Origin of the sequence: Sphingopyxis sp. Q841, from assembly GCF_052384365.1 — a bacterium.
Lineage (GTDB): Bacteria > Pseudomonadota > Alphaproteobacteria > Sphingomonadales > Sphingomonadaceae > Sphingopyxis > Sphingopyxis terrae_A.
Window position 1 is genome coordinate 2032795 of sequence record NZ_JBQSUM010000001.1, and the last position, 56825, is coordinate 2089619.

The window sequence follows — 56825 nt, forward strand, 5'->3', positions numbered from 1 at the left end:
AGCGCCTGAAGCCGGCCGATCAGATAGCCGACGGTACGCTCTTCGCCGACCGTTCCGGGGGCGCGGCCCTGAAACTGGTCCGACGCGAGGGTGCGGACAGTCTCGGTCAGATTGGCGGTGCTGATATCCTGCGCAAGCGCGGGGACGGCAAAGGCGGCAGCGAGCAGGGCGGCGAGAGGGCGCAGAAACATCAGGGGAGCGGGCTCCGTTGGTTGGGGAAGCGCCGACCCTAGCAGGATGCGCGGCAATTGGAACCGCCGTAGAGCGGCGGGGGCGAGAGGCGCCCACCTGTCCGACCAAGCAAGTCTCGCGCGGGCGCCAGCCCGCGCTCAATCCTTGGCGGCCGGCGTCCACCCCTTCTTGTATTTTTCGAACCAGGCGAGGATCGCCGATGCCTTTGCGGCAGCCTGCGACGGGCGGGCTGCGATGCCGCCGTGGCTGGCGCCCGGCACCTTGACCAGCACCGTCGGGATGCCGCGCAGACGCAGCGCGGTATAATATTGCTCCGACTCGCTGACCGGGGTGCGATAATCCTCGCTGCCGACGACGACCATGGTCGGGGTCTTGACGTTGCCGACCAGCGACAGCGGCGAATGGCTCCAGAACGGCGTCTGATCCTCCCACGGCATCGCGCCGATCCAGTAACGGCCGAAGAAGGCGGGACCGTCGGCAGTGAGCGCCTGCGTCGTCCAGTTGATCACAGGCTTTTGGGCTACCGCGGCCTTGAAGCGGTCGGTCTTGCCGACGATCCAGCTCGTCAGCACGCCGCCCCCAGACCCGCCGGTGACGAAGAGCGCGTCGGGGTCGGCGATGCCGAGGTCGATCGCGCGATCGACGATGCTCATCAGGTCGAAATAATCATTGCCGGGATAATTTTTGTCGATCGCATTGGCGAAGGCCGCGCCATAGCTGGTCGAGCCGCGCGGGTTTGCCGAGAGGACGGCATAGCCCGCCGCGGCATAAAGCTGGTTATCGGTCGAAAAATGCGGCCCATAAGCGGCGAACGGCCCGCCATGGATTTCGAGGATCAGCGGTACGCGCTGCCCCTCGCGATAGCCCGGCGGCAGGGTGAGCCAGCCGTCGATCGACAGCCCCTCGACGCTCGACGTGGCGGTGATCTTGCGCACCTCGCCCAGCGCCTTCACCTCGCGCAGCGTGCGGTTGAGGTTGGTGAGGACGCGCGTTTTGCCGCCGGCCGCCAGTTCGACTTCGGCCGGCCGCGCCGGGCCGCCGCCGGTGAAGGCGATCGCGTCATTGTCGGCGACCGAAAAGCTGCCTCCCGAATAGGGCCGGTCGAGTCCGCTGCTCGTCAATCCGCTGGCGACGGTGCGGACCGATCCGTCGAGGCCGATGCGTGCCACTTTGGTTTCGCCATGCTCGTCATATTGGGCATAGAGGCCCCGCCCGTCGGCGTCCCACGCGAGGCCGTCGACGCTGAAATCCCAGTCGGGGGCGATGCGGCGGCTGTTCGATCCGTCGCGGTTCATCACGTAGAGGCCGGTGTTTTCATAGGCGCGCAGCCGGTCGTCGAAACCGAGATAGGCGATCATCCGACCGTCGGGCGATACCAGCGGATTGGCATCGGGGCCCTTGCGCGTCGTGAGCTGAGTGATCGAGCCGCTTGCGACGTCGAGCGCATAGATGTTGCTTTCGAGCGGATCGCTTTCCCAGTCGGGGCGGCGGTCGGCGCTGAAATAGAGCATCGCGCCGTCGCGCGACCAGCTGAGCGGACCGCCGTCATGATAGGGGCCGAAGGTCAGCTGGCGCGGCGCGCCGCCGGTCGCCGAGACAAGGAAGATCTTTTCGAACCCCGGTTCGATATAGCCCTGGCCGTCGGCGCGGTAGGTGAGCAGGTCGTGGACCTCCAGCGGCGCGGCCCATTTGGCGCCTTCGGGCTTGTTCGCGGGGGCCTTGCCGAACCGCGGCGCATCGTCCTTGACGAGCATCGTATAGGCGATCGACCGGCCATCGGGCGACCAGGTGATGCTCGACGGGCTGGTCGGCAGGCCGGTGAGCTTTACCGCCTCGCCTCCGTCCATCCAGCGCACCCAGAGCTGGACGCTGCCGCCCTCGGTCGATGCATAGGCAAGCCGCTTGCCGTCGGGCGACCAGCGCGGCGAAAAGGCATCACCGCCGCGTCCCGCAGCGGGGACTTCGGCGCCGGTCTGGGTGTCGACCAGCCAGATCGTGCTGACCGCGCGGTCGGACATGATGTCGTTCGCGCGGCGGACATAGGCGATGTGGCGCCCGTCCGGGCTGATCTGCGGGTCCGATGCGGCGGCGAGGCCGAAAAGATCCTCACCGGTGAACCGGCGCTGCGGCCCGGTCTGTGCGCTGCCGGTTGCGTCATCCGGCGCGGAGGCGGTTGCGGCGGGAGCGCTCGCGTGCTCGGAAACGGCGCCTTGCTGCGCGTGAAGCGGCTGCGCTGCGAGGGTGAGAAGGCTCGCGCCGAGCAAGGCGAGTTTGCGCATAATATGGGTGCCCCTTTTTCCGGTGGATGGTTGAGGGTGTAACCATCTGGCGCGGCGCGTCAATCGAGCGGGTGGGAAAGGGATGGTGGGTTGTGATTTTCTCCTCCCCTCCCGCCTGCAGGAGGGGAAATCAGCGCGCGACCTTGGCGCCATCTTCTGGTCGGACAAGCTAATAGCCATATAGGTTATTTTCTATTGATATTACCACGCTCTTATGGCACGAGGCCACATCATGAAGAACTGCGTTTGGGGCTGGCACCCTTCGATGCGGGAGGGGCGTTCCGGCCCTTTGTTTTGGGAGACGGGTGGCAGGCCAAGTCCGGCTCGCAGTCAGATGGACATTTTTCTGGCATCGCTGGCAGAATCGTCGAATGTCGCGGCGTCGGCGCGGGTGACGGGAATCTTGCGCGATCCGTTAAGCAACAAGCCTTTCGTGCATTTCTATGCAACCAAAAGGGTGGGCGGTGCGATCATCGATTCGAACGCCATCAAGCTGTTTAAGTTCGCCGCCAGCTAAAGCGGCTGGTGCGCGAGGGCGCCCGGTCCCGGCTCCCTTCCCTTTCGGGACGGGCCGGGCGCCTACCGGCCGGCATTCCACTCCAAAATCAGGTCAATATTCGACAGGATGGTCCTGCCATGCCGACCCCCTTTTTCGCCGATATGGTGCGCGCGCTGTGCAACGAGGGCGGGACCGGCTCGCTGACGCCGAGCGGCGCGGTGCCCGGCCAACGCCGGTTCGCGGGCGCCGAGCCTGTCGCTAGATGTTTCCCTTATACGATTGCCGGCGCGGCGGGGCGATCGCGGGGGCGCTGCGCGGCGGTGCCGACGGCCGGGCGATGGCGGGGGCGCGGGTCGAACGGACGCGAACGCGCTTCGGGCGCGACGGCGGCTGGCGGCACGAGATGGCGCTGCGATGCCGCTGCCTGTTTGGGGATGGTTAGGGTAGGGAATAATCAAGTGCGGCGGGGATGGGATGGAAGCGGAGCCTTGAAGCGTCCGCTGTCCTCCCCTCCCGCAAAGGGGGAGCGGCAGTGAGCGTTGCGAGCTTGCTCGCTAGCCGCAGCGCAGTGGGTATATTCAAAGTCGCAAGCCCACCCCCAACCGCTCCCGCCTGCCGGAGGGTGGCAGAAATTCCGCAACCGGCCGAGACCCGTCGGGTCGTTCACCACCGCATGGCGGGTGATGGCCGGACGGTCCGAATTGGTCCGCCCGCCTCGTCCCGCGTCTAGTCGGCGGGCATTGTCTTGGTTTCGGTATAATCCTTGAACTTGTCGATGAAGGTCGCGTGGTAATCCTCGACCTGCGAATCCGCGTCTTCGGCCGCTTCGGCGGCAGTGTCGCCATCGGCGCGATCGAGCGCGACTATTGCGCTGCGGAACGCATCGCGTTCGGTGCCGCACGTTTCCTTGAGCGCGAGTTCATATTCGGCTTCGCCCATCTTTGCCTCGAGCGACTTCTTCATGTGATCGCGCAGGCATTTGGTGAAGACCGCACGCGAATTGTCGACGGCGGCGGCGGGCGACGGCGCCATGGCAGCGAGAAGAATGGAAAAAACAAGCATCCTGCGACTCCCCAGTTTGCGGATGATTATGTGCGAAGAGATGTAGACGATGGCTATTAAAAATGGGAGCGCCTTTCTGCTGCAGATCGGCGACGGCGCAAGGTGGCATCGAACTGGTCGATGTGCCGGTGCCATCGGCGGCGCGAGCGCTGCGGCCGCTGTCGCCGGTGCATGGATATGCGTGTGCGGCTGCCGATGGCGCGATCGAGGCGCATAGGGTGCGGCGTAGCCGCGCCAGTAACGGCTGGCGCGGTCAGGTCGATCCGCCCGGCGAGGGCCGCGAGCTGTGGCAGACGATGCTGGTGCCCTTGATGCCGGGGCTCGGCCCGTGGGATTGCACTGGATCCCAGCTGGTCCTGGATGCCGCGCTGCTGGCAGCAATACCGGCGGGAAGCGCGCTTTTGTTCAACAGGTCGGTGATTTCCGCCTTTCCCCGCCGCCGTTGATGGGCCGCTGGCAACCCCGCGCGAAGCCCCTGCCGCGGGCAATTGCTGGATCGTGGATGGAGCCGCGACCGGTGCATGGGCCAGCGAGGCGGGTCGGCTGGCGCTCTGGACCGCAGGCGGATGGCGAATTGTCGCGCCCTTGTCCGGGATGCGTGTCAGACGGATCAGCGACGGTGCCGCGTTACGTTTCGGCGGCTCCAAATGGACTCTACCCATCGCTATTGCGAATCCCGATGGGGGCACGACGATCGGCCTGGAAGCGCGTGCGGCAATAGACGCGCTGCTTGCGCTTATGGTGGCGCATGGTATTATGATCGCTGACTGATTTTGCTTCTGTTCGCGCAGAAAGTGCGACTTTTTGGCAACAGATTGTCGATTTGTTTACTTGCGTGGAACCAAAGGCACGAGTAGGACGTCTGTCGAGACGTAATCTCAATTGAAAGGGGAATCCATTATGAGGAAGCTTGCCGTCGCTGTGGCGTTGGCCTCCACTGCCCTTGCGTCGCCTGCTATGGCGCGCGACAACTCGTGGTATGTTGGTGTCGGTGGTGGTGTCATGATCGTCGAGGACATCGACCTCGATATCGGCACCGTCGCTAATGCGGGAACGCTCGATCATCGTACCGGTTATGATTTCGAAGGCACTGTCGGTTATGACTTCGGCGGTTTCCGCGCTGAAGTCGAAGTCGGCTATCGTGAAGCCGACATCACCGGTGGTCGTTTTTCAACTCCCGGGATTCCGGCGAGTTCGACGGGCGGGCTCTTCACCGGCAATACGCCGCTGAATGGCGACTCGAACGCGTTGAGCTTCATGGCCAATGGTATGTTCGACTTCGGTGACGACGATGGCCTGCAGGGCTTCGTCGGCGGCGGTGCGGGTGTTGCACGCGTTTCGGTTCAGCCGGTCTTCGCAACCAACTTCCTCGACGATTCCGACACGCGCTTCGCGTGGCAGGCAATCGCCGGTGTTCGCGCGCCGCTGACCAAGCATTGGGATGCCGGTCTGAAGTATCGCTTCTTCAATGTCAGCGATCTGAAGATGGTCGACCAGCTTGGCCGCGACGTTTCGGGTCGTTTCCGTTCGCACTCGCTGCTCGGAACGCTGACCTACAACTTCGGTGGCGCAGAAGCTCCGCCGCCGCCGCCGCCGGCTCCGCCGCCGCCGCCGCCGCCGCCGCCGCCGGCTCCGCCGCCGCCGCCGCCGCCGCCGCCGGTTTGCGAACCCGGACCGTATATCGTGTACTTCGACTGGGATCAGTCGGCGATCACGCCGGAAGCGGCTGCAACGCTGGACAACGCGATCAGCGCTTACAACCGTGGCTGCAGTGGCCAGCAGGTCATGCTCGCCGGTCACGCTGACCGTTCGGGTTCGGCCAAGTACAACGTCGGTCTGTCGCAGCGTCGCGCCGATGCCGTGAAGTCGTACATGACGGCTCGTGGTGTCGCCGATGGCTCGATCACGACGCAGGCGTTCGGCGAAACCCGCCCGGCCGTTGCAACCGCCGATGGCGTCCGCAACGACCAGAACCGTCGCGTGGAAATCACTTACGGTCCAAACTCGGGCATGTAAGACCGGTTTCCATCCCCGACGGGGATTGGACGAAAAAGAAGGGCGGTACCGCAAGGTGCCGCCCTTTCTTTATTTGGGCTCTTCGATGACACCTGCGGCTGATGGCGGGGCTTGCCGGGGCGACGACGCAGAATTTGAGCCTTGCTCCTCAGGATAAATGATATATCATATCTGTGAGGCGCCTCGATGAACGGGTTTGCCTCGGACAAGGCGGGCGCGCTGGCACGCGAGGATGAAATGTTGGCGCTCCCGATGGACAGGGAGAGACAGAATGCGTCGACGCCGCAGCATCTTTCGCGCCGATCCGAACGGCAGCCCCGACATCAACACCACGCCGCTGATCGACGTCATGCTCGTAATGCTGGTGATGTTCGTCATCACCATTCCGCCGCCGACGCACAAGGTCGATGTCACGCTGCCCGCCGGTCCGGCGCCTTTCGAAGTTCGCGACCAAAATCGCGTCAGCATCGACACCAGCGACATCATTCGCTGGAACGGCAACGCCGTCGACCTCGCCGAACTGGGCCAACTGGTGAAGGCAGCGTCCGAGCGGGCGGTTCCGGCAACGCTGCTGTTCGAACCCGACGCGCAGGCGCGCTATCTGCGGGTCGATCAGGCCATCGGCGCGATTCGTCGCAACGGGGGCAGCAAGATCGCGTTTCCCGGCATTCAGCGGTACGGCGGTCTGGTCTGACTTACAGCCCCCTGCGCGGGTATCCGATGTCGGGCGCGCCGGTCAGGCGGCCGGCGCTGTGCCGGGGCGTAGATGTTGCATCATATAGCCGGCATAATCGGCCTTGCCGAGCGGTACCCCAAGATGACGCATGACGGCATAGGCCGCGACGACGTGGAAGTAGAATTGCGGCAGCGCCCAGTCGCGAACATAGGTCGCGGCGGTAAGGTCGAAGACCATGCCGTTGGGCAGATCGAAGCTGACCGGTCGATCATCGTCCTCGCCGAGCGACGCGGGGTCGATCGTATCGAGAAAAGTCAGCGTGCGCGCGATCTGATCCTGCATTTCCGCAAAGTCCGCGGCGTCATCGGGGAAATCGGGGCCGCCCGATGCGCCGAGCCGGGCAAGCCCGCTGACGGCCTGGCCGCAGGCGAAACGGATCTGCGTCGGCAAGGGAAACATGTCGGGGGCCAGCCGGCCGGCGGCGAATTGCAGCTCACCCACGGCATTGTCGGAACCCCATGTTTGCGCCTTTGCAAGCTGCGCCGAGAGCGCGCCGAGCGCATTGACGTAGGCGGGAACGGTCAGATCATAGAGCGACATCGCTATTTCTCCATCACGGCTGCCTGATCGGCGGCAAGATTATCCTGGAACTGCAGGCGCGCGAGCCGTGCATAGAGCCCGTCGGCGGCGACGAGATCGTCGTGGCGACCTTCCTCGACGATACGGCCTTCGTCCATCACGATGATGCGATCGGCGGCGCGGACGGTCGCGAGGCGGTGCGCGATGACGACGGTGGTGCGGTCGTGCATCAGCGCCTCGAGCGCATCCTGAACGAGTTTTTCGGACTCGGCGTCAAGCGCCGAGGTGGCCTCGTCGAGTAGCAGCAGCGGCGCGCGGCGGAGCAGCGCGCGGGCGATTGCAACACGCTGACGCTGGCCGCCCGACAGGCGGGCGCCCCCTTCGCCCATGAAAGTATCAAGGCCATCGGGAAGCTTGCGCAGAAATTCTTCCGCATTGGCCGCGCGCGCGGCGGCCCATAGCTCGTCGTCGGTGGCCAGCCAGTTGCCATAGCGCAGATTGTCGCGCGCCGACGCCGCGAATATCACCGTTTCCTGCGGCACCATCGCGATCCGGGCGCGCAGGTCGGCGGGGTCGAGCTCGGGCAGCGCGACGCCGTCGAGGCGGATTTCGCCGCCTTGCGGATCGTAGAAGCGCTCGGCGAGCTGGAAGAGCGTCGATTTGCCGGCACCCGAGGGGCCCACGATCGCGACCGTTTCGCGCGCGCGAATGGATAGGCTGAAATCGTGCAGCGCGGGCGCGTCGGGGCGCGTCGGGTAGCGGAATTCGACATGATCAAATTCGAGCGTACCGGTCGCGGTCTCCGGCAGAGCGCGAGGGGCCGGCGGCGGGGCAATGCTCGGCTCGGCGATCAGCAGTTCATTGAGGCGTTCGGCGGCACCGGCCGCGCGAAGCAGATCGCCATAGACTTCGGTCAGCGCGCCGAACGCACCCGCGACAAGGCCGCCGGTCAGGACGAAGGCGGCAATGGTGCCGCCCGTGATCGTGCCCGCGGCCACGCCTTCGGCCCCATACCAGAGCAAGGTGGTGATGGCTCCGAACAGCAGCCCGATAACAATCGCGGTCATCGTGGCGCGGAGCCGGATGCGGCGCTTGGCGGTGGCGAAATTGGCTTCGACGGCGCTGGTGAAGCGTTCGGCCTCGCGCGTTTCCTGCCCGAAGGCCTGGACGATCTTCATCGCGCCGAGCTGTTCGGCCGTGGTCGCACCGATGTCGGCGACGCGATCCTGACTTGAGCGCGAGACGTTTTGCAGGCGGCGCCCGAGCAGCACGATCGGCATGATGATGATCGGGATGCCGAGCAGAATCCCGCCCGTAAGTTTCGGCGAGAGCGAGAAGAGATAGGCAATCCCGCCGATCCCCATAACGGTATTGCGCAGTGCGACCGAAACCGTGGTTCCGACGGTCTGTTCGATGATCGCCGTGTCCGCCGTCATGCGCGAGGCGATTTCTGAGGGGCGGTTTTCTTCGAAGAAGCCGGGGGCCAGGCGCAGAAGGTTACGCTGCACCGCCTCGCGGATATCGGCGACGGTGCGTTCGCCGAGCCAGCTCACGAAATAGAAGCGGAGCGCCGTCGCAATCGCGAGGATGAGAACGATCACGTAGAAGAACCGGAAATGCGGGCTGACATCGCCGCCGCCGGCGACGAAGCCCGAATCGATCATCTCCTTGAATTGATAGGGGATCGCGAGCGTTGCGATCGCCGCGATGCCGAGCGCGATCGCCGCGATCAGCAGCTGGAGCGGATAGCGGCTGGCATGATGCCAGACCATGCGCAGGCTCGATAGCTTGCGGGGTGGGTTCGGTTTATCGGATTTGGTCGCCATTGATCATCGCCCTAGCAGCCGCGCCGATGCCGCTCAACGATGCAGAATGGCGATCTGCTTCAAGGACCATGAAGCCAGGCTGCGTAAAGGGAGCGCGGGGCCGGATTGCCCGCGTGCCCTGCGGCTCAGTGATTGTCGAGTTGCGCGCCGGCACCGCACGCAGGCCCGCCTGCGTGATGCGATAGGGCATGCCGCTGCGCGAAGCGATGAAGCCGCGGCGGCGGAAGGTGCTCGAACAGGCCGAGGCCGCCGCTGTCCCGGAATATTATCCATCAGGCGCCGCGCAATGATTTTGATGCATTGCACAATGGCGATGTTGCCCTAGACTGTGCTCCAACAGGGATGCCGGAAGAGCGCCCGACCGGACGCAAGGAATTCAGATTATGCTGTACCACGCTTTTGACATGCAGCGCAGCTGGCTCGCGGGCGCGAGCGCATTGGCGACCGCGGGCGCGCAGGTCATCCAGCATCCCGCCAATCCGCTCGGCTATTTCAGCGCGAGCCCGATGTTCGCCTCGGCGCTCGAGGTCTTTGCACACGCCTCGGCGCCGCGCGGCAAACCGGGGTTCGAACTGTACGAGACGCTCGTCGATGGCGAGACGCTGCGCGTCGATGAAGCGATCGAGGCGCGCAAGCCCTTCGGCCAGCTCAAGCATTTCCGGCACGCGGCAAGCGCCGGCAAGCCCAAGCTGCTGATCGTCGCGCCGATGTCGGGCCATTATGCGACGCTGCTTCGCGGCACGGTCGAGCGGATGATCCCCGACCATGATGTGTGGATCACCGACTGGCGCGATGCCCGCAATGTCCCGCTCGAAGCGGGCAAATTCGATCTCGATGACTATATCGACTATCTGATCGGCTGGCTCGAGCATATCGGGCCGGGTGCGCATATGCTCGCCGTGTGCCAGCCTTCGGTTCCGAGCCTCGCCGCCGCAGCTGTCATGGCGGCCGACAAGCACAAGTGCCGCCCGCGCACGCTGACGATGATGGGCGGGCCGATCGACACGCGCAAGGCGCCGACCGCGGTGAACCAGCATGCGACGACGCGGCCTTATGCATGGTTCCAGGAAAATGTGATCGCAACGGTTCCGGCCTGGTATCCGGGCGCCGGGCGCCGCGTCTATCCTGGCTTCCTGCAGCTTGCCGGCTTCATGTCGATGAACCTTGGCAATCACATGATGAGCCATTGGGAAATGTTCAAGCATCTGGTCGACGGTGATGGCGAGAGTGCGGACAAGACCAAGGAATTCTATGACGAATATCGCGCCGTCTGCGACATGACCGCCGAATTCTATCTCCAGACGGTCGATGCGGTTTTCCAGCGCCACCTGTTGCCCAAGCGCGAATTCGAGCATCGCGGCAAGATCGTCGACCTTGGCAAGATCGACGATATTGCGCTGCTCGCGATCGAAGGCGAGCGTGACGATATTTCGGGGATCGGCCAGACCAAGGCGGCGCTGACCCTCGCCACCGAACTGCCGACCGCCAAGAAGAAATATCTGATGGCAAAAGGCGTCGGCCACTACGGCATCTTCAACGGCCGCAAGTGGCGGGAAGAGATTGCACCGGTCGTCGAAAAATGGATTCGCGCCAACGGCGGCTGACAGGATGCCCGCTCGCCCGATTCCCGTGATCGGGCGGCGGCGGACCGGAATCACGCGCCTTTCACGCAAAAGGGAGCATTGTCTTCGCCCATGCTTGGCGAAGCGGGACCGGCGCCCTACATGGAGCGCTCATGCCGCCTGACACCGCTTCTTCCGCCAGCCCGCGCAGCGAGCCGCCGATCCTGGCGACGCTGCGGCGCTTCCTGCCCTATCTTTGGCCGGCGGGGCATCGCGAGCACAAGTTGCGCATTATCGGGGCCGGGCTGCTGGTGCTGGCGTCAAAGGCGGTGCAACTGTCGATGGGCTTCGTCTATGGCGCGGCGATCAACCGTATGGCGCCGGGGATGCAGGAAGGCATCGCGCTGACCATCGGGCTGGTCGTCGCCTATGCCGGCGCGCGCTTTGCCGGGGTGCTGTTCGACAATCTGCGCAATGTTGTTTTCGAACGCGTCGGGCAGGATGCGACGCGCGAACTCGCGATCGCCACCTTCACTCACCTGCATGCACTGTCGCTGCGTTTCCACCTCGCGCGGCGGACGGGTGAGGTGACCAAGGTGATCGAGCGCGGAACCAAGAGCATCGACACCATGCTCTATTTCCTGCTGTTCAATATCGCGCCGACAATCATCGAACTGACCGCGGTCATCGTCATCTTCTGGACCAAATTCAGCCTCGGCCTTGCCGCGGCGACTGCGCTGATGGTCGTCGTCTACATCGCCTTCACGCGCAAGGTGACCGACTGGCGCACCGCGCTCAGGATGCGAATGAACGACCTCGACACGCTGACCGTCGGGCGCAGCGTCGACAGCCTGCTCAATTACGAGACGGTCAAATATTTCGGCGCCGAGGGGCGCGAGACGGCGCGCTACCGCGAGGTTGCGGGCCAATATGCGAGCGCCGCGGTCAAAAGCGAGAACAGCCTCGCCTGGCTCAATATCGGGCAGAGCTTCATCACCAATGCCGCCATGGCGGGGGCGATGGGCTACACGGTGTGGGGCTGGTCGCGCGGCATCTTCGCGGTCGGCGACGTGGTGCTCGTCAACACGCTGCTCGCGCAGCTTTTCCGCCCGCTCGACATGCTCGGCATGGTCTATCGCACGATCCGCCAGGGGCTGATCGACATGGAGGCGATGTTCCGCCTGATCGACACGCCGAGCGAGATCACCGACGCGCCGGGCGCCCCCGCGCTGCACGTCGCGGGCGGTGCCGTGGCGTTCGAGAATGTCGTCTTCGGCTATGAGGCCGACCGCACCATTTTGAACGGCGTCAGCTTTGCGCTGGGCGCAGGCGAGACGCTGGCTATTGTCGGCCCTTCGGGCGCGGGCAAATCGACGATCGCGCGGCTGCTCTTCCGCTTCTACGATCCGCAGGGCGGCCGCATCCTGATCGACGGGCAGGACATCCGCGCGGTAACGCAGCAGAGCCTGCGCGCCGCAATCGGGATCGTCCCGCAGGATACGGTGCTGTTCAACGACAGCATCGGATATAATATCGCCTATGGCCGCGCCGATGCGCGCGTCGAAGAGATCGCCGAGGCCGCGAAGGGCGCGGCGATCGACGGCTTTATCGCTATGCTGCCGCAGGGCTATGAGACCGAAGTCGGCGAGCGCGGGCTCAAATTGTCGGGCGGCGAGAAGCAGCGCGTCGCGATCGCGCGCACCCTGCTCAAGAATCCGCCGGTCCTGATCCTCGACGAAGCGACGAGCGCTCTCGACAGCCGGACCGAGGCGGCGATTCAGGACACGCTCGAACGGATCGCCGAACGGCGCACGACGCTGGTGATCGCGCATCGCCTGTCGACCGTCACGAGCGCCGACCGCATCATCGTTCTCGATCGCGGCCGCGTCGCCGAAACGGGGACTCACGACCAACTGCTCGCGATGCGCGGCCTCTACGCCGACATGTGGGCGCGTCAGCAGGCCGAAAAGGAAGAGGGCACGGTTTAGGCTGGGAGGATGGAAGTCGGGCGCATGCTTTCGAACGGGAGGGGAATTTCTGGTCTATCCTGATCGGTTCGCATCGAGCTCTTCGAGGGCCTTGGCAGGCGCTCAGGACCAACTACGGCCTTTGGCCGAGGTCGAGATGCTCCTCGGGCCAGGCGTCGCGCCGATGGGTGTCTCGGCTTCGCTCGACACGAACGCGATAATAGGTTCAACGGCTAGCGACCGATTGTGGACATCGCGTCCTACAGCGCGTCTGTCGTTCTGCGCACACACACCCGACGCAAATGTTCCTTCTCATCGAAAAGCCATACCGCTTGGACCGATGTCGTGAGGACCCCGTATTCCGCCACAACAGAATCTCGCGTTATGCCGCCTGCGGTCTGGCATCCGTTACCAAAATAATGAGGCTTACCTTTCGCAAAGGTGCGGTTATCGTGCACCTTAAGCCTCCAGCCATTGGTTTTCGCGGCCTCGTCTAGCTTCTTGGCAGACGAACCGATTGGGACAATCTTGAGCAATCTTTCCCTTGTGGCGTCATTTCCACCCCAAACAAGTGCGGGGCCGCAACCAGCCAGCCAAGGCAGGACCAATATCCCAATAAGATTCCGCCACATTGGGAAACCCTATGCGGAGGGCATTGGCTTCGCAATCGAAACGTCCGCTCCCCATCCCAAAGCGGCCTTCCCTGCACGCGACCAAGCCCTAAAATGCAACAGAATCGCTTGAGTTGCTTGACCATGCGCATTCGCGGCTTTTACGCTGCCCTATGCCGCATGACACAAGCTTGATCGGAACCGTCGTCGCGGGCCTTGTGGTCGCATTTCTGATGGGTGCGCTGGCGCATCGGCTGCGCATTTCGCCAATTGCGGGCTATCTGCTGGCGGGCGTTCTTGTCGGGCCGTTCACGCCGGGTTTCGTCGCCGACACTGGGCTGGCGCTCCAGCTTGCGGAGATTGGCGTGATCCTGCTCATGTTCGGGGTGGGCCTTCATTTCTCGCTCAAGGATCTCTTGTCGGTGCGCCGGATCGCGGTGCCCGGAGCGATCGTGCAGATTGCTGCTGCGACCGCGCTGGGGACCGCGCTGGGTCTGTGGCTCGGCTGGTCGTTCGCCGGCAGCCTGATCTTCGGTCTGGCGCTGTCGGTGGCGAGTACCGTTGTTCTGCTGCGCGCCCTCCAGGCGCGCGACATGGTCGAGACCGAAAAGGGGCGGATCGCGGTCGGCTGGCTGATCGTCGAGGATCTGGCAATGGTGCTGGCGCTCGTCCTGCTTCCCGCGATGTTCGGCGCGCGCGGCGACGAGGGCGGCGCGGGGGACAGCGCCGCCTTGCTTCAGTCGGCAGGGATCGTCTTTCTGAAGGTTGCGGGTTTTGTCGCGATGATGCTCGTCCTCGGGCGCCGTATCCTGCCGTGGGTACTGCACTGGGTCGCCCATTCTGGCTCGCGCGAGCTGTTCCGGCTCGCGGTACTGGCGACCGCGCTCGGGGTCGCCTTCGGTGCTGCGGTGATCTTCGATGTCAGCTTTGCGCTGGGCGCCTTTTTTGCCGGAATGATTCTGGGCGAGACGCAGCTTTCGCGGCGCGCTGCCGAGGAAACGCTGCCGCTGCGCGACGCCTTTGCGGTCCTCTTCTTCGTCTCGGTCGGCATGTTGTTCGACCCTTGGGTGCTGATCGAGCATCCGGTACCGGTGCTCGCGACCGTTGCGATCATCATCGTGGGCAAATCGCTCGCGGCCTTTGCCATCGTGCGCGCCTTCGGTCATTCGACGCAGACCGCGCTGACGATCTCGGTCAGCCTGGCGCAGATCGGCGAATTCTCCTTCATCCTCGCCGGGCTGGGGGTGGGGCTCAAGGTCATGCCCGACATGGCGCGCGACCTAATCCTGGCGGGGTCGATTCTGTCGATCCTGTTCAACCCGATCTTCTTCACGCTCGTCGTTCGCCGTGTGCGCGCCGAGCATTTTCCCGATATTGCCGAAGAAGCGGCCGCGTTGCCCGCGGCTGAGCCGTCACGCACCGTGCTGATCGGCTTCGGCCGCGTCGGCAGCCATATCGGTTCCCTGCTCTGTTCGCGCGGCGAGGCGCTGGTGGTGATAGAAGATCAGAAGGATATGGCCGCCGCCGCCCGCGCCGCGGGGGCGACGGTGATCGTCGGCGACGCGACCAAGGAAAGCGTTCTGCGCCAAGCGAAGATCGACACCGCCGCGACGCTGCTGATCGCCATCCCTGAAGGCGTCGAGGCGGGCGCGATCGTGCGGCGCGCGCGGGCGATCAACCCACAGCTGGTCATCGTAGCGCGAGCCCATTCGGACGAGGAGGTGGGCGATCTCGTCCGCCGCGGCGCCGACCATGTGGTGATGGCGGAACGCGAAACCGCGACGCGGATGGCCGAACGCGCGATGCTGGCCAGAGCCTGAGCGCCGGCAAAGGCGCGGTTGGGGTTTCCCTCGATCCCGATCTTCCCTATCGCCCCGAGCGATGTCTCCCGACGCTCTTCTCCCCCTGCTCAAATCCACATTCGGTTTCGACGCCTTTCGCGGGCGACAGGCCGATGTCGTTGCGCGGGTGATGGCGGGCGCGCATACGCTGGCGGTGATGCCGACGGGCGCGGGCAAGTCGCTGACCTACCAGCTTCCAGCTGTGGCCCTCGACGGCTGTGTCGTCGTCGTATCGCCGCTGATCGCGCTGATGCACGATCAGCTGCGCGGTGCGCGTGCGGCGGGGATTCGCGCCGCCAGTCTCACCAGCGTCGATGCCGATTTCGCCGACACGCGTCAGGCCTATCGCGACGGACAGCTCGACCTCCTCTACATCGCGCCCGAACGGGCAACGGGGGAGGGGTTTCGGTCGCTGGTGGCGGCGCGTGCGCCCGCGCTGTTCGCGATCGACGAAGCGCATTGTGTTTCGGAATGGGGGCATGATTTCCGCCCCGACTATCGCCTGCTCCGCCCGCTGCTCGACGCCTTTCCAGCGGTGCCGCGGCTCGCGCTGACCGCGACGGCCGACAAGCACACGCGCGAGGATATATTGGTCCAGCTCGGCATCCCCGCCGAAGGGCTGATTCTCGCGGGGTTCGACCGACCGAACATTCGCTATCGCATCGCGCCGCGCGGCGCGCCGGCAAAACAGCTTACCGAATTCATCGCCGCCAATCCGGGACCCGGGATCGTCTATTGTCCGACGCGCGACGGGACCGAACGGATGGCCGCGAAGCTCGCCGCCGCCACCGGGCGCAGCGTCGCGGCCTATCATGCCGGACTCGATCCCGAACGGCGCGCGCGGGTGCAGCATGATTTCGTCGCTTCGGAAGATGGCATCGTCACCGCGACGGTCGCCTTCGGCATGGGGATCGACAAGCCCGACGTGCGCTTCGTTGCGCATGCCGGGCTGCCGAAATCGATCGAGAGCTATTATCAGGAGACCGGGCGCGCGGGACGCGACGGCGATCCCGCCGAGGCGTTGATGCTGTGGGGCGCCGAAGATTTCGCGCGGGCGCGGATGCGGCTGGGCGATCTGCCCGAAGAGCGGCTGGCGGGCGAGCGCGTCCGGCTCAATGCGCTCGCGGCGCTGGTCGAGACGGTCGAGTGCCGCCGCGCGCTGCTGCTGCGCCACTTCGGCGAAAACCCGCCGCTGCGCTGCGGCAATTGCGACAATTGCATCGACCCGCCGAAGCAGGTCGATGCGACGGTGCTGGCGCAGAAGCTTTTGTCGGCGGTCTATCGAACCGGGCAAAGCTATGGCGCGGGGCATGTCGAGGCGGTGCTCACCGGGCGGCGTGACGAGCGCATCGCCGCGCGCGGCCATGACAAATTGTCGGTGTTCGGCATCGTCGAGGGGGAGGATGCGCGGCTGATCAAACCGCTGGTGCGCAGCCTGATGGCGCGCGAGGCGCTGGCCGCGACCGAACATGGCGGGCTGATGTTCGGCCCCACCGGGCGCGCGGTGATGAAGGGCGAGGTGCCCGTACTGATGGCCGAGCCGCCCGCGCGCCGCCTGTCGCGCGCCGGGCGCGGCGACGGCGCGGCGGCGAACCCGGTCGGAGACCCGCTGTTCGATGCGCTGCGTGCGACGCGGCGCGATCTCGCGAGCGAGGCGGGCGTGCCGCCCTATGTGATCTTCCACGACGCGGTGCTGCGCGCGATGGCGAGCGAGCGTCCCGCCTCGCGCAGCGACCTTGCGTCAATTCCCGGCGTCGGCGCCAAGAAGCTCGAAGCGTGGGGCGATGCCTTTCTGGAGGTGATCCGGCGGTTCTAGGAAAGATCGTTATCGCCCGACCTTGTTGCCACCTTCACGCTTGTCAGCAATCGGCGCAGGTTTATAGATCGCGGCATGAGCGACTTTCGAGCCTTGACCCCGACCTATTCGGTCGCGCCGCAAATCAGCATCGAGGACGTCGCCGCGGCGAAGGCGGCTGGCTTTGCGATGATCGTCAACAACCGCCCCGACGGCGAGGACCCGGGTGCGCCGCAGGGCGATGCCATCGCGCATGCCTGCGCCGCCGAGGGAATGGCCTATGCCGCCATCCCGATCGGCCATTCGGGGTTCAGCCATCCGCAGCTCGACGCGCTCGATACGCTGCTGGGCGATGCAACCGGGCCCGTGCTCGCCTATTGCCGGTCGGGCACGCGCTCGACGCATTTGTGGGCGCTGACGCGCGCGCGGGCCGGCGACGATATCGACATGCTGTGCGATGCGGCCGCGAACGGCGGCTATGATCTGTCGGCGCTGCGGCCGATGATGGACGCGCTCGCAGGTTAGCCATGACGGTGAGCGACCTCATCCAGCTCGCGGGATCGCTGGTGGCGGTCTTGTTCGTCGCTTGGCTGGTCAAGCGCATGGGTCTGGGCGCTGATCCGCGGATTGCCGACGCCGCCCATGCGATCCGCCTTGCCGACGAGGCCGAGACGGGGTTCGGAGGGGTAGAGGTCGCGCGCGACCGCGCGGGCTTTGCGGCGATCGTCCGCAACGCCGCCGGTCAGATGATGCTGGTGCGTGCGCACGGCAATCATTTCGCGGCGCGGCCGGTCGATGCCGCCGTGGTCGGGCGGCTCGACAAGGATTTCCTGACATTGACGATGCCCGAGCGAAGCTTCGGATCGGTGACGCTGCAACTCGGGAAAGAGGCGGGCGTCTGGGCGGCGCGGATGCGGGATGTGGCGCATGGATGATCTTCCCAACCCGGTGACCTATGCGGTGCCCGCCTTCATCCTGCTGCTGATCGCCGAGATGATCGTGTCGCTGCGCCGCGACAAGAGCCGGTACGAAACGCGCGACACGCTGACCTCGCTTCTGCTTGGTACCGGTAGTCAAGTGGCCGGTGCGGCGGTCGGCGCGGCGGTCGTCGGCATGGCGGTGTGGGTCTATCAATTCCACCTGTTCGACATCGGCATCGCGCTCAAACAATGGTGGTGGGCGTGGATCCTCTGCTTCGTCCTCGACGATCTGGCCTATTATGCCTTTCATCGCAGCGCGCACCGCGTCCGCTGGTTCTGGGCGAGCCATGTCATCCATCATTCGAGCCAGCATTATAATCTGTCGACCGCGCTGCGGCAGACCTGGACCGGCTTTTTCAGCCTGGCTTTCCTGTTCCGTCTGCCGCTGTTCCTGATCGGCTTTCCACCCGCGATGGTCTTCTTCTGCGGCGGGCTTAACCTGATCTACCAGTTCTGGATTCACACCGAGGCGATCGGGCGGATGCCGCGCTGGTTCGAGGCGGTGATGAACACGCCATCGCACCACCGCGTCCACCACGGCGTCAACCCGCGCTACCTCGACGCCAACTATGCCGGGGTCTTCATCGTGTGGGACAGGATGTTCGGCAGCTTCGTTTCCGAACGCGACGACGATCCGGTTCGCTATGGCATCGTCAAACAGCTCGGCAGCTTCAACCTTTTGTGGGCCGCGGTCCACGAATGGGTCGGGATCGCCAAAGACGTGTGGAGCGCGCCGTGGCGGCACAAGCTGTCCTACATCTGGCGTGAACCCGGCTGGAGCCACGACGGCAGCCGGATGACCAGCGCCATGATCAAGGAGCGATGGGCAGAGCGGCGCCCCGCCGAGGAGCCGGCTGCGGAATAGTCCTCGCCCGCCGCGACAACGCGCTTGCCTCGCGGGCTAATGACATTCATGTAAGTCGCAATTGACCACCGATCGGGTGGCGAGGGGAGCGGCTTTATGGATCAGTTCGACATCATCGTCATCGGCGGCGGCAGCGCCGGAAGCGCGGCGGCGGGGCGGCTTGCCGAGGACGGCACGCGGCGTATCTGCCTGATCGAGGCCGGCGGATCGAACGACAATATGTGGGTGAAGACGCCCGGTTTCATGCCCTTCATCCCCAAGAAGTCGAATTATCAATATGATACGCTCCCGCAAAAGGGGCTGAACGGCCGCACGGGGTACCAGCCGCGCGGGCGCGGGCTGGGCGGATCGAGCGCGATCAACGCGATGATCTATATTCGCGGGCACGCTTTCGATTACGACCAATGGGCGGCGCTTGGCGCGAGCGGGTGGAGCTATGCCGACGTGCTGCCCTATTTCAAGCGCAGCGAGGGCAATGAACGCGGCGCCGACGAATGGCACGGCGGCGACGGCCCGCTCAACGTGGTGGACCAGCGCTGGCCCAATGTGACGAGCCGCCGCTTCGTCGAGAGCGCGGCGGCGCTGCAATTGTCGCGCACCCCCGATTTCAACGGCGCGCAGCAGGAAGGCTTTGGCCTGTATCAGGTGACGCAGAAGGGCGGCGAGCGCTGGTCGGCGGCGCGCGCCTATGTCGAACCGCTGCGCGGGCGCGCCAATTTCACCATTCGCACCGGCGCGCTGGTCGAAAAAATCATCGTCGAAAACGGCCGCGCGACGGGTGTGGCGATCCGCCGCGGCAAAGCGCGCGAGACGCTGCGCGCCGCGGGCGGGGTGATCCTGTCCGCCGGTGCTTTCGGGTCGCCGCAGCTGCTGATGCTGTCGGGCATCGGACCCGCCGCCCATCTGAAGGCGATGGGGATCGATCCGGTCGCCGACCGTGCGGCGGTGGGGGCCGATCTGCAGGATCATATCGACTATGTGTCGAGCTGGGAAACGCGCTCGGGCGACCCCTTCGGCGATAGTCTGGCGGGCAGCTGGCGAATGCTGAAGGCGATCTTTGAACATCGCACCGGGCGTACCGGCATCATGACCACGCCCTTCGCCGAGGCGGGCGGCTTCTGGAAGTCGCGGCCCGACGTCGCCGCGCCCGATATCCAGTTCCACTTCGTTCCCGCGATGCTGGAGGATCATGGTCGTACCAAGGTGAAGGGGCATGGCTTTTCGTGCCACGCCTGCGTCCTGCGCCCCGAAAGCCGGGGCAGCGTGACGCTCGCCTCGCCCGATGCAGCGGCGGCGCCCTTGATCGATCCCGGCTTCCTGACCGACGACCGCGACATGGCAACGCTGCGCGCCGGGGTACGGATGATGCACCGCATCGTCGCTGCGCCGCCGCTGTCCGACTACGCCGGGGTCGATCGCCATCCGGTGAATATCGACGATGACGCCGCGCTCGACGCGCTGATCCGCAGCCGCGCCGACACCGTCTATCACCCGGTGGGCACCTGCCGCATGGGCAGCGACGCCGAAGCCGTTGTCGACCCGACGCTGAAGCTGAATGGCGTCGATGGCCTGTGGGTTGCCGATGCGAGCATCATGCCCCGCCTCGTCAGCGGCAACACCAATGCGCCGAGCATCATGATCGGCGAACGCGCCGCCGATTTCGTCAAATCCGCGCTGCAATAAGCGGCCTTTGCCGCCGCGCGCAAAAGCATCGCGGCGGCCGGAGTCTTTCGCGGCGGAGGCGCTGGGCGCGACCGATTCGGCGGACCGGGGCATGCAGCCCTCAGCGATGTCTCACTATTCGAGAGGCCTGAAAAAGCCCGGCTTTTCGGGGGTGCCTGCGAAACGGGCAAAAAAAGAGGGCCAGGACTTGCGTCCTGGCCCAGCCTTTCAGGCTCTCCCCTCCTGAAACTGTTGACAGGCTGAATGCCATATTAATGTCATGATGGGAAGGCCTAATTTCGCGGCAGCGCTGCCCTTTTATTGTGCAGCGCAATCTGCACAAAAAAATGGCCGGGGCGCTTTCGCATCCCGGCCATGAGTGGTTCGCAGGAGGAACCTGGTTAGGACCCCGCCGCCCGTTTGAAAGAGGAGAGAGCGGCGGCGGGTATCCTGTCTCGTGATTACATATTGTAGGCGCGTTCCCCATGTTCGCCGAGGTCGAGGCCTTCGCGTTCGACTTCTTCGGTGACGCGGAGCCCAGTGAGCGCCTTGGCGACATAGACCGCGATGACGGTACCGATGGCGGCCCAGACGATCGCGACGAGGACAGCGACGATCTGGGTAACGACCTGGGGCCCCATCGCGAAATCCTCGCCACCGGGACCACCGAGGCTCGGCGCGTAGACGATGCCGGTGCCGATGGCGCCGACGATGCCGCCCACGCCGTGGATACCGAAGGCATCGAGCGCGTCGTCATAGCCGAGCTTGGGCTTGAGGACCGTGACGACATAGAAGCAGATGAACGCTGCAACCGCGCCGAGGACGATCGCGCCGAACGGACCCGAATTGCCCGCCGCGGGAGTGACAGCGACGAGGCCGGTGATGATGCCCGAGCAGAAGCCAAGGGCCGACGGCTTGTGACCGCCCAGCTTTTCGGCGAGCATCCAGGCGAGACCGGCCGAGGCGGTGGCGACGAAGGTATTGATCATCGCGAGCGCCGCCGAACCATTGGCTTCGAGCGCCGAGCCGGCGTTGAAGCCGAACCAGCCCACCCACAGCAGGCCGGTGCCGACCATCGTCAGCGTCAGCGAGTGCGGCGCCATGATTTCCTTCTGATAGCCGATGCGCTTGCCGAGGATCATCGCCGCAACGAGCGCCGAGACACCCGCGTTGATGTGGACGACGGTGCCGCCGGCAAAGTCGAGTGCCGCCGGAAGGTCGGTGCCGAACATCTTGCCTTCAAAAAGGAAGCCGCCGGCTGCCCACACCATGTGCGCGATCGGGAAATAGACGATCGTCAGCCAGATGACGCCGAAGACGAGCGCCGCCGAAAATTTCATGCGTTCAACCGTCGCGCCCAGGACCAGCGCCAGCGTGATCGCGGCGAAGGTCATCTGGAAACAGATGAACACATATTCGGGCAGCTTGAAGCCGTCCGAGAAGGTATCGGCAAGGCTGTCGGGCGTGACGCCGGCGAGGAAGAATTTGCCCCAGGAGATGAAGGCATTGCCTTCGGGGCCGAAAGCAAGGCCATAGCCGTAGCAAACCCAGACGATCATCGCGAGACAGGCGACCGCGCCGATCTGCGTCATCGTCGAAAGCATGTTCTTGCTGCGGGTCAGGCCGCCGTAGAAAAGCGCAAGGCCGGGCAGGATCATCGCGAGGACGAGCACGGTCGAGGTCATCATCCAGGCGGTGTCGCCCTTGTCGACGACGGGTGCGGCTTCGGCCGCTTCCTGCGCCCAGGCGGGCAGCGCCGCGAACAGCGCGAGGCCGCCAGCCGCGGCGCTCGCCGCGATCTTACCGACCCCCATTTTCTTTGCGAACGTCATATTTTCCCCCTTCGTCATCACAGCGCCGCCTCGCCGGTCTCACCGGTGCGGATGCGCACGGCTTGCCCGACGTCGAGGACGAAAATCTTGCCGTCGCCGATCGACCCGGTTCCGGCGCTTTGCTGAAGCGTTTCGACGACCCGCGGTGCGAGCGCATCGTCGCAGACGAGCTCGATCTTCACCTTGGGCACCATGTTGGTTGCATATTCGGCGCCGCGATAGATTTCGGTCTGGCCCTTCTGCCGGCCGAACCCCTTGACCTCGGTGACGGTCATTCCCGCGATGCCCAGCCCGGTCAGTGCTTCGCGCACCTCGTCGAGCTTGAACGGTTTAATGATAGCAAGGATCAGCTTCATGATGCCCCCTTTTGCTTATGGCACCATGTTGCGGTGCAACAGCCGTGCCAAATTGCGGCGAGGGCGGGAAAGTTAACATTTTGTGACGAGTTTTAACCGCCCGGCAGGTGCAATCGGTCGCAACCTGGGCAGGCGAGGCAGGCATTTGCCTAAATTTTGAGCAGCGATGCGCTCCTCGCGCTTATGCCTGTCCGCCCGACTTGGGAGGGCGCGGCCGGTCAGCCGGCGGGCTTGAACCGCGCCCAGATCGGCAGATGGTCGGATGCGCGCGCGGCGAGCGCGCTCTGATGGACGCCGGCATCCAGGGCTTCGAGATCGGGCGAGGCGAAGATGCGGTCGAGGCGCGCGACGGGCTTGCGGCTGTGGAAGCTGTGGCCGGTGTCGACGAGGCGGTGATGCTCGCCGAAATCATGGAGGCAGCCGCCGCGATTGCGCCATTCGTTGCAGTCGCCCATCAGCACCGTCGGCAGCTTTTCGCCCTCGGCGACATGCGAGAGGATGGCGCGCGCCTGCTGGCGCCGACGCAGCCCCGAAATGTCGAGATGCATGCCCACGACGCGGAGCCGCGTATCGCCGACGCGCACCGTCGCGGCGACCGCGCCGCGCGGTTCGAGCGTCGGCAGATGGAGCGCGTGACTCTCCTCGACCACGACGCCCTTGCGCACGAGCAGCGCATTGCCGTGCCAGCCGATCGCATAGGGGCGGCCGTCCAGCAGGTCGACGGGAACATAGTCACTATGATCTTCGAACATGTGCGGCGGGATCGCGCTCGCGCGCGTGCCGAAGCGGCGGTCGGCCTCCTGTAAGGCGACGATGTCGGCATCGAGTTCGCCGAGTACCGACAGCACCCGCCCCGGATCGCGGCGACGGTCGAGGCCGATGCCCTTGCGCATATTGTAGCTGGCGACCTTGATCGTGGGAGGGGGCGGGATCATGGGAGAGGGCGGGCTGCTTTCATTGCGGTAATGACGAACGGCGGCGGCTCCGGGTTGCAGCCGTCATCCGCATCCTAAGCGATCCCGAACTCCGCCATCAAGGCGCGCGCGTCGGCGAGATCCTCGTCGAGCACCATGATGCGGACGGGAATCGCGAGGCCGACGCTTTCGGCGATATTCATCCCCGCGTCGAAGCAGACAGCAGGAACCCCGGCGCTTTCGAGGCGGCCGCGCAGCAATTCGGCCTCGGCACCGTTCGGCATCCGCACCAGTTCGACCAGCGCCATTCAGGCTTCGCCCGCGATATAGCGGTCGGTCGGCCGGGTTGGCAGTCCGTCGATGCTGCGCGTGCGGCCCTTGAACTTTTCGGTCCATTCGACCGGATCGGCCTGACGATGATATTTCTGCAGCGTGTCGCGCTCGTGCTGCAGTTCCATCATCGGCACGCCCCAGCCGCAGCTCGTCTGCACGCTGTCGATATCGATGACGAAGATCTGGCGCGTGCCGGGGAGCAGACTGAAATGCGCCGCGAGCGCATCCCATTCCTCATCCTGCGGCAGCACCGCACGGCCGCGGCCATAGAGGCGCAGGATCAGCGCGCTGCGGTCGAAGGCGCAAAACATGATCGTGATGCGTCCGCGGTCGGCTTGTTCGGCCGCAAGATGCGCATGGGTTTCGTTGCCCGATCCGCCGAGGTCGAGATAGGCGACCTGGCTGCCGGACAAGATGCGGAAGCTGTCGGCATAGCCCTTGGGCGACAGGTTGACGCGCCCGTCGGCGGCCGCGGTCGCGACGAAGAAGATGGGTTGCTTCTCGATGAAAGCGACGTGCTTCTCGGTCAGCGCGTCGAAAAATTCGGCCATGGCAAAGCTCCGTTCGGCCGCCGGCTTATCACCAATTCTTGCCCTCTTCTATCGCGCCCTGCTCATCGGCACGCGTTTCACGGCCGAGGGCAGCATTGCGGTGCGGGAAGCGTCCGAAACGGTCGATGATGTCGAAATGCTTCTGCGCATAGTCGTGGAAGACCGGATCGGCGAGTTCGGACATCAGGCGCAGCGATTCGCGCTGATCGGCGATATCCTCGCTATGTTCGAAGGGCAGATAGGCAAATTGACGCCGTGCGTCGGGCCAGTGCTGGTCCCAGCCCTGCGCGACGATGCCGCGCGCGATCTGGCGCGCCAGATCGTCGGTCGCAAAGGCTTCTGCGCTGCCGCGAAAAATGTTGCGCGGCACCTGGTCGAACAGGATCGTTGCGGCGAGCGCGGTGTCGGGGTCGGTCAAAAAGGCCTCGGCAGGCTGGCTGCGCAGCGCCGCCAGCCAGTCGGCGGCCAGATCGCGCACCGCGGCATCGAAATCGGCGCCGCCGCCGTACCAGTCGTCCATTCCGTGGCTGTCGAACCAGAAGGCGAGCAGCCGATGCGGCCAGTCGGCGGGCGGCGGCGAAGGCGGGGGAAGATCGTCGTCGAACATTCCCCTTATCTATCAGTTCGATCCCGCGCGCCGATAGGGGGTAAATTCGCCGAGCGAGACGAAGCCGTTATACATGTGGCTGCTGCGGTCGTGCAGTTCGACGGTGTCGATCGAACAGAGCTGCGACGTCGTTGTCTTGGTCACCAGTATATCATCCTCGTCGAGGCTGTCGGCATTTTTGGGCCGGTTGACCCACAGGGTGTCGCCGATGCGATAGACGATCGCGGTCTTGTCGATGACCTGGCTGCTCGTGACGGCCGAGAGCGAGATGCAGTCGCGCGCCTTGCCGGCGACGCGGCCTTCGAGCAGCTTGGCAAGCTGCGCCTCGGGCGCGAGCTTTTCGCGCGCGGTGGCGGCAGCGGGAACCGCCGCGACAGCGGCGGCGGCGATGATGGCGGTAATCAGCGGACGCATGACAGGGCTCCTGCGGTTCGAAATGTCCTACCCTTCCTCATCCCATAGACGGAGACGCGTGAACCGAGCCTGAAAGCGCCGGGGGAAATCAGCAGGCGCCGTCGGGCAGCGGGATGCCGAGCGGCCCTTTGCACTTCTTTTTCTTGGGCGGTTCGGCGGGGGTGCTAGCGCTGCTGCCGCCCATCGCGCCCATGCCGCCCATATCGGCGCCGACGAGCAGCATGGTGTGTGACCGGAAGCGCACCTTGGCGGTCCAGTCGATATTCCACACCGCATTGCCCGCGGGTTTGGGCGGATAGGAGAAATTGGCTTCGGGGCCGAAGGCGTTGAGGTTGCCGATCATCATTTCGCCCGACGCTTTCTTGACCTCGGCCGGGATCTGGCAGCTCGTCTGCGATGGCGGCATCACGATCTTTTTCGTGATCAGGTTGGCGACGACCGACGGGGGGAGCCAATCCCACAGGCCGCCGCCGAATTCCTTCGATGCGCTGCTCGTCCACCAGACCATGTCGCCACTGCCGCCACCGCGGTCCATGCCGCCGATCGTCCATGCGACGTAACCGGTCGCGGGCTGGAGTGCCCCCCAGCGGATCATCACCGATCCGTCGGCCTGTTGCGCGGTCGACGCCTGGAGTCCCGGCATATAATCCTGCGCCAGATTGAAATTGATGTCCGACCCGACATTGCTGTTGATCCGGTGCGCCCCGATCAGCGACGATCCCGCCTGCGGCTGTTTGCCGCCCTTGCTGTTCGGCCAGTCGACATAGGATTTGCTGTTCGCCTGGCTGACCTCGCGAATGATTGGCACCGCGCTCGAGAAGAGGCCCGGCGGAACCTGTCCGGCCGCGACCTTGGCGAAATCGATGATGACGGGCTGGCCGGGACCGGCCTTGGCGCCGCAGCCCCAATAGAGCAGCAGGCGCCCCTTGGGCCGTTCGAATTCGGTGGTGTAGCTGCCTTCGGCGCGCGGCGGCGCGATCAGCGGCACCGATTTGCCGAGCTTGGCCTGCGGTTCGAAATAATGATCGCCCTTGGGCGGCGGCGCGGTCGGCGACTGATCGGAGCCGAGACGAAGGTTGAGCGTGTAGGCGACGCGGCTCGACGGGTCGCCGCCGAACATCATGCTCATCGCGCCGCCCAGGCCGCCGCGACCGCCCCCGGCCATTGCGGCGAAACCGGACATCGTCGCGACGTCCATTTCATAACGTTCCTTGGGGCCGGTGGTCTTTTGCGCCGATCCCGGAACGGCGGCGAGCATCGCGGCAACGGCGGCGACGGACACGAAACGCAGACTCGAACGCATGCAAACCTCCCTGTTGTGGGGGTGCCCCACGGATGATGCGACCGAAATCTATTCTGTTTGCCCCTCTATATGCGCGGATCGGGCGAACGCCAAGTGAGGGCAGTCACAGTCTTCGGCATTGCGCGCGAAGCGACGCAATCTCCAGTCATCGCCGCTACGCAAGGCCAGCCGATCGAGATTGCTTCTTCACTTTTCCTCGCAGTCAGGCGATTGTCACGCCGTCCCGCCCACCGTCAGGCCGTTCACGAGCAGCGTCGGCTGGCCGACGCCCGCAGGGACGCTCTGGCCCCCCTTGCCGCAGATGCCGATGCCTTCGTCGATCGCCATGTCGTTGCCGATGCCGCTGACTTTGGTCAGCACGCTCGGCCCGTCGCCGATCAGGGTCGCGCCCTTGATCGAGTCCCCGATCTTGCCGTTCTCGATCTTGTAGGCTTCGGTGCAGCTGAAGACGAACTTGCCTGACACGATGTCGACCTGTCCGCCGCCGAAGCTCTTGGCGAAGATGCCGTTCTTGACGCGGCTCAGCAGCTCGGCGGGATCGTCGTTGCCGCCGCGCATGAAGGTGTTGGTCATTCGCGGCATCGGCGCGTGCGCGAAGCTTTCGCGGCGGCCGTTGCCGGTGGGCTCGACCCCCATCAGCCGGGCATTGAGGCGGTCCTGCATATAGCCCTTGAGGATGCCGTCCTCAATCAGGATCGTCTCGCCGGTCGGCGTGCCCTCGTCGTCGATGCTGAGCGACCCGCGGCGGCCGCCGCCGACCGGGCTTTCCATCGCGCCGTCATCGACCACCGTGACGCCCGCCGCTGCGACGCGCTCGCCGATCCGGCCCGAAAAGGCGCTGGTGCCCTTGCGGTTGAAATCGCCCTCAAGCCCGTGGCCGACCGCTTCGTGCAGCAGCACGCCTGGCCAGCCGGGGCCGAGCAAAACGGTGAACTCGCCCGCCGGGGCGTCGACCGCGCGCAGGTTGACGAGCGCCTGGTTCAGCGCCTCGTCGATCGCGCGGTTCCACTGCGCATCCTCGAACAGATGATCGTACATGTAGCGGCCACCAAGGCCGAAATAGCCGCTCTCGCGCCGCCCGTTTTCCTCGACGACGATCGAGACGTTGAGGCGGACGAGCGGGCGTATGTCGGTTGCGAGGAAACCGTCGGCGCGGACGATCTCGACCACCGACCAGCTGCCCGCGAGCGCGACCGAGACCTGGACGATGCGCGGATCGCGCGCGCGCGCGGCGGCGTCGATCTTCTGGCAGAGGTCGACCTTCTTCGCGAAGGGGATAAGGTCGAGCGGGTTCGCCTCGTCATAGAGGTGGCGGTTGGTGCGCGGCGGCGGGCCGGCGGGTGCCTGCTTTGCGGGATCGAGCAACGCGAGCGTTTCGGCGGCGCGCCGGATCGCGCCGGCGCTGACGTCGCTGGCGTGCGCAAAGCCCGTCATTTCGCCCGACACGGCGCGCAGCCCGAAGCCGGCGTCGGTCGAATAGTCGGCGGTCTTCAGGCGCCCGTCGTCGAAGCCGAAGCTCTCGGTCGCGCGATATTGCAGATAAAGCTCGCCATCGTCGGCCTTCGCCAGTGCCTCGCGCGCGAGTTTCTGCGCCAGATCGGGGTCGAGCGCATCGGTGCGGTACAGGAAGCGGCGGGGATCGGTGGGGCTTGTCATGCGCATGATATAGGCGCGCATAGCCATGGCGCAAAGCCCGTTCGGTGCCGCCGTGCCGCGGCGCTTCAACGACAGGCGGTGCGCAGCCTTGCAGCACTCCCCGTATCAGCGGCGGGAACTGCAAAAGAAAAGGGCGGGGAAATCCGCCCTGTCCGCGGCCTTCTAATCTCCCATAGTCCCGAACTGTTTTTCAGAACTCCAGCTTTGCTGCGGGGTCGAGAGGCGTTTCGGGTATCTGCCGCCAATTCGGCCTATCGCATCACTCTCGATCCTCGCGGTTGTTGCGCGATGGCTTCCCGCGAGGTGGTCAGCAACTGGCTAATTTACGCGATGAATCTGCCCTGCTTTGTAAGCCGTCCTTATGTCATCGTGCGATATCACTCCAGCCGGGCTTTCGATCCAAAAGATATCTGCTCCGGTGGGTGTCAGATGAGCCAGAATATACGCAAGATCACCGAACGGCCCGCAGATAATCTTCCTCGCTCAGCGCGCCATCTTTCCGCGCAGCCATGAGCGTGACCTGCAGCCAAGCTGAGTAGTGGACTCGGCTGTGCGCGGCTATCTTAATTACCTAAAAATCGCTCCACAAGAAAACCTAAAATTCGTCTTGCATAATAACCTAAAAAGCGTACATCTGAATAACCTAAAAACTGTGCCGCCGAATAACCTAAAATCACTCCAAGAGATGCAAATGGCGACCCCGCAGGAAAAATTGGCCAACGCGCTCGAAGCGCTTCATCAGCTGCAAAATGATGGGCGTGTGGCAATTCGGAGCGAGGATCTCGACAGGCCGCAGCGTGAACTCCTCATTCGGCGCGGGTTTCTAAGGCCCGTGATGAAAGGCTGGTACATCGCCAGCCCGCCGGAAACCATGCAAGGCGAAAGCGGTATCTGGTACACCGCCTATTGGAGCTTCTGCGCCCAATATCTCGCCGAGCGGTTCGGCGAAACATGGTCGCTTACGCCCGAGCTTTCTCTCGCATTGCAGACCGGCAACCGGACTATTCCCCGCCAGTTGCTCGTTCGGGCCAAGAAAGCCGGTAACAAGGCAACCGGGCTACTACTCGGCACATCGCTCTTCGACACGAGGGCTGCGATCCCTGAAGGAAACGACCTCGTCGTGCAGGACGGGCTAAGGCTTTTTTCGATCCCCGCTGCGCTGATCGCGGCGAGTCCGGGCTATTTCGAAGCCAATGCAATCGACGCGCGCGCGGCGCTGGCGACGATCCGTGACGCGTCGGAGCTTCTCGAGCGCCTGCTGGATAAAGGGCAAAGTACCGTTGCCGGTCGGCTTGCCGGCGCATTCCGCAACATCGGGCGCGGGCGGATTGCAGACGATATTCTAAAGGCGATGGACGGGGCGGGATACCGGGTTCGAGAAACCGATCCGTTCGAGCAAAAGCTTTCCGTTTTGCCGCCGCGCGAGCGTTCGCCCTATGCCGGGCGCATTCGGCTCATGTGGGATATGATGCGCGGCCCGATCATCGAGCGCTTTCCGAGGGCGCCCGGGCTTCCGGGTGACGTCGAGGCCTTTCTCAAAAGCGTTCAGGACAATTATATTACTGACGCTTATCACTCGCTGTCGATCGAGGGATGTCGCGTAAGCCCCGAACTTATCGACCGTGTGCGCAGCGGCGCTTGGAACCCCGATGCCGATGCCGCCGACCGCGAGCTAAAGAACGGCCTCGCAGCCCGCGGCTACTGGCTCGCCTATCAAGCGGTTCTGGATAGCGTCCGCGATGTGCTTGGCGGTGCCAATCCCGGCGAAGTCGCGGATGCGGATCATGGCGACTGGTACCGGGCGATGTTCAGCCCCAACGTTCAGGCGGGGCTGGTCGAAGCGAAGGATCTTGCGGGATATCGCAGCGGACAGGTTTATCTGAGCGGAGCGCTTCATGTACCGCTGAGTCCGGATGCGATGCGTGATGCTATGCCAGTGTTCTTCGAGCTTTTGAGAGAGGAGAAAGACGCCTCGGTTCGTGTCGTGCTCGGCCATTTCATATTCGTCTATATTCACCCATATATGGACGGGAACGGACGAACCGGCCGCTTCCTCATGAATCTCATGCTCGCGGCCGGCGGCTACCCTTGGACTGTCATTCCGGTCGAGCGTCGCAAGGATTATATGGCCGCACTGGAAGCAGCGAGCAGCGAGCAGGATATTGTGCCGTTTGCCGAGTTTCTCGCGGACCTCGTAACGCGGGCGCTGAACGGCGAGGCAACGGCCGAGCTGCCCGCCGCGCGTTGATTGATTGACGGTCGCACTTGGGAGGCGGCTTTCGACTAATCATTCTCCAGCAACTCAGAACGTCCGTTCTCGTTGTCTGCTCACTGAAAGCCGCCCGAGCGCAATCGGCCAATCCTACCCATCGCGCGCCTTCCCGCTGGTCGCTCCCCCGAGGCTGCGCATGACAACTTCAGACCTCAAATCTTATGGCGATAAATACTTTGGCCTATTGTCGTTGCGCGATGGAGTAGAATAGACAATCTCAGACAACAATAGCAGAGGAATTGAACGGAACGGACTGTATCGTGAATTCAGATGCGCGGTGGGGCCGTGTGGGTCTGAAATTACGCGGATGTGATTTGAAAAATTATTTCAATCACATAGTCTTAACTTAACAATGCGCCCTGTTCTTGGTCTCAGTCGCCTTCGCCCGGTTCGGGCGAGAAGAATTTTTCATATTTGTCGTCGACGCCCTTATATTCGTCGGCGTCCGCAGGGCTGTCCTTCTTGGTCGTGATGTTCGGCCATTCGGCACTGAACTTGCTGTTCACTTCCAGCCATTTTTCAAGGCCGCTCTCGGTATCGGGCAGAATCGCCTCGGCGGGACATTCGGGTTCGCACACGCCGCAATCGATGCATTCATTGGGGTTGATGACGAGCATATTCTCGCCCTCATAGAAGCAGTCCACGGGGCAAACCTCGACGCAATCCATATATTTGCAGCGGATGCAGGCGTCGGTGACGACATAGGTCATGGGTAAGGGCTCCCTTCGTGGCGGATTGCTGCCGCCCCTTGTTGCGATTCCCCGCCTCCTATGCCGCGTGGCGGCGATGCGTCAATGGTCCGCCGCCAGTTGCGAATCACTCTCATTTCCCCGGGAGGCCGGCGCAGGGGCCAGTCGTTCGTAACAAGCCTGCGCTTCGGGCGCGGGACCGCGGCGTGGCGGCAGGGTCAGGAGGCGGATCACCTCGATGCGTTCGCCGACCGGCAGCACGATCGTCGCGCCGGGATGGACCGCGACCGACGCGCGGCTGACACGGCGGCCGTCGAGACGGATATGGCCCGCCGCGACCATCGCCTGCGCGATGCTGCGCGAGCGCGCGAAGCGCAGATACCAGAGCAGCTTGTCGAGCCGGATGCTGCCTGCTGCGCCGGGGCTCGCCATCAGTCCTTGCGCGCCTCTGCCATTAGCGCGGCCAGCCCGGCGAAGGGGCTGTTCGGCGACGGGCCGCGCCGGACCGGGCGCTCGGGACGGTCGGTTCGTGGTGGCCGCACCCCGGCTTTGCCCTGCTGCTGCCCTTGGGGCCGCTGACCCTTTGCCGTGGTCGGCTTGCCGGTCTTGCCCGGCTTGGCTCGGTGCCGCGCCGGGTGTCCGTCGGTAGAGGGCGCGGCTTTTGCTTCAGGCCGATTGTCGCCCACCTTGTGCTTGCGCCGCTTGCGCTTGTCGGCGGCCTTAAGCCCCGACCAGCGCCAGCGCTGGAGCGCGGGATCGCCGACGCTGCGAAAGCCGAACGCCTGCAGCAGCGCGCGGCGCGCTTCCTCGTCAAGCCCGAGCGATGTGGCGAGCGCCGGGTCGATGACGAAACCGGGCGGCGGCGCGGCCGAAACCCCCTGACCTTCGTCGGCGCCGTCAGAATGGTCGGCATGATGTTCGGCTGCACCCGCGACGGGCTCGGTCGGCGGGTGCGCGGCCTTCAGGCGCGCGGCATGGGCCTGGCGCGCCAGCTTTTCGGCCATGTCGATGCGCAGCCAGCCCGAAGCACAGCGGCGAAAGCCTGCAATGCGCAGCCCGCCGTGGTTGCCGGTCTTCTGCAGCACCGCGCCCTGCGGCGGCAGCGCCGGGATTGGCGCGCTTCCTTGTTGCGCCGCGAGCAGCGCGGCGCGCCAGCGCACCGCTTCGGGCTTGAGCAGCAGGTGATGAAATAGGTCGAGCGACCCGACGGTCAGCCCGAGCCTGCGCAGATAGGGGCGTTCGTCCGCGCTCATCGCGCCCAGTTGCGCCTCGACCTGCGCGCGCGGCGCCATGCCGCCGCCATCGACGAGCGCGGCGAGCAGCGCGCGGACGTGCGGCGGGGTGAAGAGGTCGCCGGCCGCTTCGCCCATCGCGGCCAGCGGCGCGGCGTGGCGCGCGAGCTGTTCGGCGACGAAAATCTGCAGCCGCTCGGCAATCGCCTGCACCTGCTGCGGTTCGAGCCGCCGCAGCGACGGGTCGATCTGGATTGCCGGCTGTACAAGCGTCGGGCCGCGCGCGAGTGTCGCGATCGTCTGGCCGTGCCAGGCGAGCCGGGGCGGGGCGCCGGCTTCGCTGACCAGTTCGATCGCCTTGTCCTCGCCGCTTGCGAGCAGCGCGGCGCGGCGCGCGAGTTCGGCGCGCAGATGCTTCTCGGCGGCGGCGAGCAACAGGCGGTGATCGCTGGCGCGCGCGCCGGGGTCGACCTTGAACTGAAAGCCTTTGAGCGTCCCGATCGCTTCGCCGTCGACGGCGACGGTGCCGTCGGCGCCGACCGCGACCGGCAGCGCGGCGTGGCGCTGCCCCGCATCGCGGATCAGCAGCGCAAGGCGGCGATCAACAAAGCGCTGCGCGAGCGCCGCATGCAGCGCGTCGGACAATCGCGATTCGAGGTCCTGCGTGCGCTCGGTCCATCCGGCGCCGCCTTCGATCCAGTCGCCGCGCTGGGCGATAAAGCATAAGGTGCGGACCGCGGCAATGCGGCTTGCGAGCTGGTCGATATCGCCGTCAACCTGGTCGAGCCGCGCGAGGCGGCGCGCGAACCAGTCGGGGTCGATCATCCCGTTGCCGCTCGTGCGCCACTGCCACAGCTTGAGGACGGTGCGGCTATGATGTTCGGGGCCGAGCTGTTCGAAATCGGGGAGGCCGCACACGTCCCACAGGCGCTGAACCGCAGCGGCTTCGCCAGCGCGTGCACGCACCTCCATGTCGCTCGCCAGATGCTTGAGCACCGCAATATCCACGGCCTCGGGGGCGGGGCGCAGCGCCTTGTGCTCCGGCGGCCGCGCAAGGTCGGCGATCAGCGTGTCGAGCGTATCGAAGCGCGGCGCCGGATTGCGCCAGAACAGGCTGGTCAGCGGCGGGAAATGATGCCCTTCGATCGCGGCGATTTCTTCAGGCGTGAAGCCGCCCTGTGGCTGACCGACAGTGCCGAAACTGCCGTCCTGCTGGTGCCGCCCGGCGCGTCCGGCGATCTGCGCCATTTCCGATATGGTCAGACGGCGGACCCGGCGGCCGTCGAATTTCTGCAGGCTCGCGAAAGCGACATGCTGGACGTCGAGGTTCAGCCCCATGCCGATCGCGTCGGTGGCGACGAGATAGTCGACTTCGCCCGCTTCGAACATCGCGACCTGCGCGTTGCGCGTCTTGGGGCTGAGCGCCCCCATGACCACCGCGGCGCCGCCTGAGAAGCGGCGCAGCATCTCGGCGATCGCATAGACCTCCTCGGCCGAGAAGGCGACGATCGCCGATCGTTTGGGCAGGCGCGACAGCTTCGCGGCGCCGGCATAGCTCAGCGTCGAAAAGCGCGGCCGGCTGATCACCTCGATTTCGGGAACCAGATCGCGCACCAGCCCCTTGATGCTCGCCGAACCAAGGATCATCGTCTCTTCGCGGCCGCGCGCGCGAAGCACGCGGTCGGTGAAGACATGGCCGCGCTCGGGGTCGGCGCCGAGCTGCGCCTCGTCGATGCCGACGAAGGCGACGTCGCGGTCGACCGGCAGCGCCTCCATCGTGCCCAGCACATAGCGCGCTTCGGCGGGCCAGATGCGTTCCTCGCCGGTGACGAGCGCGACCTGCGCCGGCCCTTTGATTGCCACAACCCGGTCATAGACCTCGCGCGCCAGCAGGCGCAGCGGAAAGCCGATCATTCCGCTGGCGTGCGCCGTCAGGCGCTCGACCGCCAAATGGGTTTTGCCGGTGTTGGTGGGGCCAAGGACAGCCTTGACCGGGTGGGAGGAGTGGGACGGCATTTTCTTGGATGCAACGCTGGCACGGGCGGCGCGGCGGCGCAACAGCGGATCGACGAAGGCGGGTCGATCCGGTCGATTTCCCGATTGCGGCACATTATAACCCGCACGCGCCACGACTGGCCGCAAGCCCGCGCGTTCGCGTGGCCGTTAAATTGACTTTAACGGCCTTTGTTTACAGACCTCGGGTCGAAAACATGATCGACGGCCGGGCTTTGGGGGCCCGTCGAGCGGGGATTGCGATTTGTTTCAGCGTCACGAACCCATCGCGGGTATGTCGGGCAATGCCGCGACCCTGTCGATGTCGCAGGCGATTTCGCTGCGCCGTGCTGCCGACGAACCGCCCCGCGCGCTGTCCTGGATCGACGCGCTGCGCGACCGTTTCGCGCATATCGACCTCGTCCCCGACCTTGGCGACAATATCGGATCGGCGGAATGGTGGCGCGGGCTGGCCACGCTCACCTTGCTCTGCGGCACGGCCATATCGACCTTTCCGGGGCTGAAACCGCTCGAGATCGGCGGCGCTCCGGCGCTCGACGCATCGGACTTCAACGAAGCGCGTGCGCAGATGATCGTGCCGATCGCCTATGGCGGCGATACCGGGCGCCATATGGCGGCAACCGACGCGGTGCGCCCGCTGGCCCAGACGCCCGAACGGCCGCAGATCGAACTCACCGCGACACTGGGGCAAGGCGACAGCTTCGCTCGCGTACTCGAACGCTCGGGCGTCGGCAGCCCCGATGCGCAGGCGATCGCCAGCCAGGTCGCGGGCGCCGTCCCGCTGGCCGATATTGCCGCGGGAACGCGCATTGACCTGATCCTCGGCCGCCGCGCCGCGCGCACGATGCCGCGCCCGGTCGATGCGCTTGCCATGCGCGCGCGTTTCGATCTGCGGATCGAGATGGAGCGCATCGACGGCCGGTTGGTGATGCGCCGCATCCCGATCGCGGTCGACAATACGCCGCTGCGCATTCGCGGCCGGGTCGGCGACAGCCTCTATCGCTCGGCGCGCGCCGCCGGCGCGCCGCCCGAGGCGATCCAATCCTATCTGCGCGTGATCAGCCGCCAGATTTCGGTCGGCAGCGATATTCGCTCATCGGACGAATTCGACATCATCCTCGACCATCGCCGCGCCGAAACGGGCGAGAGCGAGACGGGCAAGCTGCTTTACGCCGGGCTGGTGCGCGGCGGAAAGCCGAAGCTGTCGATGATCGAATGGACCGTCGACGGCCGCACCCAATGGTATGAGGCCTCGGGCATCGGGCAGCAGCGCGGCGGCATGATCCGTCCGACGAACGGCCGCATCACCTCGACCTTCGGCATGCGCCGCCATCCGATCCTCGGCTATACGCGCATGCATAGCGGCGTCGATTTCGGGGGCGGCTACGGCGCGCCCATCTATGCGGTCAGCGACGGCGTGGTGACGATCGCGGGGCGGACCGGCGGTTTCGGCAATTATGTGAAGCTGAACCATGGCGCAGGACTTGGCACCGGTTATGGCCATATGAGCCGCATCGCGGTGCGCCCCGGCCAGCGCGTCAATCGCGGTCAGGTCATCGGTTATATCGGGTCGAGCGGCCTGTCGACCGGCCCGCATCTTCACTATGAAGTCTATCGCAACGGCGTCGCGGTGAACCCGCTGTCGGTCAGCTTCGTGACGCGCGCACAGCTCGAAGGCAAGGCGCTCGCCGACTTCCGTGCCCGCATTCGCCAGCTCACCTCGGTCTCGGTCGGCGCCGCGCTGACGCCGGTCGCCGTCCGGCCCGCCGAAGGGCCCAAGCTCGGTTCGCTCGCCGACACCGCATCGAAGCGGGCCGGCGAGGGGATCTGACGGCGGCACCGTCCCGCCCACGGGCAGGGCGCACCGACATCCAATATCCGTTTGCCCGGCGGCCAAGCGCCGCTATGCACAGGGGCATGACTCACGCCGCTTTCCCCGACCTGCGCCTGCGCCGCACCCGCCGAACCGCCTGGAGCCGCGCAATGGTGCGCGAGACGCAGCTGACTTCCGCCAATCTGATCTGGCCGCTATTCGTCTGTCAGGGTGACGGCGTCGAAGAACCGATCACCAGCCTGCCCGGCGTTTCGCGATGGTCAGTCGACCTGCTCGTCGCGCGCGCGCGCGATGCGGTCGATGCAGGCATCCCCTGTCTTGCCCTCTTTCCCTATACGCAGCCCGACCGGCGCAGCGAAGACGGCGCCGAGGCGCTCAATCCCGACAATCTGATGTGCCGCGCAACCGCGGCGATCAAGGACACGCTCGGCGATGCGATCGGCGTGCTGACCGACGTCGCGCTCGATCCCTATACCAGCCACGGGCAGGACGGGCTCATCGACGCGGCGGGCTATGTCCTCAACGATGAAACGGTCGAGGTGCTGGTCGGCCAGGCGCTCAACCAGGCGCGCGCGGGCGCCGACATCATAGCGCCCAGCGACATGATGGACGGACGCATCGGTGCGATCCGCGAAGCGCTGGAGATCGAGGGCTTCGGCCATGTCCAGATCATGAGCTACGCCGCCAAATATGCGTCGGCCTTCTATGGTCCCTTCCGCGATGCGGTGGGGTCGCGCGGGTTGCTGAAGGGCGACAAGAAAACCTATCAGATGGACCCCGCCAACGTCGAAGAGGCGCTGCGCGAGGTCGAACAGGATCTGGCCGAGGGCGCAGACAGCGTGATGGTCAAGCCGGGCCTCCCCTATCTCGACGTGGTGCGCGCGGTGAAGGACGCTTTCGCGGTGCCGGTCTATGCCTATCAGGTGTCGGGCGAATATGCGATGATCGAGGCCGCCGCCGCGGCAGGCGCGGGCGACCGCGACGCGCTCGTCCTCGAAACCCTGCTCGCCTTCCGCCGCGCCGGCGCGTCGGGGGTTCTGAGCTATCACGCACTGCACGCGGCGAGGCTCCTCGCTGCATGATCGAAACCGAGCGACTGGTTTTGCGGTCTTGGCGCGAAAGCGATCTCGCGCCCTTTCAGCAAATTTGCAGCGATCCCGATGTGATGGCAACGCTTGGGCCACCGCTCGACATGGCGGCTACGGCGACGCGGATCGAATGGATGCAGCGGCACGAAAGCGAGCATGGCCATTGCTTCTGGGCGCTCGAACGCCGCGACGATGCGCGGCTGATCGGATGGTGCGGCGTGATCCGCGGCGACATCGATCCGGTGCGGGACAAGCTTGAAATCGGTTGGCGCCTGGCACGCGATTGTTGGGGCGCCGGCTATGCGAGCGAGGCTGCCAAGGCCGCAACGGCGTGGAGTTTCGCCAATCGTGACGATGACGAAATTCGGGCCATCACGTGGGAGGGCAATGGTCGCAGCCGCGCGGTGATGGAGCGGCTCGGTATGGGCTATTGCACCGGGCTCGACTTCGATCATCCCAAGCTCGACGCGGGCGACCGATTGCGCCGCCATGTTACCTATTCGCTTTCTCGCGCAGATTGGCTTCGCGTATGACCGTCGCCGACCGTGGGCCGCGTCGGCTCCTGTTCGTTCTGACCATATTGGTCGGCAGTTTCCTGCTCTTCCTCGTTCAGCCGATGGTCGCACGCATGGTGCTGCCGCGGCTCGGCGGGGCGCCGGCGGTGTGGAACAGCGCGATGCTCGTCTATCAGGCGCTGCTCCTTGGCGGTTATGCCTATGCGCATTGGCTCGGGCGTTTCGCGGTGCGGCGGCAGGCGATGATCCATCTCGGCCTGCTGCTCGTTGCCGCGCTGTGGCTGCCGGTCGGCCTTGCACGGATCGCACCGCCGGCGCCGGGGCAGGAGGCGCTGTGGGTGCCGCTCCTGCTCTTTGCCTCCATCGGACCGGTCTTTTTCGCGGTTTCGGCGCAGGCGCCGTTGATGCAGCGTTGGTTCGCCGCCGATCCGCGCGCCGGCGATCCCTATTTCCTCTATGCGGCTTCGAATCTGGGCAGCTTCGCCGGGCTGATCAGTTATCCCGCGCTCGTCGAACCGCTGCTGCCGCTCGAGAAGCAGAGCATCGGCTGGACGCTGGGCTATGTTCTGCTGTTCATGCTGGTTGCGGCCGCCGCCGCGGCGCGCTGGGGGCGCGGCCCGGAAAGCGCCCAGCCGACTGACACGGCCGGCGACGAAGCCAGGCCGGACTGGCGGCGACAGGTGCATTGGCTGTTGATCGCCGCGGTTCCGTCGGGCCTGATGCTGTCGACGACGACGCATCTTACGACCGATATCGTCGCGATGCCTTTGCTCTGGGTATTGCCGCTCGGGCTGTATCTGTTCAGCTTCGTGATCGCTTTTTCCAGCTGGACGTCGCTGACCAACGTCATCGTCACGATCGCCCCGGCGCTGCTGCTGGTCGTCGGCGGACAGGCGCTGCTCGGAACGGGCGGCGGAACGATGCTCGTCGCGCTGGCGAGCCTCGTCATGCTGTTCGTCGTCGCGACCGCGCTTCACGGCTATCTCTATTTCCTGCGGCCGGGACCGCGGTATCTGACCCTGTTCTATCTGATCATGTCGGCGGGGGGCGTCCTTGGCGGCGCCTTCGCGGCGCTGGTGGCGCCGCTCGTCTTCAACTGGGTCTATGAGCATCCGGTGCTCGTGCTTGCCGCGGCGATGCTTTTGCCGTTGCCTGCATTGCTGCCGTGGGAAAAATGGCTGGGACTGCGCCGCCCGCTACCCGTCGTCGTCGCATTGGTCGCGATTGCCGCCTTCGCATCGTGGAAGCTTGTGGAGACCTGGGACGGGACGCTGCACGGCGCGCATGTCGTCTGGGCGGCGATCATCGTGGCGGTCGGTCTGCTCGTCATTCGCTGGCGCTGGGCCTATGTTGCCGTGCTCTTCCTCTTGATGCTCGGATTCGGGGGCGTCCAGACGCTCGAAAAGGGGCGCGACGGGATGCGGGTGCGCAGCTATTTCGGCATCTACACCGTCACCGACGATCGCTATCATCAGCAGCGGCGGCTCGCGCATGGCACGACGCTGCACGGACTCCAGCGCACGACGCCCGGCCACGAACTCGATCCGACCACCTATTATGGCCATCAGTCGGGGGTCGGCCTGACGCTCGACAGGCTGCCCGAACTCGCCGGGCCCGATGCCGCGGTCGGCATCGTCGGCCTGGGGACGGGAACCTTGTCCTGCTATCGCAAGGCGGGGCAGCACTGGACGATCTTCGAAATCGACCCGGTCATGGCCGATATCGCGCGCGATCCCACCAAATTCACCTTCCTGTCGCGCTGCGCCGCCGATACGCCGATCGTGATCGGCGACGCGCGCCTGCAGATCGCGAAGCTGCCGCCCGCGCGCTTCGATGTGCTGGTCATCGACGCCTTTTCGTCGGACGCAATCCCGCTGCATCTGCTGACGCGCGAGGCGTTTGACGCCTATACGCGCGCGCTGCGCCCCGGCGGCATCCTGCTCGTCCATATCTCGAACCGCTTCTTCGATCTCGAACCCGTGCTCGCCGCCGAGGCGCGAGGCCGCGGGTGGAGCGCGGCGATCCGGCTCGACCCCGGCCCGGAGGATAGCGAGTTCGGTGATCTCACCGGATCGAACTGGGTGGCGCTGACGGCGACGCCTGCCCGCCTTGGCCAGTTGACGCACGGCCTGCGCCCCCGTCAGAATGCCGCCGCGAACGATACCTGGGTCGCGCTGCGTAGCGAGGCGGGGTTCGAGCGCTGGACCGACGATTATGCGTCCACGCTACCGATACTTCTCTGGGGCAATCTGATCGGGAAACATGAATGACCTACACCGACGTCAGCATCATCAGCGTCAACGGCAAGTCGCCGCAGATCGACCCGAGCGCCTTCATTGCGCCGGGTTGCAGGATCATCGGCGACGTGACGATCGGCGCCGATGTCAGCATCTGGTATAATTGCGTGCTGCGCGCCGACGTCAGCCGTATCGTTATCGGCGCGCGGTCGAATATCCAGGACGGCAGCGTCGTGCACTGCGACGGCCCGATGCCGGGCCGCCCCGAAGGCTATCCGACGATCATCGGCGAGGATGTGCTGATCGGTCATATGGCGATGGTGCATGGCTGTACGCTCGCCGACCGCGCCTTCGTCGGATTGAAGGCGACGGTGATGAACGGCTGCCGCATCGGCAGCGACGCGATGCTCGCGGCGGGCGCGCTGCTGACCGAGAATAAAGAGATTCCCGACCGCGAACTATGGGCCGGGTCGCCCGCGCGCCGGGTGCGCGAAATCGGCGACGCGCAGGCGGCGGGAATGCAGATGGGCGTTGCCCACTATGTCCTCAACGGACGGATGCACAAGGCGGCGATCGACGGCTGAATCTTCCCTCCTCCCGATTGCGGGGGGGAGGGAGAAGTTAATCTTCTTCCGGAACCGCCAGCCCGTTCTTCAGCATCACCGGCACCTGCGTCAGCGTGAAGAGGAAGGACAGGGCGGTCACGCCCCAGACCTTGATCGTCAGCCAAGTATCGAAACTCATCCGCCCGGCTTCGATGAGCACGTACATCACATGGTTTGCGATGCCGAGCGCGGCGAAGAACAGGCCCCAGTTGCGCGACAGCAGCAGCCAGCCGCGTTCGGTCATCCCGTCGAGCGCCGACTGGAGCAGATATTTGAGCATCGGTTTCTTGAACCACCAGCCGCCGAGCAGCATCAGCGCGAAGACGGCATAGATGATCGTCGGCTTCATCACGATGAATTTGGGATCGTGGAGATAGACGGTCAGCGCGCCGAACCCGATGACGAGGATACCCGACATCCACAGCATCGGCGAAATCCGCCCGAGCTTCCATTTCGAGATGCCCATCGCAACGAGGATCGCGACCATGAAGGCGATCGTGCCCTTGATCGCGCCCGCAGTCGCCGCGAAGGCGCCCTGGCCGCCGGCGGTGAACTTGTAGGTCAGGAAAAACACCAGCAGCGGCCCGAAATCGATCGCGAAGTTCAGCCAGCCATGCTTGGCGGGCGGCGCGGCGGGGACGGCTTCGGGGCCGCCGGGTAGCTGGTCGAGCGGTTCGCTCATCGGATATTTCCTGCAATGATGCCCGCGATCTCGTCGGGGTCGAAGGGGCGCAGATCGTCGATCGTTTCGCCGATGCCGATCGCGTGGATGGGCAGGCCATGGCGTTCGGCCGCGGCGACGAGGACGCCGCCGCGCGCGGTGCCGTCTAGCTTGGTCATCACGAGCCCGGTCACGCCCGCCACGTCACGGAACACGTCGATCTGCGATAGCGCATTCTGCCCGGTGGTCGCGTCGAGAACGAGCACGACGTCGTGCGGTGCTGCGGGGTTGAGGCGGCCGAGCACGCGCTTGATCTTGGCAAGCTCGTCCATCAGTTCGCGCTTGTTCTGAAGCCGCCCGGCGGTGTCGACGATCAGCACGTCGATGCCCGTCGCGGTCGCCTGCTTGACCGCATCGAACACGATGCCCGCCGCATCGCCGCCTTCGGGTCCGGTGACGATCGGCACGCCCAGCCGTTCGGCCCACACCTTGAGCTGGCCGATCGCGGCAGCGCGGAAGGTGTCGCCGGCGACCAGCATCACGCCATAATCCTGTTCCTGGAACAGATGCGCGAGCTTCGCGATGGTCGTGGTCTTGCCCGACCCGTTGACCCCGATCACCAAAATGACCTGGGGGCGCGGGAAAGCATCGATTTCCAGCGGCTCGGCGACCGGACGCAGCACCGCCGCAATCTCCTCGGCCACGACCCGGCGCAATTCGTCGGTGCCGTTAGCGGCAATGTCGCGGCGTTCGGACAGGCGGTCGCGGATACGCGCCGCCATGCCGGGGCCAAGGTCGGCGGTAATCAGCGCTTCCTCGATTCGGTCGAGGTCGTCTTCGTCGAGGCGCGACTTGCCCGTCAGCCCGGCCAGATTTTCGCCAAGCCGTTCCGACGTGCGCCGAAAGCCGCCGAGCAGCCGCTCGCTCCAGCTCGGTCCGCTCATCCCGATATCCTTTCCGCAGTCATTCTGTCGCCGTCGCGTGCGCCCGCACGGACCGGCACGATGGCGCCCGGCTCGGCGGGCGTGGCCAATATCAGCGCGGCGAAATTTTCGGCATGGCCGGTTCGGCCGTCGCGCTCGACCAGCATGGTTGTTGTCGATCCCGTCAGTCGGTCCAGCCAGGCATGACGCCGCCGCGCATTGGCCTCGCGCAGCCGCGCCGCCCGGTCGCGCGCCGCGCTGCGTCCGACCTGCGGCATTCGCGCCGCGGGCGTCCCGCTGCGCGCGCTGTAAGGAAAGATGTGACCGAAAACGATGTCGCAATCGTCGATCAGCGCCAGGCTGTTCGCGAACATGGCGGCATCCTCGGTCGGAAAACCGGCGATCAGGTCGGCGCCGATCGCGATTTCCGGGCGCGCGGCCTTCAGCCTTTCGACCAGCCGCACCGCGTCGGCGCGGCGGTGGCGGCGCTTCATGCGCGTCAGCACCATGTCGTCGCCCGCCTGCAGCGAGAGATGAACGTGCGGCATGATCCGCGCATCCTGCGTCAGCAGCGCGAACAGCGCATCGTCTATGCGGTCCGGATCGAGCGACGAAAGCCGGAGGCGTTCGAGGGGCAGGCGCAGCAAGGCTTCGACGAGCGCAGCAAGGCTGGTGCCGCTGTCGTCGCCATAGCTGGCAAGATCGACCCCGGTCAGCACGATCTCGCGCTGGCCGCGGTCTATCGCCGTTCGGGCCGCCGTCAGGATCGAACCGACCGTGGCCGAGCGGGCGGTTCCCCGTGCCAGCACCGTCGCGCAGAAAGTGCAGCTATGCGAACAGCCCGTCTGGACGCCCAGGAAAGCGCGGGCGTGGTCAGCGCCGGAAAGAGCAGGCAGGTAGGGGAGGGAAGAACGGCCCTTCGGCAGGCTCAGGGCGAAGGGTGGAGGAGGAGCTGCGTCATCCATCTCCGCTCGTGCCGAGCTTGACGAAGCAATATTTTCGACTTGGTAGCTTGCCGTTAGTCCCTTCGCATCGTTGGCGACCACCCGCGCACCCATATCGGCAAAGCGCTCGGCCTCCAGTTCGGCGGCGCAGCCGGTAACGACCACCGCGGTGTCAGGGCGCTCGCGCAGCGCGCGGCGCACGGCCTGGCGAGCTTGGCGCACCGCTTCGTCGGTCACCGCGCAGCTGTTGAACACGATCGTGTCGGGCGCTGCGGCGCGCGTTGCGGCGGCGCGGATCGCTTCGCCTTCGGCCAGATTCAGCCGGCACCCGAAATTGACGACCTCGACCCGGCCGGCTTCGGCAACGCTCATCCGAATTGCGCCCAGTCGGTCTCGCCCTCGAACACGCGGGTCGCCGCGCCGCTCATCACGATCGGCTCGCCGGGCGACCAACGGATCACCAGATCGCCGCCGGGAAGCGACACGGTGACGGGCGATTTGACGATGCCGGCGCGGATGGCGGCGACCGCGGTCGCGCACGCGCCCGTGCCGCACGCCTGCGTCAGCCCGACGCCGCGTTCCCAGACGCGAAGCTGGAGCTGATTTTCGCCGTCGAGGCTCGCGACATTGACGTTGACCCGCTCGGGAAACAGGGGGTCGGTCTCGATCCGCGGGCCGAGGTCGCCCAGTGCGACTGCATCGGCTTCGGGGACGAAGAAGATGATGTGCGGATTGCCGACATTGACCGCCGCGCCATGTTCCAGTTCGTCCCACGCGACGGGCATGTCGCGGGTGTCCATCGGCATGGCGAGCGGAATATGCTCCCAATCGAAGACGGGTTCACCCAGCACGACTTCGGCGCCGCCGTCGGCGGGGGTCACGCGCAGCATCCCGCCCAGCGTTTCGATGACCGCGGGCTTGCCGATCAGCGTGGCGACGCAGCGCGTCGCGTTGCCGCACGCCTCGACCTCGCTGCCGTCGGCGTTGAATATCCGCATTTTGACGTCGGCCTTCGACGACGGTTCGAGCAGGATCAGCTGGTCGCAGCCGATGCCGTGGCGGCGATCGGCAATCGCATGCGCCCGCGCCGGCGTCATCTCGACGCTGTTCGCGCGCGCATCGATCACGACAAAGTCGTTGCCGAGGCCGTGCATCTTGGTGAAGCGGTCCGCCATAGTCCGCGCATGTAAGGGCGCCGACGGGCGAAGTCTAGCGATGTGGCGGCGTCAGGCCGTCTTGCGCAGCACTTCCTCGTCGCCGGCGGGCGGTGGCGTTTGTGGCAGCGCGGGCGCGCGGAGAAGGCCGCGGTCGGCAAGCATGCGCGCCGTGTCGTCGGCCGATGCGGCGCGGCCGTAGAACCAGCCCTGACCCTTCGCGCAGCCGAGCCGCGTCAGTTCGGTGGCGGTTGCTTCGTCTTCGACGCCCTCGGCAGTGATCGGCATGGCCAGGCTTTCGCCGAGGCGGACAATTGCCACGACAATCGCCTGCGCATCGGGGCTGCCCCGCATCGCGGCGACGAAGCTGCGGTCGATCTTGATGCGGTCGAAGGGCAGCGCGCGCAGGTGCGACAAGGAACTATAGCCGGTGCCGAAATCGTCGAGGCTGAGCGAAACGCCCTGATTCTTGAGGCTGGTGACGATCGAGCGGACCAGCGGCAGATTTTCGAACAGCGAGCTTTCGGTGATCTCGACCTCGAGCTGGCTGGCGGGGTAGCCCGTTTCGACCAGCAGCTTGGTGAGCTTCTGGCTGAACCAGGGATCCTTGAGCTGTTGCGGAGAAATATTGACCGCGAGAATGATCGACGGATCCCAGCCTTTGGCGATTTCCATCGCGCGGCGAATGACCAGCAGGGACAATTCGCCGATCAGCCCGCTTTCCTCGGCGATTGGAATGAAGCGTTCGGGCGGGATCATGCCATATTCGGGCGAATCCCAGCGCATCAGCATTTCGAAGCCGACAAGGCGGCCGGTCGCGATGTCGACCTGCGGCTCGAAAAAGGGAATGAACTCGCCGCGCGGCATGCCTTCGCGGATGCCGTTTTCGATCTGGTTGCGGACCTGGACCGCCATTTCCATGCCCTGCTCGAACCAGCAATAGCGGTTCCGGCCCTCGTCCTTGCAGTGATACATGGCGATGTCCGCCTGGCGGATCATCGTCTCCATCGTCATGCTGGCATCATTGGCAAGTGCGATGCCGAGCGAGGCGCCGATGCGGATATGCTGCGCATCATGGGCGACCGAATCCTCGAGCGACGAAACCAGTGCCGCGGCGAGCGCGTCGATGTTGGCGCGCGCGGCGGGCTCGAACGGAATCATCGCGACGAATTCGTCGCCGCCGAGCCGCGCTTTGGTCGCATTGGGCGGCAGGATGGCGGTGATCCGCTCGGCCGCGACCTGCAGCACACGGTCGCCCGCGGCATGGCCGTGAATATCGTTGACCGTCTTGAAATGGTCGAGGTCGAGCAGGAACAGGGCGACATTGCGCTTTTCGGCCGCGGCGCTGGCGATGAGCTGCTGCCCCGCAACGATCAGCGCGCGGCGGTTCAGAAATCCGGTCAGCGGATCGGTGTCGGCCAGATAGCGCGCGCGCTGTTCGGCCTCGGTGCGCTCGCGAATCTCGCGGTTGAGGTCTTCGTAGCGGCGCCAGCCGAACAGGATCAGCGCGACATTCAGGATCAGCGCCGCCGACAAGACCTTGTCCGGCCCGCCGCCGATGCCGATCAGCGTCTGCACCACCGCCTGCATCACATTGCCGCCGGTGCCGACGAACATCACTATCGCGGCGACGACGATTCCCCCTGCGATCATGTCGCGTCGGGCGTCCTCGCTACGGTTTCGCGGCTTCATCGTCGAATTCATGCTATAGTCCCCACCATTCCCTCGCATATGCCGGCAAAGCGGTGAAATTTGCGTTAAGTGGGGCTTGGTGGCGATCGCGAAGCCAGCGGGCGGTCCGACTTGCCTTTGCGGGCGATCTCGCCTAGGGAGCCGCTGTCCGCCTATTGGATTCGGGTGGGCATATCGACATCCGCGACGGAATTTCTGTCCACGGATAGCCGCTGGTTGGCGAGGTTTCGCTCACCGGCGTCTTTTGCGTTGCGGATCGAGAGAAGGATTTGGAAGCGCATGTTCGACAGTCTGAGCAATCGGCTAGGCGATGTATTCGGGAAGCTCCGCGGCCGCGGTGCGCTGACCGAGGCCGACGTGCGCGCGGCGATGCGCGAAGTGCGCATCGCACTGCTCGAAGCCGACGTCGCGCTGCCCGTGGTGCGCAGCTTCGTCGACCAGGTCACCGAACTTGCGGTCGGTCAGAATGTCCTGCGCTCGGTCACGCCGGGGCAGCAGGTCGTCAAGATCGTCAGCGACGCGCTGACCGAAATGCTCGGCTCCGAAGCTGCTGAACTTGACCTTGCCGTCACGCCGCCCGCCGTTGTCATGATGGTCGGCCTTCAGGGGTCGGGCAAGACGACGACGACCGCGAAGATCGCGAAGCGGCTGAAGGACAAGGAGCGCAAGAAGGTGCTGATGGCGTCGCTCGACGTCAATCGTCCCGCCGCGCAGGAACAGCTCGCCGTCCTCGGTAGACAGATCGACGTCGCGACCTTGCCGATCATCGCCGGGCAGCAGCCGGTCGAGATTGCGCAGCGCGCCATGCAGGCGGCCAAGCTTCAGGGCTTCGACGTGCTGATGCTCGATACTGCGGGCCGCCTCCACGTCGATCAGCAATTGATGGACGAAATGCAGGCGGTGTCGCGCACGGCGAATCCGGCCGAAACGCTGCTTGTCGTCGACAGCCTGACCGGTCAGGACGCGGTGCAGGTCGCGCAGCGCTTCACCGAACAGGTGCCGCTGACCGGCGTCGTGCTCACCCGCATGGATGGCGATGCGCGCGGCGGCGCCGCGCTGTCGATGCGCGCCGTCACCGGCAAGCCGATCAAATTCGCCGGCACCGGCGAAAAGCTTGACGGCCTTGAAGTCTTCCAGCCCTCGCGCATCGCGGGCCGCATCCTCGGCATGGGCGACGTCGTCAGCCTCGTCGAACGCGCCGCCGAGACGATTCAGGCCGAAGAGGCCGAGGCGATGGCCAAGAAGATGGCGAAGGGTCAGTTCGACCTCGACGATCTTCGCACGCAATTGAACCAGATGCGCCGCATGGGCGGGCTGGGTGCGCTGGCGGGCATGATCCCCGGCCTCAAAAAAGCACAGGCGGCGATGGCGCAGAGCGGCACCGACGACAAGGTGCTCGTCCATTTCGACGCGATCATGGGCTCGATGACGCCAAAGGAACGCGCGAAACCCGAAATCATCAATGCGAAGCGCAAGATCCGCATTGCCAACGGGTCGGGTACCACGGTGCAGCAGGTGAACAAGGTGCTGAAAATGCATCAGGAAATGTCCACCGCGATGAAGAAGATTCGCAAGATGGGCGGCCTCAAGGGCCTTGGCGCTCTCCTCGGCCGCGGCGGCGGTATCCCCGGAATGGGCGGCGGCGGAATGGGCGGCGGCGGCGGTGCCGGCGGACTGCCCGGCCTTGGCGGTGCCGGACTTCCGCCCGATCTCGCCAATCTGCTGAACAAGAAGAAATAACCCTTAAAAATCAAAGTCAAAGTTAGCAAGTCAGAAGGAAAATATCATGGCTACCACCATTCGCCTTTCGCGCGGCGGTTCGAAAAAGCGCCCCTATTACAAGATCGTCGTTGCCGATTCGCGCAGCCCGCGCGACGGCCGTTTCATCGAACGCATCGGCAGCTACAACCCGCTGCTCGGCAAGGATAATCCGGACCGCGTCAAGCTCGACGCCGAACGTGCGAAGCATTGGGTTTCGGTTGGCGCGCAGCCGACCGACCGCGTCGCCCGCTTCCTCGACGCCGCAGGCGTGAAGGAACGTTCGGCCCGCAACAACCCGAACAAGGCTGTCCCGGGTGAAAAGGCCAAGGAACGCGCCGAAGAAAAGGCCGCGAAGCTGGCCGAGGCCGAAGAAGCTGCGGCGGCCGCCGCTGCGGCTCCGGCTCCGGCCGAAGAAGCGGCTCCCGAAGCGGCTGAATCGGATGCGACCGGCTCGGTGAAGAGCGAAGAAACCGCCGAAGCGGTTGCCGACGCAGTTGCCGAGGAAGTTCCGGCCGACGCGAGCGCCGACGACGCGGCTGCGATCGCCGAAGAAGTTGCCGAAGGCGGCCCCGTCGCCGAAGCCGGCGAAGAAAAGGCCGAAGGCTAAACCCTTGGCCGCCGCCGATCGTCCCGTCACCCTGGCCGCCATTGCCGGCGCGCACGGGGTCCGGGGCGAGGTGCGGCTCAAATTGTTCGGTGAAGGCGCGGAGGCTCTCCGCGCCTTTTCCGTTTTCGACGCCGGCGCCCGCAAGCTGACGCTGAAATCGATACGCCCCGCCAATCAGGGCGCGGTGGCAAGCTTTGCCGAAATCGCCGATCGCAGCGCCGCCGAAGCGCTGCGCGGCACGGTGCTGACAGTCCCGCGCTCGGCGCTGCCGTCGCTCGCGCCGGGGGAATATTATCATCACGATCTGATCGGCCTGCCCTGCGTTTCGACCGACGGCGAGGCTGTCGGCCATGTCGTGGCGGTCGAGAATTTCGGCGCCGGCGACATATTGGAAATCGAACGTCCGGCCGAAGCGGGACACAAGCCGAAGCGCTTCATGGTGCCGATGACCGCGCAGGCGGTTCCTGCCTGGAACCCCGAGGGCGTGACCGTGGCGGCGGCCTTCGTCGAATAGGTGTCGGCGCAAAGACTTGGCGTTCGCTGCCGGGGCGTCTAGCCTGACCCCCCGCCAACCAGAGAGAGGTCCGCAGAGAGATCCATGTTCGCTCCCCTGATCCTGTCGCTCGTCCTTGCGGTACAGTCGGTTCCAGCCCAGACCACGCAGTTGCCCCCGCCGCCGCCGCCCGTTCCCACGGCCGTGACGCCCCCGGTCGAAGTCGCGGCGCCCGATACGCGGCCTTATGTCGCGCTCAAGACCGACGCGGGCACGATCGTCGTTCGGCTGGAGGACAAGCGGGCGCCGATCACCAGCGCCAATTTCCTCCGCTATGTCGACAGCAAGCGGATGGACGGTTTCAAATTCTATCGCACCACGCGCAGCTGGGGCGAGGGAAACAAGCTGATTCAGGCGGGCAACCGCGGCGACCCGCGGACCAACTTCCCACCCATCGCGCATGAGCCGACAACGAAAACCGGCCTTACCAATTGCGATGGTGCGCTGGTGATGGCGCATTTGCGCCCGGGCGATGCGACGACCGATTTCTTTTTGCTGCTGTCCGGCATCAAGGGCTTCGACGCCGACGCGCCCGGCGGGGATGGGGCGGGTTTCGCGGTATTCGGCGAGATTGCTTCGGGGCGCGACGTCGCCGAAAAAATCTTCGCGATGCCGGTTTCCGAGACCGCGGGCGAGGGCGTGATGCGCGGCCAGATCCTCGATCCGGCCGTGACCATCCTGTCGGCGCGCCGCGTTCCGGCGCCTGCCGATGCACCCAAAGGCTGTGTGGTGAAGGCGCCCCCGGTTCCGGCGCCGTGACGCCCCCGGGCGCCGCCGGACGATTTGGTTCGCGATGCCGACGAAAGACATGATCATTTATTTTGCGTTCATCTGCGCTGTGGCTATACCGCGCCCATGACTCAGCGCCCTTCCTCTCGCGCCGCCGTGCGCCTGATCGCCGCCGCCCTCGTGATTTCGCCGCTACTCGCGGCCTGCGCCGGCGGGGGTGGGGTCAAGAAGGACACGCGCTACGTCGCGCGTGACGTGAATACGCTCTATCGCGCCGCGCAGGATCGTCTCGACCGCGGCCAGTACAAGATTGCCGCGGCGCTGTTCGACGAGGTCGAGCGTCAGCACCCCTATTCGCCCTGGGCGCGCCGCGCGCAGCTGATGAGCGCCTTTTCCTATTATATGGACCGCGAATATACGCCGTCGATCGAATCGGCGCAGCGTTTCCTGTCGATCCACCCCGGCAACAAGGATGCGCCTTACGCCTATTATCTGATCGCGCTCAGCTATTATGAGCAGATCAGCGACGTGACCCGCGACCAGAAGATCACGCAGCAGGCGCAGGCCGCGCTGGGCGAGATTGTGCGCCGCTATCCCGATAGCCGCTACGCCGCCGATGCGCGGTTGAAGCTTGACCTTGTCCGCGACCATCTGGCGGGCAAGGAGATGGAAATCGGCCGCTTTTACGAGCGCAGCTCGAACTGGCTCGCGGCCTCGATCCGCTTCCGCGAAGTCGTCGACAAATATCAGACCACCAGCCACGCCCCCGAGGCGCTGTTCCGGCTGACCGAATGCTATCTCGCGCTCGGCGTTCCCGAAGAGGCGAAGAAGTCGGCGGCCGTCCTCGGCGCCAATTATCCCGGCAGCAAATGGTACGAACGCGCGTACAAGCTGATGGAAAAGCACGCGCCCAGCGCCTGATGCATCGCGCGATAGATTCGCGCTTTGTTCTATTGTAAGGCGGGGCCGGATGCTGACCGCGCTGTCCATATCGAATATCGTTCTGATCGAACGGCTCGACCTCGATTTCGAGGGCGGGCTGGGCGTGCTCACGGGCGAGACCGGCGCCGGCAAGTCGATCCTGCTCGACGCGCTGGGGCTTGCGCTGGGCGCGCGCGCCGACACGGCGCTGGTGCGGCAGGGCAGCGACCGCGCGCAGGTCACCGCCAGCTTTGCGCCGCCGGCAGCAGGCACGCCGCTCGCCGCGCTGCTCGCCGACAATGATGTCGTAATGGAGGATGGCGAACCGCTGCTCATCCGCCGCACCGTCAAGGCCGACGGCGGCAGCCGCGCCTTTCTCAACGATCAGCCCTGTTCGGCGGCGCTGCTGCGCGAAGTCGGCAGCTATCTCGTTGAAATTCATGGGCAGCACGATGATCGCGGCCTGCTGGCGCCCGCGGGGCATCGCGCGCTGCTCGATGCCTATGCGCGCGCCGATGCCGGCGCGGTGGCGGCGGCGCATGCGAGTTGGCGCAGCGCCGAGGATCGGCTGGCGGCTGCGCGGACCGCGATTGCCGAGGCCGAGCGCGACCGCGAATGGCTGGAACATTGCGTCGCCGAGTTGCGAACGCTGGCACCGCAGCCGGGCGAAGAAGCCGAACTCGCCGAGGCGCGCGCCGCGATGCAGAAGGGCGAGCGGATTGCGGGCGACCTGTCGACGATCATGGAGGCATTCGACGGCAGCGCCGGCGGTCCCGCCCTGCTGCGCGGTGCCGCGCGGCGGCTCGACCGGCTGGCGGGCGACCATCCGCTGCTTGCCGAAGCGCTCGCCAGCCTTGATCGCGCGATCATCGATGCCGACGATGCCGAGGCCAAGCTGCACGAGGCTGCACGCGCCCTGGAATATGATCCCGATCGGCTCGAGGCGACCGAGACGCGGCTGTTCGAACTGCGCGCGATGGCGCGCAAGCATGGCGTCCAGCCCGACGAACTGGCGGCGCTGACCGACGACCTTGCCGCGCGGCTCGATGCGATCGAAGGCGGCAGCGCGGGGCTTGCCCGGCTCGAAGCAGCGGTCGCCGAAGGTGCCGCCGCCTACACCCATGCCGCGACCGCGCTGTCGGATCAGCGGACGAAGGCCGCGGCGCGGCTCGATGCGGCGGTCGCCGGCGAACTGGCGCCGCTCAAGCTCGATGCGGCGCGCTTCCGCACGCTCGTCGAACGCCTGCCTGCCGAGCGTTGGGGTGCGGACGGTATCGACCGCGTCGAATTTCTGATCGCGACCAATCCCGGCGCACCCTTTGCTCCGCTCGCCAAAATTGCCTCGGGCGGCGAATTGTCGCGCTTCATCCTCGCGCTGAAGGTTGCGCTTGCCGAAGAGGGCGGCGCTGACACGATTATCTTCGACGAGATCGACCGCGGTGTCGGCGGTGCGGTCGCGAGCGCAATCGGCGAGCGGCTGGCGCGGCTGGCCGGCGGAAGCGGAAAGGGCGGGGGCAAGCAATTGCTCGCGGTGACGCACAGCCCGCAGGTCGCCGCCAAGGGCGCGACGCATTTCATGATCGCCAAGTCGAGCGAAGGAACGGTGACGCGCACCGGCGTACGCGCGCTCGACGAAGCGGAGCGCCGCGAAGAAATCGCCCGGATGCTGTCGGGGGCCGAAGTGACCGCGGAGGCGCGGGCACAGGCAGACCGGTTGCTCGAGGTTGCGGGGTGAGCGCGCACCCCCTCGATCGGCCGATCCTCAGCATCCTGACCGGCCGACAGGCACATCTGGCACAGGGCGACGCGCGGGCGGTGCGGATCGATGGGGACTACGGCCCGTTCGGTGCCGCCGCCGACACCGGCGCGGCGGCGCAAGCCGCGCTCGCGGCGCTTGTTCCTGAGCACGGCGAGCTGTGGCTGGTCGAAGGCGAGGCTTGGCCGCTGCCGCCGGGAACCCGCGAGATGAAGCGCGCCATTCTGACGCAGATGGTTGCGGAAGGAGCACCGCCCGAACCGCGCGCGGATGATCCCCTCATCGTGCCGCTGGGCGAAGCCGATGCGGCTGAAATGACCGCACTCGCCGAGCATGCGAAGCCGGGGCCGTGGGGGCCGAAGACGCATCTCTACGGCCCCTTCTTCGGCGTACGCGAAGAGGGGCGCCTGCTTGCGATGGCGGGGCAGCGCATGCTTGTTCCCGGCATGGCGGAGGTCAGCGGCGTCGCGACCTGGGCCGATTGCCGCGGCCGCGGACTGGCGCGCGCGTTGATCGGCCATGTCATGCGCGCGATGGCGCAGCGCGGCGAGACGCCCTTTCTGCACAGCTATGCCGACAATGAAGGCGCGATCGCGCTGTATGAATCGCTCGGCTTTCGGGAACGGCGACAGGTGCATGTGCTGGTGATTGCACGGTGATCGGCAGACGCACCCATCTTGCCGCGCTCGCGACGTTCGCAGCAGCCGTTCTGGCACCGCGCGACCTGCTGGCCTTGGAGACGATCATGGACGAAGAACAGCCCCATTACGGCCTGATCGGCCAGATGATCGCGCTGCCCGGCCAGCGCGCCGCGCTGGCTGCGATCCTGACCGAGGATACGGACGCGATGCCCGGCAATTTCGCCTATCTGGTCGGCGAGGACAGCGCGAATCCGGATGCGCTGTGGATCGTCGAGCTCTGGGCTGACAAGGATGCCCATGCCGCCTCGCTGCAATTGCCGTCGGTTCAGGCGGCGATTGCGAAGGGGCGACCGCTGATTTCCGGATTTGGCGCTCGCGCCGAGTTCGTGCCGGTGGCAAAAGCGCGTCCATGATCGACATTGAATCGCTGACCGAAGCCGACGCCGCCAACGAACTGATGCGCCTCGCGAAACAGATCGCGCATCACAATAAACTCTATCATGCCGAGGATAGTCCGGAGATTTCGGACGCCGATTATGATGCGCTCGTCCGCCGCAACAATGCGATCGAAGCGGCGTTCCCGCATCTCGTCCGCGCTGACAGTCCGAACCGGCTGGTCGGCGCGGCAGTCGAGGCATCGCCCCTCGCCAAGGTGACGCATGCGGTGCGGATGATGAGCCTCGACAATGCTTTCGCGGCGGAAGATGTCGAAGAATTTGCCGCGCGCGTAAGGCGTTTCCTCAATCTGGACGCGGACGAGGCGATTGCGCTGACCGCCGAGGACAAGATCGACGGATTGTCCTGCTCGCTGCGCTATGAAATGGGCAAGCTGGTTCAGGCGGCGACGCGCGGTGACGGTACGGTCGGTGAGGATGTCACCGCCAATGTCCGCACCATCGCTGACATTCCCGAAATGCTGAGCGGCGAAGTACCCGACGTGTTCGAGATCCGCGGCGAGGTCTATATGGCCAAGGCCGATTTCGCGGCGCTTAACGCGCGCCTGCTTGCCGAGGCTGACGATCCCGAAAAGGCGCGACAGTTCGCCAATCCGCGCAACGCGGCGGCGGGATCATTGCGTCAGAAGGACGCCAGCGTCACCGCGTCGCGCCCGCTGCGCTTCCTGGCACATGGCTGGGGCGACGTCAGCGCGGTGCCGGAGGCGACGCAATTTGCGATGATGAAGCGTATCGCGGGGTGGGGCGTTCCCGTATCGCCGCTGTTGAAGCGTTTCGACAGCGTCGAGGGCGTGCTGACGCACTACCGGACAATCGAGGCCGGGCGCGCCGAGATGCCCTATGATATCGACGGCGTCGTCTACAAGGTCGACCGGCTCGACTGGCAGGCGCGCCTCGGCTTCGTTGCCAAGGCGCCGCGCTGGGCGATTGCGCATAAATTCCCCGCCGAACGCGCGCAGACGACGCTCGAGGCGATCGACATCCAGGTCGGCCGGACGGGCAAGCTCACGCCCGTCGGGCGCCTCACCCCCGTTACCGTCGGCGGCGTCGTCGTCTCGAACGTGACATTGCACAATCGCGACGAGATCGAACGGCTCGGTGTCCGGCCGGGGGACCGCATCATTGTCCAGCGGGCGGGCGACGTGATTCCGCAAGTGGTCGACAATCTCACCCGCGACACGGCGCGCGACCCCTATATCTTCCCCGATCATTGCCCCGTCTGCGGCAGCGAAGCGGTTGCCGAGGAGGGCGAGGTCGATGTCCGCTGCACCGGCGGGCTGATCTGCGCGGCGCAGAAGTTCGAGCGGCTGCGCCACTTCGTCAGCCGCGGCGCGCTCGATATCGAGGGGCTGGGCGAGAAGAGCATTCAGGAGTTCATGGACCTCGGCTGGCTCGACAAGGGCCCGGCCGACATCTTCCGCCTGAAGGCGCACCGGGACGAACTGCTCGGACGCGAAGGGTGGAAGGAAACATCGGTCGACAAGCTGTTTGCCGCAATCGAGGCAAAGCGGCAGCCCGATGCTGCGCGGCTGCTGTTCGGGCTCGGGATCCGTCATGTCGGCGCAGTAACCGCGCGCGACCTGCTCAAGGGGATCGGCGACATCCGGCGATTGCCCGAAAAGGCCGAGCAATTGCGGGCCTGGACCGAGGCGAACCCGCAAGATTCGGACGAATCCGACGGCAAATATGCAAGCCGCAAGCTCGACGCAATCAAGGCCATCCTCGAGGTGCGCGCCGACGGCATCGGTCCCGCGGTCGCCGAGGCGCTGAGCGATTTCTTCCATGAGCCGCACAACCGCGCGCTCTGGGACGATCTGTTCGGCGAAGTATCGCCGCCTCTTTACGTCGTCGAAACCCGCGAGAGCGAGGTGTCGGGCAAGACGGTCGTATTTACCGGCAAACTCGAGACGATGAGCCGTGACGAAGCGAAGGCGCAGGCCGAGGCGCTCGGCGCCAAGGCGGCGGGATCGGTGAGTGCCAAGACCGACCTCGTCGTCGCCGGGCCGGGCGCGGGATCGAAGCTCAAGCAGGCGGCCGCGCTCGGCATCCGCGTGATCGACGAAGCGGCGTGGGCGGAAATTGTGGCGGCGGCGGGATAGCACCGCGGCGCATATGGTTGGTCATGCGGAGGGGGCGAGGGGGGCAAAATGGCGAAGAGCGACTATCTGAAAAGCCTCATGCGCGATCTGGAATCGCATACCGAGGTGCGACGGTTCGGGAGCGGGTGGCTTTCGGGCTTCTTCGGATTGCTGTTTGCGATCAGCGGGTTTTTCATGGTCGTCGCGCTGCGCTTTCCCGACTGGTTCGCGACGCCCGAGCTCGAGATCGTCAGGGGCTGGACCGGATTTCGCGGGATGGTCCACCTGACTTTGCTCGCTAGCTATGGCCTGTCGCTGCTCAGCCTGCTGCTGCGGCCGCGCAAGGTGCTGGGGCTGACCGCGCTGATGATCGGGCTTGCGGCGGCGTTGATGGGCGGCGCCAATGTCCAGCCCGCCGAGACGCGCGACTGGGGCATTTTCTTCGGGCTCGACTTTTTCGTCGTCAACCTGCTCGTCACCGGCTTCATGTTCGCGCCGCTCGAGCGCGCCTTTCCGCACCGCCGTGCGCAGCGATTGTTCCGTACCGAGTGGCGCGAGGATCTTTTCTATTATCTCGTCAGCACGATGTTCGTGCAGATATTGGGCTTTCTTGCGCTCGCCCCGCAGGCGTTCGTCAATGATCATACGAGCAGCTGGGCGGCATTCCGCGCCGGGGTCGCGGCGCTGCCGTGGATCGCGCAGTTCGCCATCGTCCTTCTCGTCTCCGACCTCGCGCAATATTGGTATCACCGGCTGTTCCACAAAATCCCCTTTCTGTGGGGATTCCACGCGATCCATCACAGCGCAAAATCGATGGACTGGCTCGCGGGATCGCGGATGCATTTCGTCGAGATCATCCTCCTGCGTTCGATCACCTCGCTGCCGCTGTTCACGCTCGGGTTCAGCCCGTCGGTGATGCAGGCCTATATCGGCTTCGTCTATGTCTGGTCGTCGCTGCTCCACGCCAATGTCGGCGGCGATTTCAACCGTCTGGGGCACTGGATCGCAACGCCGCGCTTTCACCATTGGCACCACGGGCTGGAACGCGAGGCGTTCGACGTCAATTTCGCGATCCACTTTCCCTTTC

General features: G+C 65.5%; 52 protein-coding genes (2 of these 52 only partly in view). 30 read left to right on the forward strand and 22 right to left on the reverse strand.

Features of this window, described 5'->3' with window-relative positions:
* Together ACT17R_RS10055 and ACT17R_RS10060 are read right to left on the reverse strand one after the other, a co-directional pair.
* Window positions 1-191 carry the start of a M28 family metallopeptidase gene (locus ACT17R_RS10055; RefSeq protein ID WP_186401239.1) on the reverse strand. It extends 1459 nt beyond the left edge of the window, so the window shows 191 of its 1650 coding nt (coding positions 1-191); its start codon is at window positions 189-191; its stop codon lies off the left edge, out of view.
* Window positions 192-329: 138 nt separating this feature from the next.
* On the reverse strand, window positions 330-2471 hold the full coding sequence (locus ACT17R_RS10060; protein ID WP_444809354.1) for a S9 family peptidase: 2142 nt from the start codon (window positions 2469-2471) through the stop codon (window positions 330-332).
* Window positions 2472-2736: 265 nt separating this feature from the next.
* Here ACT17R_RS10060 and ACT17R_RS10065 point away from each other — a divergent pair, with 265 nt between their 5' ends.
* Together ACT17R_RS10065 and ACT17R_RS10070 are read left to right on the forward strand one after the other, a co-directional pair.
* Window positions 2737-2988, forward strand: a complete 252-nt coding sequence (locus ACT17R_RS10065) for a phage major capsid protein (RefSeq protein ID WP_444809402.1) — start codon at window positions 2737-2739, stop codon at window positions 2986-2988.
* Window positions 2989-3232: 244 nt separating this feature from the next.
* Window positions 3233-3412, forward strand: coding sequence for a hypothetical protein (locus ACT17R_RS10070; protein WP_263588168.1), 180 nt, complete (start codon window positions 3233-3235; stop codon window positions 3410-3412).
* Between the two features lie 284 nt (window positions 3413-3696).
* On the opposite strand, the gene ACT17R_RS10075 is transcribed toward ACT17R_RS10070, so the two are convergent.
* Window positions 3697-4032 carry a hypothetical protein gene (locus tag ACT17R_RS10075; protein WP_062901109.1) on the reverse strand — a complete coding sequence of 112 codons (336 nt, stop codon included), beginning with the start codon at window positions 4030-4032 and terminating at the stop codon, window positions 3697-3699.
* Window positions 4033-4094: 62 nt separating this feature from the next.
* Between ACT17R_RS10075 and ACT17R_RS10080 the strand changes: the two genes are divergently transcribed.
* The 4 genes from ACT17R_RS10080 (at window position 4095) to ACT17R_RS10095 (ending at window position 6742) form a co-directional block, all read left to right on the forward strand.
* A complete protein-coding gene (locus ACT17R_RS10080; RefSeq protein WP_217373055.1) occupies window positions 4095-4478 on the forward strand; it encodes a hypothetical protein in 384 nt (127 codons plus the stop codon).
* A 7-nt stretch (window positions 4479-4485) separates the two neighbouring features.
* Entirely contained in the window at window positions 4486-4803 is a 318-nt protein-coding gene (locus ACT17R_RS10085; protein WP_217373496.1) for a DUF2793 domain-containing protein, read from the forward strand.
* A 129-nt stretch (window positions 4804-4932) separates the two neighbouring features.
* Window positions 4933-6048: an OmpA family protein gene (locus tag ACT17R_RS10090; protein WP_062901108.1), complete on the forward strand. Its 1116-nt coding sequence runs from the start codon at window positions 4933-4935 to the stop codon at window positions 6046-6048.
* A gap of 271 nt (window positions 6049-6319) precedes the next feature.
* A complete protein-coding gene (locus ACT17R_RS10095) occupies window positions 6320-6742 on the forward strand; it encodes an ExbD/TolR family protein (RefSeq protein WP_263588169.1) in 423 nt (140 codons plus the stop codon).
* Window positions 6743-6784: 42 nt separating this feature from the next.
* On the opposite strand, the gene ACT17R_RS10100 is transcribed toward ACT17R_RS10095, so the two are convergent.
* On the reverse strand, window positions 6785-7324 hold the full coding sequence (locus ACT17R_RS10100) for a DUF1993 domain-containing protein (protein ID WP_062901106.1): 540 nt from the start codon (window positions 7322-7324) through the stop codon (window positions 6785-6787).
* 2 nt (window positions 7325-7326) lie between these two features.
* The gene (locus ACT17R_RS10105; protein WP_062901105.1) at window positions 7327-9129 is read right to left on the reverse strand and encodes an ABC transporter transmembrane domain-containing protein; all 1803 of its coding nucleotides are present in this window, start codon (window positions 9127-9129) and stop codon (window positions 7327-7329) included.
* A 383-nt stretch (window positions 9130-9512) separates the two neighbouring features.
* Between ACT17R_RS10105 and ACT17R_RS10110 the strand changes: the two genes are divergently transcribed.
* The 8 genes from ACT17R_RS10110 to ACT17R_RS10145 all read left to right on the forward strand — a co-directional run bounded on the left by ACT17R_RS10110 (window position 9513) and on the right by ACT17R_RS10145 (window position 20433).
* Window positions 9513-10733, forward strand: a complete 1221-nt coding sequence (locus tag ACT17R_RS10110; protein ID WP_062901104.1) for a polyhydroxyalkanoate depolymerase — start codon at window positions 9513-9515, stop codon at window positions 10731-10733.
* Window positions 10734-10864: 131 nt separating this feature from the next.
* Window positions 10865-12679, forward strand: coding sequence for an ABCB family ABC transporter ATP-binding protein/permease (locus ACT17R_RS10115; RefSeq protein WP_444809355.1), 1815 nt, complete (start codon window positions 10865-10867; stop codon window positions 12677-12679).
* A 763-nt stretch (window positions 12680-13442) separates the two neighbouring features.
* Window positions 13443-15089, forward strand: coding sequence for a YbaL family putative K(+) efflux transporter (ybaL, locus tag ACT17R_RS10120; RefSeq protein WP_186401232.1), 1647 nt, complete (start codon window positions 13443-13445; stop codon window positions 15087-15089).
* A 61-nt stretch (window positions 15090-15150) separates the two neighbouring features.
* On the forward strand, window positions 15151-16926 hold the full coding sequence (gene recQ / locus ACT17R_RS10125; protein ID WP_217373060.1) for a DNA helicase RecQ: 1776 nt from the start codon (window positions 15151-15153) through the stop codon (window positions 16924-16926).
* Between the two features lie 75 nt (window positions 16927-17001).
* Window positions 17002-17430, forward strand: a complete 429-nt coding sequence (locus ACT17R_RS10130; RefSeq protein WP_003043089.1) for a TIGR01244 family sulfur transferase — start codon at window positions 17002-17004, stop codon at window positions 17428-17430.
* A gap of 2 nt (window positions 17431-17432) precedes the next feature.
* On the forward strand, window positions 17433-17840 hold the full coding sequence (locus tag ACT17R_RS10135) for a hypothetical protein (protein WP_062901100.1): 408 nt from the start codon (window positions 17433-17435) through the stop codon (window positions 17838-17840).
* Window positions 17833-18750, forward strand: a complete 918-nt coding sequence (locus ACT17R_RS10140) for a sterol desaturase family protein (RefSeq protein WP_444809356.1) — start codon at window positions 17833-17835, stop codon at window positions 18748-18750. Before ACT17R_RS10135 ends, ACT17R_RS10140 begins: the two co-directional genes overlap by 8 nt.
* 96 nt (window positions 18751-18846) lie before the next feature.
* Window positions 18847-20433, forward strand: coding sequence for a GMC family oxidoreductase (locus ACT17R_RS10145; RefSeq protein ID WP_444809357.1), 1587 nt, complete (start codon window positions 18847-18849; stop codon window positions 20431-20433).
* A gap of 440 nt (window positions 20434-20873) precedes the next feature.
* Here ACT17R_RS10145 and ACT17R_RS10150 read toward each other — a convergent pair whose 3' ends face one another.
* From ACT17R_RS10150 to tldD, 9 genes are all read right to left on the reverse strand, one after another.
* Window positions 20874-22244 carry an ammonium transporter gene (locus ACT17R_RS10150; protein WP_062903029.1) on the reverse strand — a complete coding sequence of 457 codons (1371 nt, stop codon included), beginning with the start codon at window positions 22242-22244 and terminating at the stop codon, window positions 20874-20876.
* A gap of 17 nt (window positions 22245-22261) precedes the next feature.
* Complete coding sequence (locus ACT17R_RS10155) at window positions 22262-22600, reverse strand: P-II family nitrogen regulator (protein ID WP_003043080.1); 339 nt, start codon at window positions 22598-22600, stop codon at window positions 22262-22264.
* Window positions 22601-22818: 218 nt separating this feature from the next.
* Window positions 22819-23535 (reverse strand): endonuclease/exonuclease/phosphatase family protein, encoded by a 717-nt coding sequence (locus ACT17R_RS10160; protein WP_062901098.1) that lies wholly within the window; start codon window positions 23533-23535, stop codon window positions 22819-22821.
* 74 nt (window positions 23536-23609) lie between these two features.
* Window positions 23610-23822, reverse strand: a complete 213-nt coding sequence (locus ACT17R_RS10165; RefSeq protein WP_444809358.1) for a putative signal transducing protein — start codon at window positions 23820-23822, stop codon at window positions 23610-23612.
* A complete protein-coding gene (locus ACT17R_RS10170) occupies window positions 23823-24398 on the reverse strand; it encodes a pyridoxamine 5'-phosphate oxidase family protein (protein WP_444809359.1) in 576 nt (191 codons plus the stop codon).
* 28 nt (window positions 24399-24426) lie between these two features.
* Complete coding sequence (locus tag ACT17R_RS10175) at window positions 24427-25005, reverse strand: DUF924 family protein (RefSeq protein WP_444809360.1); 579 nt, start codon at window positions 25003-25005, stop codon at window positions 24427-24429.
* Window positions 25006-25017: 12 nt separating this feature from the next.
* Window positions 25018-25419 carry a hypothetical protein gene (locus ACT17R_RS10180; protein ID WP_062901095.1) on the reverse strand — a complete coding sequence of 134 codons (402 nt, stop codon included), beginning with the start codon at window positions 25417-25419 and terminating at the stop codon, window positions 25018-25020.
* Between the two features lie 88 nt (window positions 25420-25507).
* The gene (locus tag ACT17R_RS10185; protein WP_217373064.1) at window positions 25508-26722 is read right to left on the reverse strand and encodes a hypothetical protein; all 1215 of its coding nucleotides are present in this window, start codon (window positions 26720-26722) and stop codon (window positions 25508-25510) included.
* Between the two features lie 213 nt (window positions 26723-26935).
* Window positions 26936-28378, reverse strand: a complete 1443-nt coding sequence (tldD, locus tag ACT17R_RS10190) for a metalloprotease TldD (protein WP_062903028.1) — start codon at window positions 28376-28378, stop codon at window positions 26936-26938.
* 550 nt (window positions 28379-28928) lie between these two features.
* Between tldD and ACT17R_RS10195 the strand changes: the two genes are divergently transcribed.
* Complete coding sequence (locus ACT17R_RS10195; RefSeq protein WP_444809361.1) at window positions 28929-30626, forward strand: Fic family protein; 1698 nt, start codon at window positions 28929-28931, stop codon at window positions 30624-30626.
* Window positions 30627-31021: 395 nt separating this feature from the next.
* Here the strand turns inward: ACT17R_RS10195 and fdxA are convergent, their stop codons facing one another.
* From fdxA to ACT17R_RS10210, 3 genes are all read right to left on the reverse strand, one after another.
* Complete coding sequence (gene fdxA / locus ACT17R_RS10200) at window positions 31022-31360, reverse strand: ferredoxin FdxA (RefSeq protein ID WP_003043060.1); 339 nt, start codon at window positions 31358-31360, stop codon at window positions 31022-31024.
* Window positions 31361-31441: 81 nt separating this feature from the next.
* Window positions 31442-31771 carry an RNA-binding S4 domain-containing protein gene (locus ACT17R_RS10205; protein WP_062901092.1) on the reverse strand — a complete coding sequence of 110 codons (330 nt, stop codon included), beginning with the start codon at window positions 31769-31771 and terminating at the stop codon, window positions 31442-31444.
* Window positions 31771-34587 carry a helicase-related protein gene (locus ACT17R_RS10210; RefSeq protein WP_444809362.1) on the reverse strand — a complete coding sequence of 939 codons (2817 nt, stop codon included), beginning with the start codon at window positions 34585-34587 and terminating at the stop codon, window positions 31771-31773. The genes ACT17R_RS10205 and ACT17R_RS10210 overlap by 1 nt, the downstream gene beginning before the upstream one ends.
* Window positions 34588-34858: 271 nt before the next feature.
* Here ACT17R_RS10210 and ACT17R_RS10215 point away from each other — a divergent pair, with 271 nt between their 5' ends.
* The 5 genes from ACT17R_RS10215 (at window position 34859) to ACT17R_RS10235 (ending at window position 40842) form a co-directional block, all read left to right on the forward strand.
* Complete coding sequence (locus ACT17R_RS10215; RefSeq protein WP_444809363.1) at window positions 34859-36415, forward strand: M23 family metallopeptidase; 1557 nt, start codon at window positions 34859-34861, stop codon at window positions 36413-36415.
* 86 nt (window positions 36416-36501) lie between these two features.
* Complete coding sequence (gene hemB, locus ACT17R_RS10220; protein WP_217373066.1) at window positions 36502-37500, forward strand: porphobilinogen synthase; 999 nt, start codon at window positions 36502-36504, stop codon at window positions 37498-37500.
* Window positions 37497-38039: a GNAT family N-acetyltransferase gene (locus tag ACT17R_RS10225; protein ID WP_217373067.1), complete on the forward strand. Its 543-nt coding sequence runs from the start codon at window positions 37497-37499 to the stop codon at window positions 38037-38039. Before hemB ends, ACT17R_RS10225 begins: the two co-directional genes overlap by 4 nt.
* On the forward strand, window positions 38036-40291 hold the full coding sequence (locus ACT17R_RS10230) for a spermidine synthase (protein ID WP_444809364.1): 2256 nt from the start codon (window positions 38036-38038) through the stop codon (window positions 40289-40291). Before ACT17R_RS10225 ends, ACT17R_RS10230 begins: the two co-directional genes overlap by 4 nt.
* Complete coding sequence (locus ACT17R_RS10235; protein WP_234179161.1) at window positions 40288-40842, forward strand: gamma carbonic anhydrase family protein; 555 nt, start codon at window positions 40288-40290, stop codon at window positions 40840-40842. The genes ACT17R_RS10230 and ACT17R_RS10235 overlap by 4 nt, the downstream gene beginning before the upstream one ends.
* A gap of 37 nt (window positions 40843-40879) precedes the next feature.
* Here the strand turns inward: ACT17R_RS10235 and ACT17R_RS10240 are convergent, their stop codons facing one another.
* The 5 genes from ACT17R_RS10240 to ACT17R_RS10260 are packed head-to-tail and all read right to left on the reverse strand — an operon-like array spanning window position 40880 to window position 46249.
* Complete coding sequence (locus tag ACT17R_RS10240) at window positions 40880-41545, reverse strand: inner membrane-spanning protein YciB (RefSeq protein ID WP_082819833.1); 666 nt, start codon at window positions 41543-41545, stop codon at window positions 40880-40882.
* The gene (ftsY, locus tag ACT17R_RS10245) at window positions 41542-42468 is read right to left on the reverse strand and encodes a signal recognition particle-docking protein FtsY (RefSeq protein ID WP_062764286.1); all 927 of its coding nucleotides are present in this window, start codon (window positions 42466-42468) and stop codon (window positions 41542-41544) included. The genes ACT17R_RS10240 and ftsY overlap by 4 nt, the downstream gene beginning before the upstream one ends.
* Window positions 42465-43763 (reverse strand): MiaB/RimO family radical SAM methylthiotransferase, encoded by a 1299-nt coding sequence (locus ACT17R_RS10250; RefSeq protein ID WP_186401217.1) that lies wholly within the window; start codon window positions 43761-43763, stop codon window positions 42465-42467. The genes ftsY and ACT17R_RS10250 overlap by 4 nt, the downstream gene beginning before the upstream one ends.
* Complete coding sequence (dapF, locus tag ACT17R_RS10255; protein ID WP_003043039.1) at window positions 43760-44566, reverse strand: diaminopimelate epimerase; 807 nt, start codon at window positions 44564-44566, stop codon at window positions 43760-43762. The genes ACT17R_RS10250 and dapF overlap by 4 nt, the downstream gene beginning before the upstream one ends.
* A gap of 51 nt (window positions 44567-44617) precedes the next feature.
* Complete coding sequence (locus ACT17R_RS10260; protein WP_217373071.1) at window positions 44618-46249, reverse strand: putative bifunctional diguanylate cyclase/phosphodiesterase; 1632 nt, start codon at window positions 46247-46249, stop codon at window positions 44618-44620.
* Between the two features lie 267 nt (window positions 46250-46516).
* Between ACT17R_RS10260 and ffh the strand changes: the two genes are divergently transcribed.
* The 10 genes from ffh to ACT17R_RS10310 all read left to right on the forward strand — a co-directional run.
* On the forward strand, window positions 46517-47977 hold the full coding sequence (gene ffh, locus ACT17R_RS10265) for a signal recognition particle protein (RefSeq protein WP_444809365.1): 1461 nt from the start codon (window positions 46517-46519) through the stop codon (window positions 47975-47977).
* 46 nt (window positions 47978-48023) lie between these two features.
* On the forward strand, window positions 48024-48605 hold the full coding sequence (gene rpsP / locus ACT17R_RS10270) for a 30S ribosomal protein S16 (RefSeq protein WP_003043030.1): 582 nt from the start codon (window positions 48024-48026) through the stop codon (window positions 48603-48605).
* Between the two features lie 4 nt (window positions 48606-48609).
* A complete protein-coding gene (gene rimM, locus ACT17R_RS10275) occupies window positions 48610-49119 on the forward strand; it encodes a ribosome maturation factor RimM (protein WP_062901084.1) in 510 nt (169 codons plus the stop codon).
* 84 nt (window positions 49120-49203) lie between these two features.
* Window positions 49204-49917 carry a peptidylprolyl isomerase gene (locus ACT17R_RS10280; RefSeq protein WP_217373072.1) on the forward strand — a complete coding sequence of 238 codons (714 nt, stop codon included), beginning with the start codon at window positions 49204-49206 and terminating at the stop codon, window positions 49915-49917.
* 96 nt (window positions 49918-50013) lie between these two features.
* Window positions 50014-50808 (forward strand): outer membrane protein assembly factor BamD, encoded by a 795-nt coding sequence (locus ACT17R_RS10285; protein WP_040589805.1) that lies wholly within the window; start codon window positions 50014-50016, stop codon window positions 50806-50808.
* 49 nt (window positions 50809-50857) lie between these two features.
* Complete coding sequence (gene recN, locus ACT17R_RS10290; RefSeq protein ID WP_444809366.1) at window positions 50858-52543, forward strand: DNA repair protein RecN; 1686 nt, start codon at window positions 50858-50860, stop codon at window positions 52541-52543.
* Window positions 52540-53223: a GNAT family N-acetyltransferase gene (locus ACT17R_RS10295; RefSeq protein WP_444809367.1), complete on the forward strand. Its 684-nt coding sequence runs from the start codon at window positions 52540-52542 to the stop codon at window positions 53221-53223. Before recN ends, ACT17R_RS10295 begins: the two co-directional genes overlap by 4 nt.
* Entirely contained in the window at window positions 53220-53618 is a 399-nt protein-coding gene (locus ACT17R_RS10300) for a putative quinol monooxygenase (RefSeq protein WP_318153197.1), read from the forward strand. The genes ACT17R_RS10295 and ACT17R_RS10300 overlap by 4 nt, the downstream gene beginning before the upstream one ends.
* Window positions 53615-55759, forward strand: a complete 2145-nt coding sequence (gene ligA, locus ACT17R_RS10305) for an NAD-dependent DNA ligase LigA (protein ID WP_444809368.1) — start codon at window positions 53615-53617, stop codon at window positions 55757-55759. The genes ACT17R_RS10300 and ligA overlap by 4 nt, the downstream gene beginning before the upstream one ends.
* A 48-nt stretch (window positions 55760-55807) precedes the next feature.
* A protein-coding gene (locus tag ACT17R_RS10310; protein WP_444809369.1) for a sterol desaturase family protein crosses the window boundary here: on the forward strand, window positions 55808-56825 show its 5' portion. The gene runs 152 nt beyond the window's last position; 1018 of the gene's 1170 nt are visible here — the first part of the coding sequence; it begins with the start codon at window positions 55808-55810; its stop codon lies off the right edge, out of view.

Bases quoted from the DNA above. Each gene is read 5' to 3' on its own strand.
- ACT17R_RS10060 (WP_444809354.1), bottom strand. From the start codon at position 2,471: ATGCGCAAACTCGCCTTGCTCGGCGCGAGCCTTCTCACCCTCGCAGCG.
- ACT17R_RS10065 (WP_444809402.1), top strand. From the start codon at position 2,737: ATGCGGGAGGGGCGTTCCGGCCCTTTGTTTTGGGAGACGGGTGGCAGG.
- ACT17R_RS10070 (WP_263588168.1), top strand. From the start codon at position 3,233: ATGTTTCCCTTATACGATTGCCGGCGCGGCGGGGCGATCGCGGGGGCG.
- ACT17R_RS10075 (WP_062901109.1), bottom strand. From the start codon at position 4,032: ATGCTTGTTTTTTCCATTCTTCTCGCTGCCATGGCGCCGTCGCCCGCC.
- ACT17R_RS10080 (WP_217373055.1), top strand. From the start codon at position 4,095: ATGGGAGCGCCTTTCTGCTGCAGATCGGCGACGGCGCAAGGTGGCATC.
- ACT17R_RS10090 (WP_062901108.1), top strand. From the start codon at position 4,933: ATGAGGAAGCTTGCCGTCGCTGTGGCGTTGGCCTCCACTGCCCTTGCG.
- ACT17R_RS10095 (WP_263588169.1), top strand. From the start codon at position 6,320: ATGCGTCGACGCCGCAGCATCTTTCGCGCCGATCCGAACGGCAGCCCC.
- ACT17R_RS10100 (WP_062901106.1), bottom strand. From the start codon at position 7,324: ATGTCGCTCTATGATCTGACCGTTCCCGCCTACGTCAATGCGCTCGGC.
- ACT17R_RS10105 (WP_062901105.1), bottom strand. From the start codon at position 9,129: ATGGCGACCAAATCCGATAAACCGAACCCACCCCGCAAGCTATCGAGC.
- ACT17R_RS10110 (WP_062901104.1), top strand. From the start codon at position 9,513: ATGCTGTACCACGCTTTTGACATGCAGCGCAGCTGGCTCGCGGGCGCG.
- ACT17R_RS10115 (WP_444809355.1), top strand. From the start codon at position 10,865: ATGCCGCCTGACACCGCTTCTTCCGCCAGCCCGCGCAGCGAGCCGCCG.
- ybaL (WP_186401232.1), top strand. From the start codon at position 13,443: ATGCCGCATGACACAAGCTTGATCGGAACCGTCGTCGCGGGCCTTGTG.
- recQ (WP_217373060.1), top strand. From the start codon at position 15,151: ATGTCTCCCGACGCTCTTCTCCCCCTGCTCAAATCCACATTCGGTTTC.
- ACT17R_RS10130 (WP_003043089.1), top strand. From the start codon at position 17,002: ATGAGCGACTTTCGAGCCTTGACCCCGACCTATTCGGTCGCGCCGCAA.
- ACT17R_RS10135 (WP_062901100.1), top strand. From the start codon at position 17,433: ATGACGGTGAGCGACCTCATCCAGCTCGCGGGATCGCTGGTGGCGGTC.
- ACT17R_RS10140 (WP_444809356.1), top strand. From the start codon at position 17,833: ATGGATGATCTTCCCAACCCGGTGACCTATGCGGTGCCCGCCTTCATC.
- ACT17R_RS10145 (WP_444809357.1), top strand. From the start codon at position 18,847: ATGGATCAGTTCGACATCATCGTCATCGGCGGCGGCAGCGCCGGAAGC.
- ACT17R_RS10150 (WP_062903029.1), bottom strand. From the start codon at position 22,244: ATGACGTTCGCAAAGAAAATGGGGGTCGGTAAGATCGCGGCGAGCGCC.
- ACT17R_RS10155 (WP_003043080.1), bottom strand. From the start codon at position 22,600: ATGAAGCTGATCCTTGCTATCATTAAACCGTTCAAGCTCGACGAGGTG.
- ACT17R_RS10160 (WP_062901098.1), bottom strand. From the start codon at position 23,535: ATGATCCCGCCCCCTCCCACGATCAAGGTCGCCAGCTACAATATGCGC.
- ACT17R_RS10165 (WP_444809358.1), bottom strand. From the start codon at position 23,822: ATGGCGCTGGTCGAACTGGTGCGGATGCCGAACGGTGCCGAGGCCGAA.
- ACT17R_RS10170 (WP_444809359.1), bottom strand. From the start codon at position 24,398: ATGGCCGAATTTTTCGACGCGCTGACCGAGAAGCACGTCGCTTTCATC.
- ACT17R_RS10175 (WP_444809360.1), bottom strand. From the start codon at position 25,005: ATGTTCGACGACGATCTTCCCCCGCCTTCGCCGCCGCCCGCCGACTGG.
- ACT17R_RS10180 (WP_062901095.1), bottom strand. From the start codon at position 25,419: ATGCGTCCGCTGATTACCGCCATCATCGCCGCCGCCGCTGTCGCGGCG.
- ACT17R_RS10185 (WP_217373064.1), bottom strand. From the start codon at position 26,722: ATGCGTTCGAGTCTGCGTTTCGTGTCCGTCGCCGCCGTTGCCGCGATG.
- tldD (WP_062903028.1), bottom strand. From the start codon at position 28,378: ATGACAAGCCCCACCGATCCCCGCCGCTTCCTGTACCGCACCGATGCG.
- fdxA (WP_003043060.1), bottom strand. From the start codon at position 31,360: ATGACCTATGTCGTCACCGACGCCTGCATCCGCTGCAAATATATGGAT.
- ACT17R_RS10205 (WP_062901092.1), bottom strand. From the start codon at position 31,771: ATGGCGAGCCCCGGCGCAGCAGGCAGCATCCGGCTCGACAAGCTGCTC.
- ACT17R_RS10210 (WP_444809362.1), bottom strand. From the start codon at position 34,587: ATGCCGTCCCACTCCTCCCACCCGGTCAAGGCTGTCCTTGGCCCCACC.
- ACT17R_RS10215 (WP_444809363.1), top strand. From the start codon at position 34,859: ATGTCGGGCAATGCCGCGACCCTGTCGATGTCGCAGGCGATTTCGCTG.
- hemB (WP_217373066.1), top strand. From the start codon at position 36,502: ATGACTCACGCCGCTTTCCCCGACCTGCGCCTGCGCCGCACCCGCCGA.
- ACT17R_RS10225 (WP_217373067.1), top strand. From the start codon at position 37,497: ATGATCGAAACCGAGCGACTGGTTTTGCGGTCTTGGCGCGAAAGCGAT.
- ACT17R_RS10230 (WP_444809364.1), top strand. From the start codon at position 38,036: ATGACCGTCGCCGACCGTGGGCCGCGTCGGCTCCTGTTCGTTCTGACC.
- ACT17R_RS10235 (WP_234179161.1), top strand. From the start codon at position 40,288: ATGACCTACACCGACGTCAGCATCATCAGCGTCAACGGCAAGTCGCCG.
- ACT17R_RS10240 (WP_082819833.1), bottom strand. From the start codon at position 41,545: ATGAGCGAACCGCTCGACCAGCTACCCGGCGGCCCCGAAGCCGTCCCC.
- ftsY (WP_062764286.1), bottom strand. From the start codon at position 42,468: ATGAGCGGACCGAGCTGGAGCGAGCGGCTGCTCGGCGGCTTTCGGCGC.
- ACT17R_RS10250 (WP_186401217.1), bottom strand. From the start codon at position 43,763: ATGAGCGTTGCCGAAGCCGGCCGGGTCGAGGTCGTCAATTTCGGGTGC.
- dapF (WP_003043039.1), bottom strand. From the start codon at position 44,566: ATGGCGGACCGCTTCACCAAGATGCACGGCCTCGGCAACGACTTTGTC.
- ACT17R_RS10260 (WP_217373071.1), bottom strand. From the start codon at position 46,249: ATGAATTCGACGATGAAGCCGCGAAACCGTAGCGAGGACGCCCGACGC.
- ffh (WP_444809365.1), top strand. From the start codon at position 46,517: ATGTTCGACAGTCTGAGCAATCGGCTAGGCGATGTATTCGGGAAGCTC.
- rpsP (WP_003043030.1), top strand. From the start codon at position 48,024: ATGGCTACCACCATTCGCCTTTCGCGCGGCGGTTCGAAAAAGCGCCCC.
- ACT17R_RS10280 (WP_217373072.1), top strand. From the start codon at position 49,204: ATGTTCGCTCCCCTGATCCTGTCGCTCGTCCTTGCGGTACAGTCGGTT.
- ACT17R_RS10285 (WP_040589805.1), top strand. From the start codon at position 50,014: ATGACTCAGCGCCCTTCCTCTCGCGCCGCCGTGCGCCTGATCGCCGCC.
- recN (WP_444809366.1), top strand. From the start codon at position 50,858: ATGCTGACCGCGCTGTCCATATCGAATATCGTTCTGATCGAACGGCTC.
- ligA (WP_444809368.1), top strand. From the start codon at position 53,615: ATGATCGACATTGAATCGCTGACCGAAGCCGACGCCGCCAACGAACTG.